Origin of the sequence: Clostridium rhizosphaerae, from assembly GCF_016765585.1 — a bacterium.
Taxonomy (GTDB): domain Bacteria; phylum Bacillota; class Clostridia; order Clostridiales; family Clostridiaceae; genus Clostridium_AT; species Clostridium_AT rhizosphaerae.
On record NZ_JAESWC010000012.1, the window covers coordinates 57,672 to 110,595 of the forward strand.

A 52,924-nucleotide genomic window follows, 5' to 3' on the forward strand; every position below is an offset into this window, starting at 1 on the left:
TATCTTTTCTGCTGCCTTTTTTATTCTATCAAATTCATCTTTATCGTAATTTACAGGAAGGTCAACCCATCCTAAGTAATCACTGCCTGCTCCTGTCTTATTATGAATCATATTGTGTGCTTCAGTAACCATTGTCTGCAAATTTGAAACTTCATTCTCATTTAAAAATGATTTAACCTTGCTCAAATCTAAGCTTAATGTTTTAGACATGTTAATACCTCCAAAAAATAATGAAATAATTTTAACCACTACATGCAATTTTAGCCTAATAAACTAAATAAATCAATATTTACTATAAAGTTGTCCATATTGCACAATAAATTTAACTTATTATTTACATATATAATTTTAACTTTCAACATCCGCTTTATACAAAATAAAGTTCGAGACATAAAATCTCGAACTTTAGTGTTGTATATATAAAGTCAAAGCTTAAAATCACTTGCCATACCCTTAAGCTCCTGTGCTATTTTAGCAACCTCTTCAATGGTTGCAGTCTGTTCTTCAATTGATGCGAGTATTTCTTCCCTCGAAGCGAAAGTTTCCTTGGTTACAGCTAAAATGCAGTAAATAGATTCAACTACATTATTTTTACTGTGAAAATGTGTGACAGGCTAATAAAAAGTGTTCTCCTGCTGCTTTAAAGGCGAAAAGTACTTTTTACATAGATTTTTTATGATATCTTTTATGTCCTATCTTAGTTTATGATATATTATTTTTCTTCTATATTTAGACGCAAATACAATATGATACTTGCATACTCACTTAGTATGTGCCAAACTTTCTGCCATGGAACATCACCTTTCTTTATTATTTTAATGTCTTGAAGAATCATCATTATATCAAAAATCTGATGTTCTCTGCTTAATCGCTTAATCACATCAGCATAACGGGCGGTTTTTAGTTTCGGTTGCTTTACCAGCCTCAACAAGTTAAAACGCAACTATCTATCTCGATAAGAAGATATCTTCTTATCGAGATAGCTTTCAAAGCATATAAGTTATTTAAACATAAAAAAGAGCTCGTGTGAGCTCTTTTTTATGTTTAGAATTATTTATCGTCAGCATCTACTTCTTTATCTTCGATAAGTATTTCTCCGCAGTTTTCACATATGTTATCATCAAATGTACTTGATGTATACCATATGGTTCCACATTTATTGCAAATAAGTTTCCTCATGTCTATCCTCTTTCATAACCAAGCATTAATACTCATACTTTTTCGCTAATATTATATGAGAATAGTCTCCGCTAATTTGAGTATTCGACATTTGACTTCATATTCCTTCCTTTGCTAATAAATCTAAATTAGATAAATAAATGATAGTTCTATATGAAAAAAGAGCCCTTATAAGAGCTCAACTTTTATCAAACTTCTCTTGTATGAATTTGTTATACTGATTTAACGCTGCATTTAATATCTTACTTGCTGTTACTACCTCAGTATCTACTAAGTTTCCACTTTTTTCACTTATTAATTTCTCTAGTTGCCCTCTCAATATTTCTACATCCTTTAATAAATCTTCTAATTCAGACATTACATCACCTCCACATTTAGTATTAACTATGGAGGCATTTTTAATCGTTATGTTTATTATAAAAACCAGTTGGCTGACACACTAACTACCTTATAGAGGTTAGGAAAAATAGGTAAAGTTTTTAATGTTAGAGCTATTGACACTTATGTATAATTTCAAATATTACTAATTTTTTGATTTTCTCTCTCTTTATATTCATATTCTAATATATCATTAAAAGACTTTGCTTCTTTCTTCTTTGCAGGTTCAGACTTACTTCTTTTTTGCTGTCTTTGTTTTAAGTATGTTTGAGTTTCAATGATTTTTGTAACTATCATTTATACTACTTCCTTATATCTAAATTACTAATATTATCGTTAGCTCTCTGTAAAACTTTACCTTTTTAGTATAAAAAGCACCAGTATTTCTACCAGTGCCGACATAAATATTTTTATTAATTTTAAAAAATAAATACTGTATTATTCATTTCTGAATATTACAGTATATGAATGAACTATTAAATTTTTATGATTAAATCTTCTAGTAAGAAGTTATAAAATAAATTAAATTAGCGGAAACTGTAGTTCAGTTATATATTCCTCTGGGTTATTAGTTGCCCACTCCCCCTTATGGTAAATTTCACGAACTGGTCCACTTATCTTATAATTGTTTTTCTCAATCCATTGGCTTATAAATTTGTAAGTCTTGCCTATTTCGCTAAATGAACCGTTATGAACAATACACGCCATTTTATCTACTGAAGGTAATTCATGAACCTTAACAGTACCATTACCAGAAATGATTTTTGTAATAGGTTCAGCTACTTCTATATCCCAGTATTTCGTCATTTCCCAGTTCCATGTTGAGTTGTAAAATAGCGTCATACATGGAATCATACGCTTAATTTCCGACTTATCAATAAAGGAATTGACTGATGTCCACATCTTTCCGGCTTCCTCAAAATCATCTTTGTTAATATTCTTTCTCGTTGATGCGATAAGTATCGGTTCAACTCTTTTTATAGTTATCTCATTCATTATTGGCACCCCTCCGTTTTTAATTAGAAAAATATTAGTTCTAAGACGGTTGAGCCTTTCAGATTCATTTTTCAGTGCTTGCTCAAGTGCTTCAGCTTTATTCTCAAGCATCGAAATCATGGTATCAATTGAAGGAAGACTACATAAAATTCGGGATATTTCATTAAGGGAAAATCCTGCATCTTTTAAAGCCATAATTTTATTTACAGTAACAAGCTGATTAGCACTATAATAGCGATATCCTGAAAATTTATCAACTTGTTCAGGTTTTAGAATGTCTATTTCATTATAATGATGTAAAGTATTAATAGATAATCCGCTTAGATTTGAAAATTCACCTATTTTAAACATAGAAACCTCCTTTTTAAGGCTTTACAGGTGTGCACCCCTGTCGTCTATCTTGATTATAAAGTAATGGGTAACCATAGAGTCAATACGCGAATTAAGAAAAATATTTTATTGGTATATTATATTCCTTTGATAAGTTATCTCTTACTATTGTAAATTATCGAATAAATTCATCTATACTATTTATGTATCATTCTTACTCCATTAACTATAAATGTCATAACGAAAGGTCCTAACATCGTAACTATAACTATCGCCCATATTATTCTTATTTTTGTTTTAGTTAATTTCATTTACTCACCCTCTTTATATTAAAATACCATAAAAAAGGAATACTTTTTCTATATTGCTGTAAATGAAATGTAAAATATGTGAAAACATTAATTAGCATCATCTGGATTTACAAAGGCTAATCTTGCAAGTTCTCTTACTGCTATATCCTGGACTATTCCCGCTCTCTTTGAACATTCTGACACTGCCTGATCTATATATGTGCGAACACTAACATTGCTAACAATCTATTTCCTTATTCGTTTGCATTTTTTATAACTATATCCTGCTCCGATTTCTGATTGTGTGGCATTTAAGTCTACTAGATATTCTTCAACAAATCTTTGTTGTTTTGGAGTAAGTTTAACCTTCTGCACCAGCGCCTTGATTTTGTATATAAAAAAGAGTCTTTACAAAGACTCAAATTTAAGTTATTTATATTTATCTAAAAACCAGTTGATAATATTTTCTATTCCTGTTTTATCATTTATATCTTTTAATACAAAGCTTATTACTTCGTTATCAGCCTTGCTTACATCTATTGCAATAAATCCATTATCTTCTCCAACGATGATAGTACCATCTGAGAGTGAACTTCCCCTTCTTTTAAACATCATACCTTTAGTATCAAAGTTGCTTTCAATAGATTTTATTTTTTCAAACTCAATATTATCTTTGAGTTTATCTTTTATTGCATCTAATATATTCTGAAAATCTTCATGTTTTATATTCATAAATCGTCCTCCTTTTATATTATTTTCTTCATTGAGGTGTGCAATCTATACTAAAACATGACTACTTTTATACATGAAAAGAGCTCTGCAACGAGCTCTTTAAGTTTTGATAATAATTAAACTCTATTATAAATATCATTTTTTTCATTGATGATCTATTCTTTCATTTGTTTAATCTGTTTTTTTAGGCTGATTATATTTTGAAATATTCTGTTTGTAGTCTTCACTTTATTTTCATCTTTAATTTCTATGACTGATTTTATTTCCTTTGCCTTTATAATCATAGTATTCCGTAAAAACTTAATAATGCTAGATTTAATTTCTCCAGAACAAAAGCACCCTATCTCTAGAGTGCTTAATAGTATTAATAAATGAAAATATTTTCTATTCCCACTCGATAGTTGAAGGTGGTTTTGAAGTTACGTCATAAACGATACGATTGACTCCCTTAACTTCGTTTACTATTCTCCTTGAAACCTTATCTAGTACTTCATATGGTATATGAGCCCAGTCAGAGGTCATTCCATCGGAGCTTGTTACTGCTCTTAAGGCTATGGTGTGGCAGTAAGTTCTCTCGTCTCCCATAACTCCCACTGATTGAATGTTTGGAAGACATGCAAAGTACTGCCATATTTTATTTTCAAGTCCGTTTAAAGCAATTTCTTCTCTAAAAATCGCATCTGCTTCTCTTACTATTGAAAGCTTATCCTCTGTAACTTCTCCTAAAACTCTAATAGCAAGTCCTGGCCCTGGGAAAGGCTGTCTCCAAACTAAATTATGAGGAATTCCAAGTTCTTCTCCAACTTTTCTTACCTCATCTTTAAATAGCTCTCTTAATGGTTCAATAAGCTTAAATCCTAAATCTTCAGGAAGGCCTCCAACATTATGATGGCTTTTTATTACTGCTGAAGTTCCTGTACCGCTTTCTACTACATCTGGATATATGGTTCCTTGCACTAGAAAATCTATTTGTCCAAGTTTATTGGCCTCTTCTTCAAAAACTCTTATAAATTCTTCACCGATTATTTTTCTCTTTCTCTCAGGCTCGCTTACTCCTTTAAGCTTTCCTAAAAATCTTTCTTCTGCATTAACTCTTATAAGATTCATATAAAACTGCTCTTTAAAAATCTTTTCAACCTGATCCCCTTCGTCTTTTCTCAGAAGACCATGATCAACAAATACACAGGTTAAATTCTTTCCTATGGCTTTATGAACCATAACAGCAGCTACAGAAGAATCTACTCCGCCGGACAAAGCACAAATAACCTTTTTGTCTCCTACTATTTCTTTAATTGCTTTTACTTTCTCCTCTGCAAAGGAAGACATGGACCAATCACCTTCTACTTCGCAGACATTATATAAAAAGTTTGTAAGCATCTTTTGACCGAAAGGTGTATGTTCTACCTCTGGATGAAACTGAACTCCATACAACCTTTTACTATCATTTGCCATAGCAGCTGCTTCACAGCCATTTGTGCTTGCTATGATACTAAAGTTCTCAGGAACTTTAGCAACAAAATCAGTATGACTCATCCAGCACTGCTCTTTCATATTTATATCTTTAAAAAGCTTACTTTCGCTGTTTAGAACAACCTCAGTTTTTCCATATTCTCTTATTTTAGCGCTTTCAACTTCTCCACCTAAAGTATAAGACATTAACTGTTGCCCATAACAAATTCCAAGAACAGGTATATTTAAATCAAATATATCCTTATCGACCCTTGGTGCTCCTTCCCCATATACACTGTTAGGGCCGCCTGTAAAAATTATACCTTTTGGATTTTTTTCTTTTATTTTTTCTAAAGTATAAGTATATGGAACAATCTCGCAGTATACTCCTGCTTCTCTAACACGCCTCGCTATAAGCTGATTATATTGTCCACCAAAATCTATAATTAAAATAAGTTCTCTCATGTAGTCCTCCTTTAATAATTTTGCGGACTGAAATGTCCGCAGGCTTTCTTAAAAGTAATTAATAGCCTTTATATCATTTACCTATTAAAATATAAACCTATAAAAATATTTAAATATTTACTGAAACCATGCTGGCTTGCAGTAGCTTTGCTATCCGCTTAATTTACACTGTAATTAGGTGCTTCCTTTGTTATAACTATATCATGAGGATGGCTTTCTCTAAGTCCTGATGCTGTTTGAACAACAAATACCGCTCTATCATTAAGCTCCTCTAAGTTAGCAGCTCCAACATAACCCATACCTGAGCGCAAGCCTCCAAGAAGCTGATAAATTGTTTCTGCTATATATCCTTTATAAGGCACTCTTCCTTCGATTCCTTCTGGAACAAGCTTTTTGTTTCCTTCTTGGAAGTATCTATCCTTGCTGCCCTGTGCCATTGCACTCAAAGAACCCATGCCTCTATAGCTCTTATAGCTTCTGCCCTGATAAACTTCCATTTCTCCCGGAGCTTCCTCACAGCCTGCAAACAATGATCCCATCATTACAATCTTTGCTCCAGCTGCTAAAGCCTTAACAACGTCTCCAGAGTACTTAATTCCTCCATCAGCAATTACAGGTATACCATGTTTTTTAGCTTCCTCTACGCAGTCCATAACTGCTGTCAGCTGAGGTACTCCTACTCCAGCAACAACTCTTGTTGTACATATTGAGCCTGGTCCTATTCCAACCTTAACACAGTCCACGCCAGCTTCAATTAAGTCTCTAGTTGCTTCTGCAGTTGCAACATTTCCTGCAATAACTTGAAGCCCTGGATAGCTTTTCTTAATTTTTCTGACAGCTTCTGTAACCCCAAAAGAGTGTCCATGTGCTGTATCAATTACAATAACATCTACTCCTGCTTTATAAAGCGCTTCCACTCTATCCATCATATCGGCACTTACACCCACAGCTGCTCCACACAAAAGTCTTCCTCTAAAGTCCTTTGCAGCATTAGGAAATTTAATTGCTTTATCAATGTCCTTAATGGTTATAAGTCCCCTTAAATTATTCATTCTATCTACTAAAGGAAGTTTCTCTATCTTATGCCTTTTTAATATTTCCTTAGCTTCTTCGATAGTAGTATCTTCTGATGCAGTAATAAGATTTTCATAAGTCATTACCTCTGAAATAGCCTTAGTATGGTCATTTTCAAAAATAATATCCCTATTAGTCAAAATCCCAACCAGCTTTCCTTCTACTGTTACAGGAACCCCTGAAATTCTATATTTGCTCATAAGAGCCAATGCTTCTTCAATTGTATTTTCTGGCGAAAGTGAAAAAGGATCGCTTATTACTCCGTTTTCCTGTCTTTTAACCTTGTCCACTTCTGTTGCTTGTCTTTCGATGCTCATATTCTTGTGTATGATTCCAATTCCGCCCTCTCTAGCCATAGCAATAGCCATCTTAGATTCCGTAACAGTGTCCATTCCAGCGCTTATTAAAGGAATATTAAGCTTAATGGTCTTTGTCAAGTTAGTTTCAAGTATTACATCTTTAGGTAACACCTCAGATTTTTGAGGTACTAATAGGACATCATCGAAGGTATAAGCTTGTTTTAAAATTACTGCCATTTTTTCAACTTCCTTTCTTTATAATTATTTGTGATTTTTCCAGAAGCTGCATTTACATATAAAGTAATAAAATTCTCACATTGTGCAGAGCAAAATATCCAATCTTCAGGGATTTTTGCGAAAGCAGAATGTAATAGAATTTTTACTTTATATATATAAAATAAAAAGCATACCAATATCTCTTACAAAAAACCATAAGTGAAATTAGTATGCAGCAAATGCATAGCTATAAATCACTCATAGTCGGAAATTTACGGCTTCCGGTAGATACTCCCTGCCATATTCAGGGGATATACGAGTTAAAATGCAATATTTAATTTATTTATATTATTGTAATGAAAGATTTATGTTTTGTCAATGGAAATACTATTTAAATAGGTTATCCTTTCCATAAGCTCCATGATTAAAATCAAATTTGTCTGAATTAGATCCAGTTCCATTTACATAGTAGAAATTTACGTTTATATTTGCCTGAAGTAAAGAACTTCCCTGTGAAATATTTAAAGTTTCAATCTCGGCGAGTCTGCTTCCACTTTCTATAGAACTTGTAAAATTTATTATACTGTTATAATCTCCTGTAACTAGTAGCGTCACTGGCAAATTCATAACACCGGTTTGACTATTTGTATTATTATTTTGCCCATTACTCTGCTGGGTAGCAGCAGAACTAGCTGGTTGCCCAAAGCTTATATTATCAACTTTTACATTGCTCCCATCAGCCATAGCTTTTAAATTATAAGCTACCTCGGGTTCTCTTGCACTCTGTGGCAAAGCCTTAGTAGATTCTTCAAACTTTTTCCCCATCTCCTGCAGCTGAGTATCAAGCTTCTTATTACTATCGCTAGTTAGCCTCAATTGTTGCAATTGATTGTTATAATCGCTAACAACAGATTTTGAGTGCATTATTTCGCTGATAGCCGGAGATAGGAATAACTTATAATAAGCATAAAATATAGCTATGGAGAGCATAGCTATAACTAATATCTTCTCTCTTTTACTTAAACTCTTCACCGATTTACCCCCTAGATTAGATACCCTTAAGTTTTAATAACTTATATTTATAGTGAAACTATACTTAGAACTGGAGTTGCCAGCTGAATTATTTATATTAACTATATTGGAGTTTTTTAAACTTTGGGTTCCTTTTAAATTTGCCGCGAATTCAGCTATTGAATTAAAATTGGCTGTGACTCCATTTATTGTAATAACGTTTTTTGTAAAGTTCAAATTCGTTAAAACAACATCTTTAGGCATAAAGCTCTGAAGTTCCTTTATCCTATCACTTACTAAAACTCTTTGCTTTGAAAGACTGACGATTTTTTTATCGTAATCATTTATTTGACTGATTTCACTATTAACCTTTTTATTATCCTGTATAACTTTTGAACTTAAACTTATTTGCTGGCTTAAGTTCATCTCCTTATTTTTAAGTCTGTTGCTTTCAAGCTTAGGTATATAAACACATATAAATAATAAACAAATCAATATTACAGCCAGAGAAACATAGTTTTTTATTCTTAATTTTTTTTCTCTTTCAGCTTTAATAGTATAAGGAATTAAATTAAGTTCTCTCATACCTACTCCTTTCTAAGCAAAAGCCCACAGGTGTTTATATAAGACGTCAATTCACAGTCACTCGGCAGCTTTACCTTTAGGTTTATTTTTTGAGGAGAATCTGGTATTTCTACATTAGTTTGAAAATATTCCTCAATATATTTGTCTAGCCCTTTAAACTTGGGGCCAAGATCAGTTATATATATCTTATCTAACTTTTTTGTAACTTTTCCAGTAGTATAAAATTGAATAATCTTGCTAAACGAAGATAATACATTATCAAATAAAGTTTTGATTCTATTTTCAATTTCATTATCTTCATTAATATTAGAAAAGCTAAAATCGTTCAATATGAAGTCAAAAGCTTCATTGTTATCTAAATCAATTCTTTTAGTTACCTCTCTTAGTACATTATCTATACCGAAAGGTACCTCTCTTTCCATGAAAAGTTTTCCTTTATCCAGTATTATAATACTGCTGTTCTTATTTCCGATGTCAATAATTCCTATGCTATCTATAGATTTATCTGCAGTAGAAATATTCTTAAATACGCGAGCGGCACAGTTTGCAGAAATATCTATGGATTTTAAATTTAGATTAAGTCTTTCACAAAGTTCAAGATGAATATCAACTTTTTCCTTAGGAACCGCTGCTGTCAATACCTTATACATCTTCTTATCTTCGTCTATTATCTTTCCTAATACTTCAAAATCAATATAATGATTTTTCCCTTCATCAGGGAGGTATTGATTTACCTCCCACTCAATAGCATCCTTAATATTTTTCTCATCCATAATCGGTACATCAATATGTCTTACAACAATATCCTGTCCATGGATGGCAAAGGATACATTCTTTGTTTTAATTTTTCTTTCCATTAAGAAGTTATCAAGCACTTCATATACAGCATCTAGATTAATTATTTTATCATCTAATACGCTATTTTCCGGAACCTTTATATTATGAAACTGACTTATCTTCTTTTTATTTCCAATAAGAATTTTTATATAATTGTTACCTATATAAATAGCGATAGTTTCGCTATTTATAATATTGTCCATAAACAATTTAACACCTCATTAATCTTTAGTTATGATCTATAATGCTATTTCCAGTTTATACTCGACTGAATATTATTAGTTATAATTGCTCTAATTACTGGGTCATTACCAACGCTTGGCAGGCTAGAATTGCCTCTAGCATAGCTTACTGTATTTGAACCAATAATATTTAATGTATTTGCTATAAAACAAATATCAATATCCTTCATTTTATTTTTATTCTGATAGGAACCTAAAATGCAATTATTCAAATTTATGGTTCCCTGCCCATATCCTCCGGTACTGTAGATTACCAACTGATCTAAATACTTACTGGAAAATTGCGAAGTAATATTCTTCAAAGTAATATTACCATTAACCAAAATAACCCTCGGATAAGTATTATTATTCATCAAACCTTGCATAAAGGCATTATTTAGACTAGGATCAATTACTAAATCAGAATTAGATTTATAATAATATCTCCCTGAGTATAAAATCCACATTCCAAAAGTTCCTGAATTATTAAGCTGAGGAACTACATTACTGGTGGATGTACCGATAGTGAAAAAATTATCTGATGTTACTTTTACTCCGTGAGTATTATTCCCCTTTGAAAAAGTATAGTTATTGCTAAAACCTGTTCCATTCTGTATAGGATTCAAGAGTAAAAAGTTCTCATCACCAGACAAAATATTTCCATTTCCCGGCTTCACACTAAAGTTTAATGAATCATTAGCCGTATTAGTAGTAACGCTTCCTACCATAAACTTTCTCATAGTAGTAAATAAGCCCGAGTTAATAGTTGCGGACTGATCTATTATATTAACAGTTACCTTAGCACTGCCAACACCTCCGCGGCCGTCGCTGATTTCGTAAGTAAATACATCTGTGCCAATACTTGTAGCCTTATATACTATATCATTTCCAAAAGAAACTATATTTCCATTTTTCGGCGAGGTTAAAATTCTTGATACTATAATATTATCATTATCATCATCGCTATCATTAGCTAAAACATTAATGCTTGTTGTTGAGTTAAGATTAACTGTTTTACTGTCCTCCTCACCAATTGGGGGAGTGTTTACGGAAGTAACTTTAACATTAACTACGCCAACACTTTCCCCTCCATAACCATCACTAATTGTATAGGTAAAGGTATCATCTCCTGCTGATGTTGCCTTATAAATTAAATCGCTTCCATCAGGATTAATTGATACATTTCCTTTAGAAGCCGCTGTTACATTTGTTATGCTAAGAATATCGCCATCTTCATCAATATCATTAGCTAAAACATTTATATGAATTTCATTATTTATAGATACTGTAATACTATCTGGCTTACCATCTGGATTAGCTACAGGTTTATTATTTTTAGCCACAACTTTAGTTAGTTTCTTCTGATATTTGTTATCACTGGTATGTGCATAAGAATATATGGTAATATTATCACTGTCGCTAGTATCAAAGCTTACAGAACAGCTTATATTATTATCAAAGGTTAAGCTTATTTCAGGAATGCTGCTAGCAGTATTTCCAACCAAATAACCGCTTAAGTGCTTCATATTAGACTTCATACCAAGCTGAGACATACCTTTTTCTATACCTGATTGCGCTGCAAGATTTACTTTATCCATGTAATCAAAAGCAAAAGCTGTTTTAAAGGTACTTGAGGATGAAGTTGCTATTGAAACAGAAAGTATTAACAGCAATGATATAACTGCAACCATAAGAACCAGGGCCGACCCCTTCTTTTTCATAAAATTACCCCCCATTATTAATAGAGCTATAAGTTGTATAGCTTTCAGAAAAACTTCCATATTTAACTGAAAATTTTATAGAATATGTATGTTGAGTAGCTATCGGCATATTAACAGTCGTATTATTGTAGTCAATAAAAGTAGTTATTAATTCATCCGTGCCAGAAGTATAAACTCTGTGAAGTTCGCTGCTATTTTCGATAACATATAAATAAGGCTCAGCAGAATTATCAGCCGGATTAACATACAAAAGTGATTTTGTTAAATTAGGGATATTAGAAAAGGTCTTATCATCAATAGTAATATTACTTGCATTACTTGAAACTATACTTACGCTTTGCGCATCGTTTATACTTTTACTTACTGCATTAACAGCTTTTCTCGCAGAATTTTGTATTTGAATTTGAGAATACCCAGTATTATAAATTCTTTGACTGCTGCTGTATATTGAGTATATTATAACAAACACAATTCCCATTATTGCAATTACAGCTAAAAGCTCTATTAAAGTAAAGCCTTTTTTTCTCAAATCATCACCTCATATAAATCTCTCTTGTACTTCCGCTATCTTGTCCAAATTGCAAGTCCCAAATCCTAACCTTTAAGTAAAGATTGTCTCCACTGTTTTTTAACATAACATATCCGCCGTATTTTTTTTTAGTTGTATTATTTGCTATACACTTGTTGTATAAATTTGCATCAGTACTGCCAGCATTATAATCTTCTGAAGATACTAAGCTATTTATAGCAGGACCGGAATTATACCACCCTATAAAATTATTTGGGTTTGCTGTATCAGAAAAGGTGTTGCTTACGGATGCAACTCCATTTTTTAGAAAATATAAAGAAAAATTATTATAATCTTGATTGAAATAAACAAAACAAGACGACCCATTTACAAGATCTGTACCCATGCTCTTCAGCTTATTTATATCGCTGCCCGTAAGCACCTCAACCATTCCCTGTGCATAATACATGGTTTGAAGCTTAACATCTGACTTTTTCCAAGTTCGTGTTGCTGTCATAAGACCTACTGATATACTTACTATAGCTATTGAAAATATAGCAATTGCCGCTATGATTTCTATTAAAGTGAAACCTTTTTTACTCATTAAATCACCTTTATTAAAACAACCCTATATACCATGCAATAATCTTTTCTCCAAATAGAATTGTAAAGATTCCTGCTGCTGAAATAAATGGTCCAAAGGGTATGTAATCTTTTCTTGATTTCTTTTTTAATAAAACTAATAAAACTCCAATAAATCCTCCAAATACAAAGGCGAAAAATAACATCAATATAGTTAACTTAAATCCAAGGAACAACCCTGTGAGCAGGCATATTTCAGCATCACCCCAGCCCATTCCTTTAGTTAGCAGTATAATTAAGGATATTAATCCTCCCCCTAAGAGGCCTCCATAAGCATAATATAGCATATCGCTTTTAAAATAGTATCCAATAAAATAACCTGTAATTATTAATATAATTCCGATAATTATGCCTGGCAGTGTGGTTTTTAGATATACATCTGTAGTATCTAAATCAATCATACCTATAACAATTAAAAAGCATACTAAAACAGCATACTTAAAAAAACTAAAACTTAGTCCATACTCTATATTAAGTGCTAAAAAAATAACACCTGTTGTCAACTCTATAAGTGGATATCTAACTGAAATTTTTTCTCCACAATATCTGCATTTTCCTTTTAAAAAAATATAGCTTATAACTGGTACTAAATCGTACCACTTTATTCTGTTTTTACAATTAGTACAATGTGATGGTGGAAAGGATATTGATTCATTTCGTGGGATTCTGTAGATACATACGTTTAGGAAACTACCGATTAAAAGGCCGTATATTAAAACTAAAAAAGTTTGCATTGTTCCTCCAAAAAGAATAATGATTCTTGAGGAGATATCTCCTCAAGAATAGAAATTTATTATATGAAATTATTGTCCCAATAAAGTCTTTAAAGCTCCATAAGTAGTGCTAGTTCCTATTTCTGCTCCATCAGTTGTTACAGTTGCAGAACCTGAATGATCGCCTGACGCTTTATTAGTTACAGATGTAACTGTAGCTTCTAAATCAGTTACAGCCTGTGAAGCATTAGTTGTGTCTAGTGTATGTGTTGCAGTAGCATCATAAGTTCCAGCTTTAATTTGAGCTAAAGTCGTAGTATCAGTTATTTGAGCACCTACAGCTTGTGCATTATAAACCGCTATAGCATTAATAATAGAACTTGCATCTGTCTTTTTAGCAGCAGTCTTTGCACTTGATGTGTAAGAAGTAACCTTTGGTACAACAACAGCAGCCAAAATTCCTAATATAGCAATAACAGCAATCAATTCAACTAATGTAAAACCTTTTTTCTTCTTTGCGTTCTTATTCATTTCTTTCTCCCCCTTTTCATTTATAGTAATATTATTAAAATTGTTTGTCATAAAATTCCCCTCCTTTAAGATATAAGATTATATTTTAATTTTTATAAAATAAAAATTACTAAGTTAGCTTCCCATAGCACTGTACATGCTGAATATAGGAAGTATGATTGAAAGAACTATAAATCCAACAACTACTGCCAGGACTATAATGATTAACGGTTCTATTAAAGTTGCAAGCTGAGCTGTAGCCGTATCAACCTCATTGTCATAGAATTCTGCTGTTTTTTCCAAAATTGAATCCAAGGTACCTGATTCTTCACCTATTTTAATCATTTGAGTAAGCATCATTGGAAAAATATTTCTAACCTCTAGGGTTTCCCCTAGGCTTGTACCTTTTTTTATTTCATCTCTTGATGATCTAAGAGCATCTGCAATAATTCTATTTCCTACAACATTTGCACAGATTTCTATGCTTTGTATAAGGGATACTCCGCTTGCAATAAGCGTTCCAAAAGTTCTCGCAAATCTTGCTGTTACAATCCTCTTATTTAGCTTGCCAAATATAAAGATATTTAGCTTCAACCTATCAACAAATTGTATAACTTCATCATTTCTTAGAGCTATTCTAATTAATAGAACTAAGAAGGCCAGAGCTGCTAATATTACTAGCCCCTGATTTCTTATTGCATTGCTTATACCCATAACTATTCTAGTAGGTAAGGGTAACTCGCCAACGCCTAGACTACTAAGCATACCTGTAAAAGTAGGAAGTACTTTTACAACCAAAACTATAACAACTATTATGGCAAATACACTTACCACCATAGGATAAGTCATAGCTTGGCTTACCTTCTTGCTGAACTTATATTCTTTATCATAGTAGTCTGCCATTCTCTCCATTATTCTGTCTAAGGTACCGCTAACTTCTCCTACTTCCACCATATTAACAAGCATATCTGGCATTTCTTTGTGCCTTCTGAGTGCCTCCGAAAAGTCTTTTCCCTTTTGTAAATCATTAAAAACTTCATCGAGAATTTTTTTAAGTTTTAAGTTCTCTGACTGCTCTTTTACAATTTTAATTGCTCTAAGTATACTTATACCTGAAGAAGTTGTAAAAGCAAACTGCCTGCAAAAAATTGCGATGTCTTTAACTGATACTTTTTTGTAATTGCTAAGTTCTATATTAAAAGCTTCTTTATATGGTCTAATATACATCGGATAATAGTTTTTACTTCTTAAATTAGTTATAACAGTATTTTCATCAACTGCTTCTAATTTCCCTTTAACCACTGTCCCCTGCATAGTCTTAGCTTCATATTCATATAACGGCATTATTAACACCTCATACTATTCTTTTAAATAAGCTATTTTAACAAGCTCATCTGCAGTAGTAATACCATCTAATACTAGTTTCTTACATGACTCCCTAAGTGTTTTCATTCCTCTTGCCATGCATAAATCTCTAAACTCATCCAAATTAACACCGTTCATAACGGCCTCTCTAATTTCTCTATCCATGTTTATTATTTCAAAGGCTGCTATTCTGCCTTTGTAGCCTGTGTCGTTGCAATGCTTACATCCTCTTCCCCTACCCAATGTAAGACTTTCTTCAACTGGAATTTCCAGCATATTTTTCTCATAGCTTGTAGCCTCATATTCTTCCATACATTTTGGACATATCTTTCTAACCAATCTTTGAGATATTATACCATTTAGAGATGTAGCCACCAAATATGGCTCGATGCCCATATCAATAAGCCTGTACACTGTTGAAGAAGCATCATTTGTATGAATCGTACTTAGAACCAAGTGACCTGTTATAGCTGCCCTTATCGCAATTTCAGCAGTTTCATTATCTCTGATTTCACCTATCATAATAACGTCTGGGTCTTGTCTTAAAATGGATCTAAGGCCAGCTGCAAAGGTAAGACCAGCTTTTGTATTAACATTTACCTGATTTATTCCTTCCATTGAATATTCAACAGGATCCTCTACGGTAATAATATTTCTATTAGGTTTATTAAGGTCGTTCAGAATTGTATAAAGAGTTGTGGATTTTCCGCTTCCAGTTGGACCAGTTACTAAAATAATTCCATGTGGACTTTTTATTATTTCTTCTAACTTCTCTGCCTCTTCACCGATGAGCCCCAAATCTTCTTTGGGTACTAAAAAGCTGTCTCTCTTTAATATTCTTATAACGATTTTTTCTCCATGAACAGTTGGCAGGCTTGAAATTCTTAAGTCTACAGCTTTACCGTCAGCTTGAGTTATTATTCTTCCATCCTGAGGTATTCTTTTCTCAGCTATATTCAAATTTGCTAAAATCTTAATACGAGTTACCAAAGCTCCCATAGTATCTTTTGGAGTCCTTAAAACTTCTTGAAGTTCTCCATCTATCCTGTATCTAATTTTAACGAAGTTCTCAAAAGGCTCTAAATGAATATCACTTGTTCTAGCCTTGACTGCATTATCAATTATAGTATCTATAAGTTTAACTACTGGAGCGTTTCTTATATCATCAAATTCATTTTCATCCCTGTTTTGTTCCTCTGATCTAACTGACTGTTCCTTTGAAAGTTCATCTGCTGCCTTCTTAACTACCTGAGTAGAATAATACCTGTCAATTGCTTTTCTTATTTCAAGCTCAGTTGATAGCATTGGCTCCACTTCATAACCTGATGCAATCTTAACATCATCTAAAGCAAATATATTAAGCGGATCAGCCATAACAACATTAATCTTATCTTCATCAAAAGAAATCGGTATCAAATTATATCTCAATGCTAAACTCTGAGGTATTGTCTTAACAGCTTGTTCATCTACTGCTATCATATCTAAATACACTCTAGGTATACCGAGCTGCACTTCCAGCAAAGAAAGCATTTCATTCTCTGTTATAAGTCCGTCTTCGATCAGCAGTTCACCTAGTCTTTTTCCTGTGACCTTTTGATTTTTTAATTCACCCTCAAGCTGCTTTTGGGTTATAGTGCCAAGTTCTACAAGCATATCACCCAATCTTTTTTTTTGCTGTACTGCCATAAAGCCTACCTCTATTTTACAATTCTTTCTATTTTAAATATTATTCAACAATTATTTTTGTGCCCATTTGTATATATACAATTATAACGTTTTTTTTGTCTTTTTCCACATATATTTTTATGTATAAAATGACATATTTTTCAACAAAAGTATATTCTTATTTATTGTAAAAATATTTTAATATCAGATTAAAAGCATTATAAAAGGCTCCTCGTTTCCGAGGAGCCCCTATTTTTTTTAGTACATTCCGTCCATTCCCATTCCGCCAGCTGGCATTGCTGGTGCTGGGTTCTTTTCTGGCATGTCTGCAACTACGCTTTCAGTTGTTAAGAAAGTAGCTGCTACAGAAGCTGCATTTTGAAGTGCACTTCTAGTAACCTTAGTTGGATCAACGATACCAGCTTTAATCATATTTACATATGTTTCGTGTAAAACATCAAAGCCTACACCTGGTTCGCTGTTTCTTACTTTTTCTATAATAACTGAACCTTCAAGTCCAGCATTTATTGCAATTTGTCTTACTGGCTCTTCAAGAGCTCTTTTTATAATATTGATACCTACTGCAACATCAGCATCTTCTGAAGTTACTTTTGCAACTTCTCCGATTACGTTGATATAAGCAGTTCCACCACCAGGAACGATACCTTCTTCAACAGCAGCTTTTGTAGCAGCTAGTGCATCTTCAATTCTAAGCTTTCTTTCTTTAAGTTCTGTTTCAGTAGCAGCACCAACTTTTACAACTGCAACTCCACCAGCAAGCTTAGCTAATCTTTCCTGTAACTTTTCTCTGTCAAAGTCTGAACTTGTTTCTTCTACTTGAGCTCTTATTTGAGAAACTCTAGCATGAATTTCGTTCTTGTCGCCTTTTCCATTAACAATTACAGTATTTTCTTTAGAAACCTTTATGCTTTCTGCTCTTCCAAGCATATCGATAGTTACGTCTTTAAGTTCTCTTCCTAACTCTTCAGAAATAACTTCTCCACCTGTTAATATAGCTATATCTTGAAGCATTTCTTTTCTTCTGTCTCCAAAACCAGGAGCTTTTACAGCTACGCATGTGAATGTTCCTCTAAGTCTATTAACAATAAGTGTTCCTAAAGCTTCACCTTCAACATCTTCAGCGATGATAAGAAGCTTTCTTCCCTGCTGAACTATTTGTTCAAGAATTGGAAGTATTTCTTGTATGTTAGATATTTTCTTATCTGTAATAAGTATTAATGCATCATCTAAAACTGCTTCCATTTTTTCAGTATCAGTTACCATGTATGCACTTACATATCCTCTGTCAAACTGCATACCTTCAACTACATCAAGTTCAGTTACCATTGATTTAGATTCTTCAACAGTTATAACGCCTTCGTTTCCTACTTTTTCCATAGCATCAGCTATTAGCTTACCAATTTCTTCATCAGCAGCAGAAATTGCAGCAACTCTAGCAATATCTTCTTTACCTTCTATAGGTCTTGAAATATTTTTAATTTCTTCTACAGCTTTGTTAACAGCCATGTTTATACCAGTTCTTATTAGCATTGGATTTGCACCAGCTGTAACATTCTTTAAGCCTTCTCTTATTATTGCTTGAGCAAGAAGTGTAGCTGTAGTTGTTCCATCTCCTGCTACATCGTTAGTTTTTGTAGCAACTTCTTTAACAAGTTGAGCTCCCATGTTTTCAAATGGGTCTTCTAATTCTATTTCTCTAGCTATAGTAACACCATCGTTAGTTATTAGTGGTGCACCAAATTTCTTATCAAGAACTACGTTTCTTCCTTTAGGTCCTAGTGTAATCTTTACGGTGTTAGCAAGTTCGTCAACACCTTTTTGCATTGCTCTTCTAGCTTCTTCACCATATATAATCTTCTTAGCCATGTCTAACCCTCCAAACTTAAATTTATTATTCTACAACTGCTAATATGTCGTCTTGCTTTAAGATAGTGTACTCTTCGCCATCTACCTTAACTTCTGTTCCTGCATATTTGGAGTATAATACCTTATCTCCAACCTTAACTTCCATCTTAACTTCTTTTCCCTCAACCATTCCACCAGGTCCTACTGCTACAACCTCAGCTTCTTGTGGTCTTTCCTTTGCAGCACCGGTTAATACTATGCCGCTTTTAGTTTTTTCTTCTGCCTCTAATTTTTTAATAACTACTCTGTCACCAAGTGGTCTAACTTTCATTTAAACCCCTCCTTAATGTATTTAAATTTATTTTATTATTAACATACTTTTATTAGCACTCGTTATTGTTGAGTGCTAATACAATTATTATAATAAATAATACCACTTATAATTTCAAATTCCAAGATTTACTTTTTAGCTCATTTAAAGCTAAATATTTAATTTTATATCAATTTACATTACTATTTTGCTATTTTACTCACGTTTTCATTATTATGCTAAATCTTTAGAAAACTGAACTAAAATATTTTACTAATATTATCCAAACATCTGATATTATATCCAAAACCTTATAAATTTATATACTCACTATAAAAAATAAACACGGAAATAACGGAGAAACGCAGAAGAGTTTATATATTTTTCTTCTGCGTTCTTTCTGTACTCCATTAATTCCGTGTTTAATCTATATTGAAAGTATTAATAATCTAATTACTTTCTATATGTCTACAAAACTTTTCTCAAAAAATCCTGTGTTCTTGCCTCTTTAGGATTTGAAAATATCTCTTCCGGAGTCCCTTCTTCAAGAATCTTTCCTTCATCCATAAAAATAACTCTATCTCCAACTTCTTTAGCAAAGCCCATTTCATGAGTAACAACCACCATTGTCATACCTTCTGCTGCAAGTTCTTTCATAACGTCTAAAACTTCTCCTACCATTTCAGGATCTAAAGCTGAGGTAGGTTCATCAAAAAGCATCACGTCCGGAGACATGGCAAGTGCTCTTGCTATAGCAATTCTTTGCTTCTGCCCTCCAGAGAGTTGTCCTGGATAACTTGCTGCTTTATCCTCTAATCCTATTCTTTTTAAAAGAGTATAAGCAATTTTTTCTGCTGCTTCCTTCGACATATTTTTAAGCTTTCTGGGAGATAAGGATATATTGTCTAATACTGTCATATTGGGGAACAAATTAAACTGTTGAAACACCATGCCCATCTTTTCTCTAAGCTTATTAATGTCATTGTTTTTATCCATAATATTAGTACCTTCAAAGATAATAACCCCATCGGAAGGCTCTTCAAGTCTATTTAAACATCTTAAGAAAGTACTTTTACCCGAGCCGCTTGGACCTATAACTACAACAACCTCACCTTTATTTATCTCTATATTAATACCTTTTAGTACATGAAGCTTTCCAAACTTTTTATTTAAGTTATTTACACTAATCACGGTTTTTCAATCTCCTTTCAAACCTACCCATAAGCTTTGAAAGCGTAAAGGTCATCACAAAATACATAAGAGCCGCTATAATTAAAGGTTCAAAGGCTCTAAAGGTATTTCCTCTAACTGTATCAGCATTGTACATAAGCTCCTTAATCCCTATAACCGAAACAACTGAAGATTCCTTTATAACTGTTATAAATTCGTTGCCTAGTGCAGGAAGAATATTTTTTATAGCCTGAGGAATTATTATATACCTCATAGCCATTCCATAAGGCATTCCAAGCGAGCGTGAAGCTTCCATCTGACCTTTGTCTACAGCCTGTATTCCTGCTCTTATTACCTCTGCTACGTAAGCACCACTGTTAATTGAGAGTGCCAATACAGCTGAAACCATTTCCGGCAAATTAACGCCTATTAAATCAGGCAGTGCATAATAAATTATAAAAATTTGAACCATTAAAGGCGTACCCCTTATGAATTCTACATAAGCCGTCGCAATTAAATTTAAAACCTTGCTTTTGGATATTCTCATAAGTGCAAGTAAAAGTCCAAGTAAAACTCCAAATAACACAGTAAAGAATGCCAAAATTATTGTAAACTTAGCTCCATTTATAAAAAACATATAGTATTTTGATAAAAACGAAAAATTCAAGAACTATCCCTCCATCCTGTTACCACTTTAAAATATATATAATGCAAAAGTTCTAATACATTAATGATGTCCTAAAAATCTTTAAGATTGGATGTTTTATGACAGCATTAATGTAAGAACTTTATTGCGCTACATATAGGTTAGAAAGCTTAAGCAATCTAACCTATAATTTTGTATATTATTAATTTTCTACTGAATTTGTTGCGTCTGTTACAAGCTTTTCTATAGCTTTGTCTTTAGTAAGTCTGTCTAAAGTTTTATTTACTTGATCAATAAGTTCCTTATTTCCCTTGTTAACAGCGACTGCTGAACCTGCGTCTTCAGTCTTAAGAACTATATCTGATATTTTAAATTCACTGTTTGCGTTAACATAGGATTTTGCTACAGGTTCCTCGATAATTGCTGAATCTATCTTTTTAGTTTTTAAAGCTAAAGCTATATCTGAAACTTTTCCCAATGCTTTTGCCTCTGAATCAGGCATCTGTTCTTTTGCTATAGTTTCTTGTATAGCACCCTTTTGAACTCCTACAGCTTTTCCTTTTAAATCAGAAACAGCTTTAATTTTATCGTTATCTTCAGTTCTTACAACTACCTTTTGAACTGCAGTGTAATATACATTTGAAAAATCAACGCTTTGTTTTCTCTCTTCTGTTGGTGTCATACCTGCAAGAACAAAGTCAACATTTCCTGATTGAAGAGCACCTAAAAGTCCTTTAAAATCCATTTCCTTAACTTCAAGCTTTACTCCAAGATCCTTTGCTATTTCTTTTGCTATTTCAACATCAAAACCAACTATTGTATCTTTACCGTCTACTGATTTATGAAATTCATATGGTGGATAGTCACCACTTGTTCCTAAAACTATTTTCCCGGCTTTCTTAATTTTATCAACCTTAGTTTCTGCCTTTGAAGCTGCTGCCCCTGTTGACTCTGCACTTTTTCCACATGCTGCAAGTCCTAAAGTAAAAAATACTGTAAGTAAAATTGCTGTGATTTTTGATAACTTTGATTTCATCTACAATTCCTCCCTGAATAAATATTAATAAATTTATAAAATTAATTTTGTTAATCACTACATGTATTATTATACATATATTATTATATTTATGCAAGTATATTTTTATAATTATCCATTAAATTTTTATATTTATTCGATAAAGACGTTGTTTGTTACACTACTCTCTCAGCCATACCTTCATATTATTACAACAGAAACTAAAGTAAACGATACCATGGTCGGTTTTGTCAAAATATGCATACTTAACAGCATATTTATACATGATTTTATAAAAATTTGCATAAACCCTTTATATTTTATTTTGAATATTCTGCGTAAAAATTAAATTTTGGGCAAAAATATAAATGTTTATATAGTTAAATTGTTGAATTCTTAAATTGTTAAACGGCTTAATGAAAGGATGAAAAAAATGAGAAATTTTTTAATAGCAGCAGGTGCTGATATAGTACTTATTTTAGTTTCATATTTTATCTTTAGAGCAATAATTAGTGGACCAACAAGACATAGGCTTTATGAAAAATTCTTAAGTTCCTTTGCTAAATTTGTTATATTAATATTTTTAGCTTCTTTGATTATTACAGGAATTACTGCGTTAGCACTTTACAGAACTAGATATATCCAATATATAAATATAGTTGCCCCTGCTCTTGTATCTATTCTTGTAGGTTTTATAGTTTCAACCGTCCCTACAAGAGGTTATGGAGATAAAGAGAAGGGGAAATAACCCATATCCCCCCATAATAAAAAAGGTTCCAGCATTATTATAGCTGGAACCTTTTTTAGTTTGACTTAACTCTATTCAGTGTTTAAAATAATAAATATACAAAGAACGGGGGAGTATACATGAAAAAACTTATTACTATAATATTGTCTTTATCTTTAAGCATATTTTTATTATCCCTTGCTGTTAAAGGCACTCTTGCTTTTAGACAGCTGTACTTTTATGATCTGGATCACCTAAATATAGCTACAGACTACGGAATGAAAAAAGAAGAGATTATGAAAAATTATAATATACTGATTGATTATATTCAGGATAAAAAAATTACAAAACTAAGCATGCCTTCCTTTAAGATGTCTAGAGAAGGTGAAATTCACTTTAAGGAAGTTAAAGATATCTTTATGAAGTTTAATACTTTAATGTATATATGCGGAGTTTTAAGCCTCATAGGAATCATATACATGACTAAAATAAAGAACTTTTTATTCCTAAAGTTTAGCTCTATTATGCTTATTGTCATACCGGTGTTTTTATCAATTCCTTTTGCAATAAATTTTGACAAAAGCTTTACAGCTTTCCATAAGTTATTTTTCACCAATGACTATTGGGAGTTTGACCCGGTTCGAGATCCAATAATAAATGTACTGCCTCAGGAATTTTTCTTTCACTGCGCAGTTATGATTTTAGCTTTAATAGCATTGTTTAGTTTTATCTTGTATTTTACATATAGGAAAACCAAGAAAATAAGCAGAGCATAAAAAAATAAACCCTCTTGTGAAATTTAAATTTCACAAGAGGGTTTTATATTCCTATTTTTCATTTCTTTTATAATAAATCCAGCCACACCTATGCACTCCACAATATCTCCAATGCTTGCAATACCTAATTTGCGATTTCCTAAAGGTATAATATCCGAAAGGAAAACAAAATGTGTATTCTTATCTATAAATCTATATAGCCCGGTTGTACCTAAATCGCCCTTAAAGCCATACGATCTTACAATAGTTTCTCTTACAGGCATCATGCCACCATTTGCAAATATTACAATTGCATTCAGCATAAAGCCTATTCCTAATATTAAAATCCATCTATCTTTTCTATTGAAATATGTAAAAATCACAAGCATTAAGTACATAATGATATCTGATAATAAAGTTATTGTTCCAATTTTTATACTGCCTTTTCTTAAAAGTGTTAAAACTATATATTCTAAAAAAAAAGCCGCAAAAACAAGATATAAGCCCTTAACCTTTTCCGCATCAATATTTCTTAATTTTCCTTTTAGGCAATAGCCTATTATTACAGCAATTATTAATGCTAATAAGAACATATCTACACCGCTTTCTTTCGCTTTTCCAAAATACTTAAATATGCTTCTACTACCTTAGGATGAAACTGCGTACCTGAATAGGTAGTTATCTCTCTGATAACTTCCGACTCAGTTAATGCCTTTCTATATGGTCTATCTGTAACCATGGCATCTATTGTATCAGCAAGCTGTACAATAAACACATCAAGACTTAATTCATCTGGCATCTTTCCATCCGGATATCCCTTGCCGTCATATCTCTCATGATGGTTTCTGATAATCGGGAGAATATCCTCTAAATTTTTTATATCTTTTAAAATGTTATATCCTATTTCTGGGTGACTTTTAATTGTTTCATATTCTTCTTTGGTTAATCTTCCCGGCTTATTTAATATGCCGTCATCAATCCCTATTTTACCAACATCATGAAGAAGTGATGCTATACGAATTCTTTCAGTTTTTAAATCATCATATTTTAGTTGTTTCGCTATCATTGTCGAAATTTCTGAAACTCTTCTTGAATGCCCTTCAGTATACTTGTCTCTTGCCTCCATAGCATGCATTAAAGTATCTACCGTTTGAATATATTGATTTTTAGATTCAAGATAAAGATAGAAGGTATATCTTACAAGCACTATAGGGAATATGATTAGAAGTACTCCTCCATACTTATATTCACTGAACATATAGGCTAATCCTATACCGAAGGGAGTCATTACCAAGCTGTTAAGTAAGCTTAGTTTTACATTACCCATAAAAAAGTATAAAGGATTTTTATTATTTAATATTGAAAACAGTATAGAAATTAGAAAGGTATTTATGAGCAAACAAATAATACTAAAAATAATTATTAAGAAAAATTTGTTCCATAAATTTTCTGTATCAAAAGTTCCACCAAGCTTATAATAGGCTAGACCAGAATAAATAACAGGTATAATTTGAACGCAGTAATTATAAAGAGTTTGATAAATCGGGATATTTAATACATGCTGGTACTTACCTTCTATATTGCGAATTCTTAAAGTAAATCCTAATACTATTATAATGCTTGTAGCTAATGGACCAAACAAGATAACAGATGCAATTAATACTGCAAGTCCAGTACTTATTGCCATCTCTTTATAACTAATTCTAAAACTTTCTGCTACAGCTAAGAGAATACCAAAAAAAACTATTTTTATATAACTAAATTGAAAATGCATAAACATCTTACTGTCATATAAAAATATTAATGTTAATAATGTAAAAACATATAATATAGCCAAAAAAGCCTTAAGTTTTAACGGCAGATCTTTCATAGTATCCCCCTTTATTATATATAAAGACCGGTTATGCTAATATTTTAGCCCCAACTCCACATTGAGCCACCTGCAGCTAAAAGTGCAAGTATGGCTAATAGTAAAGGTATTAACTTTCTTGTTTTCATTTGGACATTCCCCCTTATCGAATATTAACAGCTTTCCGCTAAGAACTGTCATATTTCACTCCGCTAAGGGTAATTAAAAAAAATTAACCGGTCTTTATAAACAGTGTTAAACGCCTCTTTGGATTCTTCTATTTACAGCATCCAAAGCTGCTTTTGCTATAGCTTCGTTTATGTCATTTTTCACTATAGCAGAACCTATCATTAGTTCCTCTCTATCATCAATAACCATACTAACGATAACAGTTATATATGTAATGTTTCTACTTGCACTGGAAATTACATCTTCTACACTGAACAAGTAAGCTTGTCCAAGAATTTTTTCTATTGTTTTAATTGCTGCCTCAGCAACAATTCTCTTTGCGTTTGCGACGGTTTTTACTAAGGTTACAGGTTCCTCATATTCTTCTCCGTCATGAGTTAATCTTACACTGCACTCTAAAGCGCTGCCTTCTGTTTTAAAATCTATACCGCTGTATCTTACTCTTCTAATTGGATCATTATCTTCTGTTTGAATTTGAGCAATACTTATAATTTTTCTATCTATTCTATAGTCAAATGCAGCTAAAAGTGCTGATTCTATATCCCTAACTATCTGCTTTGGAGCTCTTAAACTGTTAGCAAGAATGTGAACTTCTACAAGCTCATCGTTTTCATTTACAACCTTGACATTTAATACTCCCTCAATTTTTGCTATCATGTCTCTAATACTAGCAAAATCCATGTTTATCCCCCATCTCTCCACTTAACTGTTTTGATTGTATCATAATATTCAAATAAAAACAATATTGCCTTTATTATGCTATTGTTCCTTTTTTATCATCAGTTTTACTATTTTTTCTCCTTTAAAAACACCAACTATAAATAATAAGGACATAATAACTGCAATAGCTATCAATGCCCCTTTATGCCCGGAATACATCCTTGAGCCAAAGTAAGCTGATATGAATATGCCTGGTATTCTTCCTATAGTTGAATATACAATAAAATCCTTAAAGGAGATATCCGAAATACCACATATATATCCCAGCACATCCTTAGGTATTCCTGGAATAAGATATAAAAGCAATACAACATATTTTATACTTCCAAGCCTTAGTAATTTATCAAAAAATGTAAAATGCTTTTCAGATATGATTTTCCTTATAAATGGTTTACCGTAAGCCCTTGAAACTATATAAACAATTGCACTTCCAATAGTAATTCCAAGCAGCGTCAAAAGCCCGCCTATAAAAGCTCCATAGATATACCCTCCAGCAATCTGAATAACCTCACCGGGTATAAAAAAGGCAATCACCTGAATAACTTGAAGCCCTAAAAAGGCAAATACGCTATACTGTCCGTAAGATAATACTATCTTTTTAATCCTCTTAGGATTTTTAAGTTCATGAAAATACTGACCATAGTACTCATATGCTGATAAAATTATAATAGCAGCAATAAGAGCCAAAATAAAATATCCTCTATTTCTATAAAGAAATTTAAACCCTTTATTAATATATCCCCTAATTTTCTTCAACATAAATTCAACCCCTAAAAAAATTGCGAAACAAAATGGCAGCAGGCTGTGGCGTAAAGACCTTAGAGCCTAGTGTAGAAAATATTATTTTACTTTATGATTCCTTTGCGTATGTTCTAAGGCTTGTAATGCAAAAAAGCTAAGAGCCTCTATGAACTCGCTTTGACTTCTTATTTCTTTAATAGCCAAAGGCTTTGAAATATCTTTAGTAAACTTAAGTTACTTTTAGCTTGCTCGGAAGAGAGGCTCTAAGCTTTTCAGTATTACTTCGCCAAGAACATAGGCAAAGTTATCAATCAAATTAAGATATTATTTTCTACACCTGCTCTCGCTCTTTACACCCAGCCTATGTAGCATTTGTACGCAATTATAAGTATCTATCTATACAACATACTCAATGATTCGTTTTATAATTAAAACTTTTAGTTTTGTTAAAAGCTATTAATGGTATTTTTATCATTCACCTATTTAAATATAAACCTATAAAAATATTTAAATATTTACTGTAAACATGCTGGTTTGCAGTAGATTTGCTTTCTACAATATCAAAGAATATTCCAATATCAACACTATTATTAAACAGCACCAAACTTTTTAATGTTTAAACTATATAAATGCAATAAAGTTCTTACATTAACGATGTCACAAAACATCCAATCTTTAAGGATTTTGGGGATATCGTTAATGTATTAGAACTTTTTCATTGTATATGATTAACTAGAGAGCAACAAAAGTATTATAGGCTTGCTTTAAAGTCTGTAGGGCAGTGTGGAAAATAATATATAAAATTAATTGAGTACTTTGCCCATGTTCTTGGTGAAATGAAGTCATAAAACCTAGAGCCTCTCTTCTGAGCTAACAAAAATTAAAATACGCTATCAACATTTATTATAGAAGCTCCGCTTTAAAGATAGCAAAAGTTAACGCGAATTCTTAGAGGCTCTTGGTTTTATGGGTTCACGAACCCTAGAACATCCGCAAAGTAATCACTAAGATTATATATTATTTTCCACGCAAAGCCCTGCGGACTTTAAAGCAAAAACTGTGATAACTTTAGTTCGCGCTCTACCTTTATTCTACACTAATATTATTCTCTCTTGCATAATAGAAAAGATACTGCTGTGCAAAACCAGAAAGATCACCAAATTTATTTCTGCCAAAGTCTCTTATTTTTTTAAGAGATACGTCTGGTGCAAGATAAAAATGCTGCATTGCTCTTTTTACCCATACATCTACCGGAAATGCAGAATACTTATTCATAGAGAAAAGCATTATGCAGTCTGCTACCTTTGGACCAATTCCATTAAATACTTGAAGAGCACTATGACATCCATCATCATTTTGTGCTTTTATCCAGTCCAAATCATATTCCTGCTTATATTCTTCTGTTATGCTTTTATATATCTTCTCCACTGTGTCAGCAATATACTTAGCTCTAAATCCGACTCCGCAGCTTTCAAGTTCCTCCATAGAAGCTTTAGCAAGCTGCTTTACAGAAGGAAAAGTATAATAAACCTCCCCCTTATATTCTATTGTTTCTCCCCATGTTTTGCTTATATTATTTATAGCTCTTTTTATCATTGGGATTCTATTATTTGCAGATATTATAAAAGATATTACAAGTTCAAAAGGCTGCTGCTGAAGTATTCTTATGCCGCGGCCAAACTCAACAGACTGTTTTAAGAGCAAGTCTTCCCTTAATACCTCTTTAATACTTGAATAATCTCTCTCTAAATCAAAATAATCTTTCCATATTTCATTAAACTCATTTTTATTACTATTATATATTATAATATTTTCACCTTTTTTTTCTACTTCAATAACTTTTCCAAAAGCTACTCCTATATAATTTCCATTATCCTGTCTATTCCATCTAAAACACTGCCCGCAGTCAAATATGTGTGCAAGTTCGAAATTTTTTACACTTTCTATAATAACCGCATTATCTATTTCTTTAACATTTGTAAAATCCACTTTTACTACCTCACTTTCTACTCAAAGTTTTCATCATTTACTACAAATATATACTATTAAATAATCATTTTCAACAAAAATAAACAGACAGCATCATATATACAATGCTGTCTGCGAAAATTTATTATTCTTCTGTTTTTGATAAGAACTCGTGTATTGCTTTTGCAGCCTTCTTTCCAGCACCCATTGCAAGGATTACTGTAGCTGCTCCTGTTACAGCGTCTCCACCAGCATAAACTCTTTCTCTGGTAGTCAGACCTGTTTCTTCTTCTGTCACTATACACTTTCTCTTGTTTATATCCAAACCTTTTGTTGTTGACGAAATAAGAGGATTTGGCGAGGTTCCAAGAGACATTATTACTGTGTCTAGTTCCATTATAAACTCAGAATTTGGAACTTCTACAGGCTTTCTTCTGCCTGAAGCATCCGGTTCTCCAAGCTCCATCCTAACACATTTCATTCCCTTAACCCAGCCTTTTTCATCTGCTAAAATTTCTACAGGGTTAGTTAAAACATCAAATATAACTCCTTCTTCTTTAGCATGATGAACTTCTTCAATTCTTGCTGGAAGTTCTGATTCTGAACGTCTGTATACTATATGAGATTCGGCTCCTAGTCTTAAAGCTGTTCTTGCAGCATCCATTGCAACATTTCCACCGCCGACTACAGCAACTTTATTTCCAACTTTAATAGGAGTATCATAACCTTCCTTAAAAGCCTTCATAAGGTTTGTTCTTGTTAAAAATTCATTAGCTGAAAGTACTCCATTTGAGTTTTCTCCTGGAATACCCATGAATTTTGGAAGTCCTGCTCCTGATCCTATAAATACAGCATCAAAACCTTCTTCGTTAAATAAATCATCTATTGTTACAGTTCTGCCTACTATAACATTAGTTTCTATTTTAACTCCAAGCTTTTTAACGTTTTCTATCTCATGTTTAACAACAGTATCCTTTGGAAGTCTGAATTCCGGAATTCCATAAACTAAAACTCCGCCTGGTTCATGAAGTGCTTCAAAAATAGTAACCTCATAACCGAGCTTTGCTAAATCTCCTGCAGCTGTAAGCCCAGCAGGACCGCTTCCTATAACAGCAACCTTCTTGTCATTCTTAGGAAGGGTTTCAGATAAATCTATATTATTTTCTCTAGACCAGTCAGCAATAAATCTTTCAAGCTTTCCTATAGCAACAGGCTCGCCCTTTATTCCTAATATGCATTTGCCTTCACATTGTGTTTCCTGAGGGCATACTCTTCCGCAAACTGCAGGAAGCGAACTGTTTTGTGCTATAACTTTTGCAGCTGCTTCAAATTCACCATTTTTAACATGCTGAATAAACTCAGGTATTCCTACAGTTACTGGGCACTGAGTAACACACATAGGCTTTTTGCAGTTTAAGCATCTTGAGGCTTCCTGCACTGCCTCTTCTACTGTATATCCTAAGCAAACTTCTTCAAAGTTTGCAGCTCTTTTCTTTGGATCTTGCTCTGCTATTGGAGTTCTTTTCATTCTATCCATTTGTGCTTTTTCCCCCTTAAGTTTACTTTTCACACCCGCAGCATCCGCCGCCGCTGTGAGAATGTTCTTGTCTAAACTGAGCTTGTGCTTCTTCACTTTTATACATAGTCTGCCTTCTCATAGCTTCATCAAAGTTTACTAGATGTCCGTCAAATTCAGGTCCATCAACACAGGCAAACTTAGTTTCATTTCCTACAGTAACTCTGCAGGCACCACACATTCCAGTTCCATCAACCATTATAGGATTTAAGCTTACTATAGTGTGTATTCCTAATTCTTTTGTAAGCTTAGCCACAAATTTCATCATTATCATTGGTCCTATAGCAACTACCAAATCATAATGCTTACCCTCATTTTCTACTAAGTTTTTTAAAACTTCTGTAACCAATCCTTTATTTCCATAAGATCCATCATCAGTTGTAACATATAGATTTCCTGCTACATTTTTCATTTCATCTTCTAATATAAGCATTTCTTTAGTTTTGCTTCCCACAATAACGTCAGCACTTATTCCTCTTTCATGAAGCCACTTAACTTGAGGGTATACTGGAGCAGTTCCTACTCCCCCTGCTATAAACATAATCTTTTTATTCTTTAAGCTTTCTATATCTTCATGAACCATTTCTGAAGGCTGTCCAAGCGGTCCTACAAAATCTGCAAAATACTGGCCTGCTTCAAATTGAGCCATTTCTTTTGTAGAAGTACCCATAGCTTGAAAAACTATAGTTACTGTTCCTTTATCAGCATTATAATCGCAAACTGTAAGAGGTATTCTTTCACCCTTTTCATGCATTTTAACTATTATGAACTGTCCAGGTTTAGCTGATTTTGCTACTCTTGGTGCTTCTACGTCCATTAGATATATGTTTGGTGCTAGTAATCTTTTATCAACAATTTTATACATTCATACCCCTCCTGGATATTAAATTGAACTTCCCTAACCAAATTTATTATAACATATTAATAAATTATTTCATTATGAATTGCAAATTTTGCAACAAAATTTATAAAATTATATTAATTTGCTCATAATTAATAAAGAATGCGAAGAAATTATAAATTCTCACAAGAATCTTTAACTCCTTTACATTCTTTATTGTTAAATACTGAATATTAAATATTTTAGAAGTTTACTTTCTCGCCAGTAAATGTGCAAGTATATAATTTCTTCATTTCTTCTACAGTTATTGCTCTTGGGTTTGAACCTGTACATGCGTCTTGAATAGCATTTTCTGATATTCTATCAACATTAGCATAGAAATCTTCTTCGCTTATTCCATATTCTTTTAGAGTTTGAGGTACTCCCATAGCTTTGTTCATTTCTTTTATCATGTTTGTTAAAGAATCTACTAATTCATCCTCAGTACTTCCAGCAAGTCCAAGGTTCTTAGCAATTTGAGCATATCTATCTTTGCATGCTTTCTTGTTGAAATCTATAACATATGGAAGGTATATTGCATTAGCACAACCATGAGGAACATGGAAAACAGCTCCTGTTTTATGAGCCATACTATGAGTGATTCCAAGTAAAGCATTGCTGAAAGCCATACCTGCTAGGCATTGAGCTATATGCATTTCTTCTCTTGCTTTCTTATCTCCTTCAAAAGATTTTAATAAATTTTCTTTAACCATAGTAATTGCCTGCATAGCAAGTGGATCTGAAAAAGCAGATCTTAAGCTTGCTACATAAGCTTCTATAGCATGAGTTAAAGCGTCCATTCCTGTGTGTGCTGTTAAAGTTGCTGGCATTGTTTCAGCTAAGCTGGAGTCAACTATAGCTATATCTGGTGTTAAATTAAAGTCTGCTAAAGGATATTTAATTTGTGCTTTATAGTCAGTTATAACTGAGAAAGCTGTAACTTCAGTTGCTGTTCCGCTTGTAGATGGTATAGCAACAAATCTTGCCTTTTGTCTTAATTCTGGGATTCCAAAAGGTATTACTGCTTTTTCAAAGGTAAACTCTGGGTACTCATAGAATATCCACATTGCTTTTGCTGCATCTATAGGTGATCCTCCGCCAATTGAAACTATTAGGTCTGGTCCAAACTCTCTCATAGTTTCTGCGCCCTTCATAACTGTTTCAACTGATGGGTCTGGTTCAACCCCTTCTATAAGTTTAACTTCCATACCTGCCTCTTCTAGGTATGAAACAGTTTTTTGTAAAAATCCAAACTTTCTCATTGAGCTTCCGCCTGTAACAACTACAGCTCTCTTGCCTTTTAATGTCTTTAAAACTTCTAGTGAACCTTCTCCAAAATAAATGTCTCTAGGTAATGTAAATCTGTTCATTAATAATTCCTCCCATTGATCTTAATAAATTGATAAATTTTTAACTATTATACTTATTATATTAGCAATACCTATGCCAACTTTGTTACAAACTTAACATGCAGTGTTTTAGTGCATTTAATGCTAAAACTTATACTTATAATAAAAAACTGTCCTAAAAATAAGCATCACAAATAAAATATTGTGCTCATTTTTAGGACAATTGTAATATTATTTAACAATCTTTAATTTTATACTTTTTCATCTTTTGATACAATGTATTTCTGCTTATGCCTAAAGTTTTAGAAGTTTTAGAAATATTTCCCCTAAATTTATCTAAGCAGGTAATAATAGCCTTCTTTTCAAGCTCTTCTAGCGAACATAAATAAATATTATCGCTTATGGTACTAGTATTTTCAACAGCTGCTGCTATTTCTTCATTTTCGTTTTTATCTTGTATCATAATTTCTTTGGAGAATTTCCCCTCCATATTAACTATATTTTCAACAAAGTTTTCTAATTCTCTAATATTTCCCGGCCAATCATAATTCAAAAACTTGCTATAAATTTCAGAATCTACCTCAGGAATTTCTTTATTTAGTTTAGCTGCTTTTATCTCTAAAAAATGTTCCATTAAAAAGACTATGTCTTCTCTTCTTTCTCTAAGTGGTGGAAGCTCTATAGGAATAACACTTAATCTATAATATAAATCTCTTCTAAAGGTTCCTTTTTCTATTTCTTTTTTTAAATCTTTGTTTGTTGCTGCGATTATTCTAACATTTACAGGAATACATTTTTCTCCCCCAACGCGGGTAACGGTGCCTTCCTGAAGTACTCTTAAAAGATTTACCTGCATATCAAGAGGCATTTCACCAATCTCATCTAAAAATAAAGTTCCTCCATTTGCAAGTTCAAACTTACCAGGATGACCGCCTTTTTTCGCACCAGTAAAAGCACCATCATCATAACCGAAAAGTTCACTTTCAATTAAATTTTTAGGAATGGCACCGCAGTTTATTGCAACAAATCCGCAATTTCTTCTGCTGCTGTTATTGTGTATTGCCTGAGCAAGTACTTCTTTACCTGTGCCGCTTTCTCCCTGGATAAGAACAGTTGACGGACTATCGGATATATGCCTTGAATATTCAATTATCTTTCTAATTTGACTGCTTTGACCTACTATGTTGTCAAAGGTATATCTTGCTGTCATGCCAGTATATTTATTTACAAGGTTTATAACATTTTGAATTTCTTTTAAAGTTATTACAAATCCTACATTTTCTCTGCCCTCAAGATCAATAGAATATATATTCATATTATATCTTTCTCTTTTGCTTTTACGGCTTATTATTATTTCTTCGTCTTGAATATTTTTCTTCTGCTCGATAAGCTTTACTAGTTCTTTGAAATTAATGAAAGCTTCCTTTATTGGTCTTCCTAATATATTATCTTCAGCCACTCCAAGCATATCGCAGGCATTCTTATTTATAAGTTTAATATGTCCTTTATCATCAACAGCAAATATACCTGTTGATATAGATTCCATTATAGTATTTAGGTAACTGTATGCTTCAGTTAACTTATTTTGTATACTTTCACTTTGCATTTGATTTTCAATTGACTTAACTGCCGCTGCCACAAGCCCTAGAGTATGTGGATGTACTAAATTACTGCTTCCTGTTAAGTTTAAAGTACCTATAACATTTCCTTCTTCATTATGAATAGGCGCCGCAGAGCAAGTCCATCTATGGTAAGCCGTTATAAAATGCTCTTTTGCCGAAATCTGAATGGGTGAATCTTCTTTTATAGCGGTACCCATGGCATTAGTACCTATACTTTTTTCATCCATATATGCCCCTACTACCATGTTAAGCTTCTGTGAAGCTTCAATAACTTCTTTATCACCAACTAAATTTAATATGCAGCCTTCTCTGTCTGTAAGTATAATAAAAAATCCTGAACCTTCTAAAAAATTATACAAAATACTCATAAAAGGTTCCGCTACTCTTATTAATTCCTTGTTTTTATCAATATTCTCTGATACCTGATATCCTTTTAATATCTTTTTAGGCGAAACTCTTTCTTTTTCTATTCCATATTCTATGCATCGTTCATGAGATTTTTTAATGATTTCATCATGTTTTTCTTTCAACTGCATTTTCTTCATCCCCATATTGAAATAATTTTGTATATATACAATGCAAAAGTTCTAATATATTTATGATGTACCAAAAATCCTTGAAGACTGGATATTTTTGTACATCATGAATATAAGAGCTTTATTGCATTATATATACCTTGAATTATATATGCTATTTCTTAATAATGAAAGTAAAAAATAAACTGCCGCATATTTAAAATACATGGCAGTTTATAACATTACTTACTATAATTAAAGAACCCTCTTCCTGATTTTCTTCCTAAGTATCCTGCTCTTACATACTTTCTAAGCAAGGTGTGAGGTCTATATTTAGGATCTCCAGTTTCTTTATATATCACTTCCATAATTGCAAGCACGATATCATTTCCAATGAAATCCGAAAGAGTAAGTGGTCCCATAGGGTGATTTGCTCCAAGCATCATTGCCTTATCTATATCCTCGGCTGAAGCTGTTCCTTCAGCAAGAACTCCTATTGCTTCATTAATCATAGGAACTAAGATTCTGTTAACTACAAAGCCAGGTGCTTCTTTAACTTCAACTGGATCTTTGCCTATATTCTTTGAAAGTTCCTTAATTGTATTAAAGGTTTCTTCAGAAGTAGCTATGCCTCTAATAACTTCTACAAGCTTCATTACTGGGGCTGGATTGAAAAAGTGCATTCCAATAACCTTGTCTGGCCTATTTGTAGCTGATGCTATTTCTGTTATTGAAAGCGATGAAGTATTAGTTGCAAAGATAGTTTCTTCCTTGCAGAGCCTATCAAGTTCACCAAAAATACTCTTTTTGATATCCATGTTTTCAATTGCAGCTTCTATAACTAAGTCGCAGTCTTCTGCCAAAGCAATATCAGTTGTGCCTGAAAGCTTGCAGAGTATTTCTTCCATAGCCTCATTAGTCATTTTCCCCTTTTCAACAAGCCTTGAAAGATTTTTCTTTACTCCTGCAAGTCCTTTATCAACAAACTCATCCTTAATATCTCTTATAATTACTTCATAGCCCTTTGCAGCAAAAGCTTGAGCTATCCCAGCTCCCATTGTGCCTGCACCTAAAACAAATATTTTTTCCATATATCCCACCCCTTTTTAATTTTTAACTTCTTTAACCTTATTTATAAGCTCAGGTATAACCTTTGTAAAATCTCCAACAATAGCAAGGTCTGCTGCTTTCATAATTGGAGCTTCAGGATCTTTGTTTATGGCTACTATATAATCACTGTCCTGCATTCCAGCAAGGTGTTGAATAGCTCCGGAAATACCGCATGCTATATAAACCTTAGGTCTAACAGTTTTTCCTGTTTGCCCTACTTGATAAACTTTGTCCATCCATCCATTGTCAACTGCAGCACGGGATGCTCCCACAACTCCGCCCATAGCTTCAGCTAATTCTTTTAGCAGCGCAAAATTCTCCTTATTTCCAATACCTCTTCCGCCTGAAACTATTATTTCTGCTTCTCCAATATCAACCATGTCCTTAGCAGTTTTTACTATTTCTATAACTTCAGTTCTTATATCTTCCTTAGTTAAATCAATCTTTTCAAATTCTATACTGCCTGTTCTGCTTTCATCCTTTTTAAGTCTTTCAAAAACTCCTGGTCTAACTGTAGCCATCTGTGGTCTATGCTCAGCACATTCAATTGTAGCCATAAGATTTCCACCGAAAGCTGGCCTTGTCATCATTAAGTTTTTGCTTTCGCTGTCTATATCAAGGCCTGTACAGTCAGCAGTCAAGCCAGTACTTAATCTTGCTGCAACTCTAGGTCCTAAGTCTCTCCCTATAAAGCTTGCACCAATTAAAAATACCTCAGGCTTATATTTCTCTACAAGCTCGCAAATAACCTTTGTATAGCCATCTGTCGTATAGTTTTTTAAAAGCTCATGGTCGCAAACTATTACTTCGTCTGCTCCATAATTCATTAATTCTTTAGAAATATCAGTTATACCGCTTCCTAAGAGTACAGCAGTTAATTTAACTCCTAACTTATCTGAGATATCTCTTCCCTTTCCTAAAAGCTCAAGAGAAACTTTTTGAAGTTTAGCTCCTCTTTGCTCTGCAAATACCCATACACCTTTATAATCTAACTTATTCATATTTATTCCCCCCTCTTATACAAAGTGCTTTTCTTTAAGCTTAGCTATTGCATATTCTGCTGCTTCCTTTGGAGACATATTGATAAGTTCTCCTTTGCCTTTGACATCTTTTGTCATAGACTTTCTAACCTTTGTTGGAGAACCTCCAAGTCCTAGAAGGGATTTCTCAATATCTATATCATTTGAATTCCAAATTTTTATTTCCTTCTTAAAAGCTTCATAAATATATTTTACATTCATATATCTTGGTACATTTAATTCTTTTATAGCGGTTAATAACACAGGTGTCTTTACCTTTATAACTTCATAGCCATCCTCTAAAGCTCTTCTTATAGTTAATTCTCTGCCTTCAATTTCAACCTTTTCAACATAAGTAACCTGTGAAAGACTAAGGTGCTCTGCAATCTCCGGTCCAACTTGAGCAGTATCTCCGTCTATAGCCTGTCTTCCTGTAAATACTATATCATAAGGAAGCTTTTGAATAGCAGCAGCCAAAACTCTTGAGGTAGCTAAAGTATCAGCGCCTCCAAAAGCTCTATCTGTAATCAAAACAGCCTCGTCAGCTCCCATGGATAAAGCTTCTCTTAAAGCCTTTTCAGCTTGAGGAGGACCCATTGTTATTACAGTAACATGTGCGTCATACTTATCTTTAAGTAAAAGTGCTTCTTCTAAAGCATTTTTATCATCTGGATTTATAATAGACGGAACCCCTTCTCTTATAAGAGTTCCTGTAACTGGATCTATTTTAACTTCATTTGTGTCTGGAACCTGTTTAATACAAACAATTATATTCATCATAACTTCCCCCCAATTACTTTAAAGCATTCCCCGCAATAACCATTTTTTGAACCTGTGAGGTTCCTTCGTATATTTCAGTTATCTTTGCGTCCCTCATCATTCTTTCAACTGGATAATCCTTTGTATAGCCATATCCTCCAAAAAGCTGAACAACCTTTGTAGTGACATCCATGGCAACTTCTGAAGCGTAAAGTTTAGCTCTAGCGGCTTCAACAGAATAAGGAAGTCCTTTGTCTTTATTCCATGCAGCTTTATATACAAGGTGTTTTGCAGCTTCTATTTTTACATCAAGCTCAGCAATAATCCATTGAAGTCCTTGGAAAGCTCCAATATTCTTTCCAAACTGCTTTCTTTCCTTTAAATACTTTATCGCTTCCTCATAAGCTCCTTCTGCTATTCCTAAGGCCTGAGCAGCTATTCCTATTCTTCCTCCATCAAGAGTTTTCATTGCAACTCCAAAGCCCTTCCCATCCTGACCTACCAGGTTTTCTTTAGGAACCTTGCAATCTTCAAAAATAAGCTCTGTAGTAGAAGAAGCACGAATTCCAAGCTTGTTTTCTTTCTTTCCTATAGAAAATCCCGGATATCCTTTTTCAATAATAAATCCGGATATACCTCTTGTTCCCTTGCTCTTATCAGTCATAGCAAAAACAACAAATGTGTCTGCAACTCCTCCATTTGTTATAAATATTTTAGACCCATTAAGTACATAATAATCACCTTCAAGCCTTGCAGTAGTTGTCTGTCCTGCTGCATCAGTACCTGCATTTGGCTCAGTTAATCCAAATGCTCCAAGTTTTTCACCTTTTGCAAGCGGTATAAGATATTTTTCTTTTTGTGCGGCATTTCCAAACTGATGTAAAAGCCCTGCACAAAGTGAAGTATGAGCAGAAAGAATTACTCCTGTAGTTGCACAAACCTTTGATAATTCCTCCACAGCCATAATATACGAAAGATTGTCTCCTCCAGCACCTCCGTACTGTACTGGAAAAGGTATTCCCATCATATTATACTTGGCCATTTTTTCTACTGTTTCCATAGGAAACCTTTCTGTTTCATCTATTTCCGCAGCTATAGGCTTAACCTCATTCTCTGCAAATTCTCTAACCATTTGTCTTATGAATTCTTGTTCTCTAGTAAAAGTAAAATCCATTTGCTACACCCCCAACTACCTATTTTTAAAGCTTTTTGCTCTTTTTTGTACGAATGCTTCCATTCCTTCCTTCTGATCTTCAGTTGCAAAACATTCTCCAAAAAGTTCTGCTTCATACATAACAGCAGTATCTATATCCATCTGCACGCCTCTGTTGATTGCTGCTTTGCAAAGCTTTACAGCAACTGGCGCATTCGATGCAATTGTCTTTGCCATAGCTTTAGCTTCTTCCATAAGCTTATCACATTCAACCACTTTATTTACAAGACCTAATCTATATGCCTCATTTGAATCTATCATTTTTCCAGTAAATATAAGTTCCTTAGCTGCTCCTATACCAATAAGTCTTGCAAGCCTCTGAGTGCCGCCAAAACCCGGAGTAATTCCAAGTCCAGCCTCTGGCTGTCCAAATTTAGCCTTGCTGCAGGCAATTCTGATATCACAGCTTAAGGCAAGCTCACAGCCGCCACCTAAGGTAAAACCATTTAATGCAGCAATAACAGGCTTTTCTAAAAGCTCTATCTTTCTAAAAATACTGTTGCCAAGTCTTCCAAATTGTCTTGCCTCTATAACATTCATATCTTTCATCTCGCTTATATCAGCCCCAGCAACAAAGGCTTTTTCCCCTGCTCCAGTTAAAATAACTGCATAAATATTGTTATCTTTTTCAATCTCACTAAATACCTCATCAAGCTCAATTAAAGTTTCGGAATTTAAAGCATTTAGTGCTTTAGGCCTATTAATTGTAACAATAGCCAGATTGTCCTCTTCTTCAAAGATTATATTTTCCATGACTATCCCCCCATTCAAAATACTTAGATGTTAAAATATTAACAATTCTTCAAAAAAATAAATTGAAGCTTAGCTTCAATTTAATTATATACCTGTATTTTCTATTTTTCAATAAATGCTCATAGCAATTTTCAAAATATTTTTATTGTTCTCTATCTTTTAATAAGTATGTAAGAGTGAGCAAACTCTCACTTAAATGAACATTTTCTACAACAACGTCCTCTGGAACAATCAAATCTGTCGGTGCAAAGTTCCAAATTCCTTTTACTCCATTTTCAACTAAAGCATTGCATACCTTTTGAGCACTGTTTTTAGGTACGCATATAATTCCTATATTAATTTTATTTTTATTTAAAAAATCAGTAAGATTATCTATATCTTGTATTTCCACATCTCTTATTCTAATCCCTATAACCTTTGGATTAGCATCAAAGATTCCATCCAATGAGAAACCTAATCTTTCAAAACGTGTATAATTAGCAATTGCCTGACCTATATTACCTGCACCAATGATAATAGTCTTATAGTCCTTGCTTAGGCCAAGAATACCGCTGATTTCATTATATAAGTCTTTAACATTGTAGCCATATCCCTGCTGGCCAAAATCACCAAAGCAATTCAAGTCCTGTCTAATTTGAGATGCCGTAAATCCGATTTTTTCACTTAATTCCTTTGATGAAATTCTATCAACATCATTTTTTAAAAGTTCACCTAAATATCTATGGTACTTAGGAAGCCTCTTTATAACTGCCATTGATATATTGCTTTTTTTCTTTTCCATAGTACACCTCACTCACATTAAATGTATTTTATCTATATAAAAACTATAATATTCTAATTAATAGTATTACCCAAATTGTGAACACTGTCAATATTTTAACATATTTATTCACATAAAGAAACTATTTCCATAACAAAATAAAAAGTGATACAATGGTTAATATATATTTTGTATCCAAAGGGGTTGTCTTAATGCATAGTATTTTCTTAAGTATCGCTATTATACTTGTCGCTACAAAACTTGGAGGAATATTGAGTTCAAAAATAAAAATGCCTCATGTTCTAGGTGCTCTCTTAGCCGGAGTAATTATTGGTCCTTCTATATTAGGGATTGTACATGAAAATGAATATATTAAACTATTATCAGATTTAGGTGTTGTTATGCTGATGTTTTTAGCCGGCCTAGAAACAGATTTGAAGGAGTTCAAAAAAGCCGGAAAAACCTCACTGCTTATTGCCATAGGAGGAGTTATTCTTCCTCTTATTTTCGGAATGTTATCAGCTTATATTTTCTTTAATAATTTTTATGAGAATTTATTTATAGGGGTTATACTTACTGCAACCAGCGTAAGTATTTCTGTAGAAACCTTAAATGAGCTTGGAAAACTAAATACAAGAGCAGGTATGAATATATTGGGCGCTGCTGTTATTGATGATGTTATCGGGCTTTTGGTAGTTTCCTTTGTATTAAGTCTTGCAAGCTCTGCTAAAAGTTCTGCTTCAGTGAGTGTAGAAGCTACCTTAATTAATGTTTCTCTTAAGGTATTAATATTTATTGCGGGTTCTTTAATATTAATTTGGCTCCTTCCTAAATTTATAAACAAATTTAATGAAAAAAACGGAAGAAATGATCTGCTTGTAATACTGGCCATAGCTTTTGCTTTAGTATGCGGTTTCTTTGCTGAGGAGCTTGGAATTGCCGCCATAACAGGCTCCTATGTAGCCGGTCTTGTACTATCCTCTGTTTCTCACAAAGATTATATAGAAAAAAAGGTTCATACTATTTCTTCTAATTTCTTGACTCCTATTTTCTTCGCTAGTGTTGGTATTGCTGCAAATGTTAAGTCTATGAATAGTACAATATTTTTATTAACACTGCTTCTATTAGCTACAGCTATACTTGGAAAGATAATAGGCTGCGGGGTTGTAGCAAAGTTATGCGGTTTAACTACCGAAGAGTCAATACAAATAGGTGCAGGAATGATTTCAAGAGGTGAAGTTGCTCTTATAACAACAAATTTAGGTTTAGACGCTGGAATAATAACTCCAGAATTATTTATACCAACCTTAGTAGTAGTTATTGGAACCACCCTAATAACTCCAATATTTCTTAAAATAGCTTTTACAAGAAAGTATTATAGAAAGAGGCTGTCTGAAAACAACTAAACTTAGCGTGTTACTTGAATACGTAGAAACATTTGAGCAAGCAGTAATAAGACTTTAATTAAAAAATTTATAAAGCCGTTAAGAATCCTATATTGTTTGAACGGAGAGAGTTTATAGGATTTAGGTTTTATAAATTTTTTTATTATTAGTCTTATCTGCGAAGCGAAAGTTTCATAGAATTCAAATAACACGCAATAGGTTTAAGCTGTTTTGAGGATAGCCCTTTTTATTTACTAACCTTTTACATTCTACATTAATTTAGGTACTATTAAAATTTTGCTTTCCATAGTAAAATATACTTCAGGAAGGTGAAAAGAATTGATAGTTTTAAGTTGCAAGGATATTCATAAAAGTTATGGAATTGATGTCATTTTAGATAAAGTCACATTTAATATAAATGAAGGTGAAAAGGTTGGACTTATTGGTGCTAATGGAGCTGGTAAAACCACTCTTTTTAGAATTTTAACCGGTCAGCTTGAACAAGACAGCGGAGAACTATTTATAGACAAGAACAAAAAGGTGGGTTATCTCTCCCAGCACTTGTCACTAGAGAGCGGCAGCACTATATATGAAGAACTTTTAACGGTTTTTAAAAATCTTTTAGATATGGAAGCTAAAATCAGTGAACTTGAAATCAAGTTAAATGAGCCTTATGATGCGTCAAAACAAGAGTATCATGAAAAAATAATTAACGAATACACAACTCTATCTGAACTTTATGATCATAGAGGCGGATATACCTATAAAGCTGAAATTAGCAGAGTATTAAAAGGACTTGGATTTGGTGAGGCTGATTTTAATAAGAATATTAATATATTGAGCGGCGGTCAAAAAACCAGAGTTGCTTTATGCAAACTTCTTTTAACAAATCCTGAAATACTTCTTTTAGACGAACCTACAAATCACTTAGATTTAGATGCTATAGAATGGCTTGAAGATTACTTAAAAGCTTATAAAGGTACAATAATTATTATATCCCACGATAGATTTTTCTTGGACTCAATAACCAATAAGACAATCGAATTGATAAACGGCCATGTGAACAGCTATGCTGGAAACTACACAACCTTTGGGGAATTAAAGAAAAAGAATTATGAAGTACAGCTAAAAGCATATAATCTTCAACAATCCGAAATAAAGAGACAGGAAGAAATAATCGAAAGATATCGCTCCTTTAATAGAGAAAAAAGCATAAAGGCTGCCGAAAGCAGAGAAAAAGCACTTGAAAAAATAGAGAGAATTGAAGCTCCTGATATTGAAACTAAAGCTTCAAAAATAAATTTTGATACTCAAATCAAATCAGGTAACGATGTTCTTCATGTTGAGAATTTAAGCAAAAGTTATGGAGACAAGAGATTATTTCATAGCCTTAATATGGATATAAAAAGAAGTGAAAAAACTGCCTTAATCGGTGAAAATGGAAGAGGTAAAACAACTTTATTTAAAATAATAATGGATAAGGTTTTACAGGATACTGGTATAAGCGTGCTTGGCAAAAACGTATTTATTGGTTACTATGACCAAGAACAGTCAAACTTAAATCCTGAAAAAACAGTTATAGATGAAGTTTGGGATGAATTCCCTAAAATGACCACTACACAGGTTAGAAATGCTTTAGCTGCATTTTTATTCACAGGTGATGATGTATTTAAGAACATATCCACATTAAGCGGTGGAGAAAAGTGTAGAATAAACCTCTTAAAGCTAATGCTTTCAAAATCAAATTTTCTTCTGCTTGACGAACCTACAAATCATCTTGATATAGTTTCTCGTGAAGCTTTAGAAGACGCACTTTTAAGTTATGATGGAACAGTACTTGTAATTTCACACGATAGATATTTTTTAAACAAAGTTATTAATAAAATTTATGAGCTTAATGAGGATGGTATAAAAGAGTATCTTGGGAACTACAGTTATTATGTTGAAAAGAAAAAAAATCCTCAAAGATATGAAGAAGAGCTTTTGAACCAGGGCAAAACTAAAACTCAAATTCAAGAGGAACGTAAAAAGAAAAGAGAACTTGAAAAACAGGAAAAAGAAAAGCAGCAAAAATTAAAAACAGTAGAAAATTCCATTAGTGATTATGAAAATAAACTTTTAAAGCTTCAAAATGAGCTTTGTCTTGAGGAAGTATATTCTAGTCCTCAAAAAAGTGAAGAGATAAATAAAGAAATTGCTGCTGCAGAAAGTGTCTTAGAAAAACTTTATAGTAATTGGGAAGAACTTGTATAAAAAGGCAGCTATATAGATTTCAAAGTTAATCTATATAGCTGCCTTTATAATTTATGCCCGCAATCTGGACAAAATTTAAAATCTCCTTTCAGCTTCCCGCCGCAATAAGGGCAAAAACTGAATTTAATCTCATTTTGCTCTGATAATTCTAAATTATATTCTAGTGCAGACTTTAATTCTTCCCTATTTATAGGAGTATGAATGACAGCATCAATATCTTTATGCTTATAATCCTCAAGTTGTATAGGATTATTAGAAGAAAGTATGCATTTTATCTTCCTATTTACATTTTTAATCTTTTGTATCAATTCATCGCCTAATGTATTTTTCATAATTAAATTCGCAATAACAATATCAGGATATGAATATTTAGTTTTTTCCATAGCTTCAAATTCATTTGTTATTTCAACATCATAGCCCATTTCATCAAGTATGTCTCTCATTATCATACTTTCAAACCTACAATCATTTATAAGGAGTACCTTACTCATAAATTTCTCCTTTCACTCGAAACACTGGGTAATCTAAAGCACTCGTTATCACTCGCAGATTACCCGTCAAAGTCCATTTAGGACTTCGACCTCCTTTCACTCGGAACACTGGGTAGTCTATGACTGCTCGCTGCCACTTGAAAGACCTCCCGTATAAGTGCATTTAGCACTTATAGCTCAATTGCCAAAATAAATCACCATTGTTATAATTGTACCAAATATTTGCATAAAGATAAATATTTTTATTCTTTAAAATGCAAAACTATTAGATCCAGCTCTGAACTGTTGCCAACTCTTATCGGTGGTCCCCACGTGCCTATTCCTGAAGTAACAACAATATTAAAGTTATCTTTTTTTAAATATCCATAATCTATTTCGTAAAGCCTTCTTGTAATATATTCGCTTGGAAACATCTGTCCCCTGTGTGTATGTCCTGAAACCTGCAAATCCACACCTGCTTTTTGAGGCTCCTCCAAGTTTTTAGGGTTATGGTCCATCAAAATAATTGGAAGACTTTTATCCACTCCATTTAATATTTGATCCAGAGTTTTTCTTTCCTTCTTATTGTAGCTTAGAGATGCTATATCCTGTCTTCCAGCAATGTAAAAACTGTCATCAATTTTTACACAATCATCAGAAAGTACTTTTACTCCAGATGCTTTTAAATTGTTGACAATCCCTTCAACCTCTCCCCCATAATATTCATGATTCCCTGTTGAAAAATATACTCCGTATTCAGATTTTAGCCTTTTAAAATTCTCTCCCATATTTTGCTTTACAAAGGGCGACAGTTTTTCATCCACAATATCTCCCGGCATTAATACGATATCAGGATTAAGTTCGTTAACCTTATCTATCATCTTTGTAAGTCTTGCATTATCTACTATACTGCCAAGGTGGGCATCGGAGAACATAGCTATACGAAGTTCTCGGACATTACCCGCTTTTTTAGCTACATTTATATCATACTGACTAACCTTTATATTCTTAGCATTATAAGTTCCATAAATTAATATTCCTATGACAATTAGAAATACAAACAACCCTGCATAGGTCTTAATAAATGTATTTTCACGAATTCCTTGAGGAATAAAGCTTGCTTTTCCTCCAATAAATCTCCCTATATCCACTAAAGGAAGAATTATAAGAAAATACAGCATTGCAGCCATCCAATATGCACCGACCAAATTTAAATATCCTTCTACACTATTAGGTAAAAATTTCTCTCCTAAACGTGCCAAAATAAAAGAAACTGCAATTATTGAAAATAAAATCCAATAAATCTTTGCGTTTATAAAAGGGATCAGGCTCCCTACTCCCTGCCAGCCTCTAAGCCCAATGTAATAATTAACCCCTCCAAACATTAATATTGTAACAATAATCATTAGTACAAAACCTACTGTTTTCATATCTATCTCCTTATAATCCTATGTCAAAGCTTTTTATCAATATTATATAGCAAAATTTAAAATTTTTATAACATAAGTTAATAAAATTCCGAACTAAAATGTCTGCAGGCCCCGCTTTAAAATCCGTAGGGCTTTGCGTGGAAAATAATATATAAGCTTAGTGCTTACTTTGCGTATGTTCTCTAATTATATTAGGTTTTGTTAAAAGCGAGTAATGATCTTTCTATCATTCACATATTTAAATATAGCCCTATAAAAATATTCAAATATATATCTATTTAAATATTTACTTGAGCCATGCTGGTTTGCAGTAGATTTGCTTTCTACGATATCAAAGAACATGCTCATATAAACACTATTATTAAACAACCTAAATATTAAAAAGTTTTAGTTATATATAATGCATAAGTTCTTACATTATATATAAAAACAATCATTGAGTAAGTCAATTGCGTATAAGATGCATAGGCTGGACGTAAAGACCGAGAACAGGTGTAGAAAATAATATTTTAATTTGATTGATAACTTTGCCCATGTTCTTGGCGAAGCAATGCTAAAAAGCTTAGAGTCTCTCTTTTGAGCAAGCTAAAAGTATTTTAAGTTTACTAAAGATATTTTGAAGCCTGCAGCCATTAAAGAAACAAGAAGTCAAACGAATTCCTAGAGACTCTTAGCTTTTCAGCATTGCAAGTCTTAGAACATACGCAAAGTTATCATAAAGTAAAATATTATTTTCTACGCAAGGCTCTAAGGTCTTTGCACCACAGCCTGCGGCTATTTTATTTCGCAATCTACTTTTAGGTTGATTTAATATGAAATTATTGGTAAAGTTTATATGTAAAGGTTATTTTTGAAAGGGGGCATTTTAATGCAGGTTACTATGTCAAGTTTTTTGCAGGGGAGAAAACCTATATTAAAAGAACTTATAGGTATTTTAGCAAAAGACTACAAATATGTTTCTATACTGGGAACTGATAGTAAAGGTAAGACCTATAATGTACAAAGAACTGGGGTAAGTCTAAACGACTCTTCTTGGTCAGAAAGGGGCTTTGTTGTTAGAGTTCATAATGGTATTAACTACTCTGAATTTTCCTTTAACAACATTGACAAAGATACTGTAAATCAAGTTGCTGAAGAGATAAAAATGAAAATTAATAATCAAATAAAGGCGCTTGAAACGTCACTTAACCTTAACAACTATGATTTAATCAAGGAAGAAGAACTAATCAAAAGTTTTTATGGAGAAGTTGAAAAACTTCCTGAAAGCAAAACTTCTAAGGAAAAAATTGAATTCATGACTGCTTTGAAAGATAAAGCCTTTAATTTATCCAAACTACTGGTTAATTTTAGAGTTGCTTATAATGAAGTTCATGTATCAAAAATATTTTTATCTGATAAAAAAGATTTAGAACAATCCTATATCTGGAGTGAAGGTTATTTATTTGCAATAGCAAGAAAAGAAGATAACACCAGATATGCTTATAAATCATTCTCAGGACTTAAAGCTGTTGAGCTTTTAGATGAAATGGAAGCTGAAGTTTCTAATGTGGTTTCATTAGCTGAAAAACTTTTAGATGCAAAACCAGTTAAACCTGGAGAATATGAAGTTATCTGCACACCTGAAATTTCTGGACTTATTGCCCATGAAGCCTTTGGTCATGGTGTTGAAATGGACATGTTTGTAAAAAGACGTGCTAAGGCTATTGAGTATATAGATAAATATGTAGCTTCAGAATTAGTTACAATGCATGATGGAGCTGCATCAGCTCATCACGTGTCCTCCTACTTATTCGATGATGAAGGTACTCTCGGAACAGATACTGTAATTATAGATAATGGTGTTTTAAAAAGAGGTTTATCTGATATTCTTTCCGCTATGAAGCTTAATACAATTCCAACAGGTAATGGTAAAAGACAATCTTTTGAAAGAAAAGCTTATGCTAGAATGACAAACACCTTCTTTGCAACAGGCAAAGATAAACTTGAGGATATGATTTCTTCAATAAAACATGGTTATCTTCTAGATGGAACTATGAGTGGAATGGAAGACCCAAAGAGCTGGGGAATTCAGTGCATGATAATGTATGGAAGAGAAATACTTGACGGTAAGCTTACTGATACAATAGTTTCACCAGTAATTATGACCGGATATGTTCCTGATCTCTTAAAATCAATATCAATGGTTTCAGAAACAGTTGAACTCTCTGGCTCCGGAGCCTGCGGTAAAGGTTATAAGGAATTTGCAAAAGTTTCAGATGGCGGTCCATACATTAAAGCGAAAGCGAGGTTAGGATAGTGATGATAGATAAAATAAAGAATCTTTTATGCACTATAAAAGATATTAGCGGCTATAAAATTGTTGAAACAAAAATTGAAGCTGGAGAGCTTTTCTTTGTAAAAAAAGGTCTTGATATGAACAGAGAAAAAGCAGTTCACTATTTTAGTGTAACAATTTATAAAGATTTTGAAGAGGGAGAAACTAAATATAGAGGTTCTTCCACTACTACAATTCATCCTACTATGAATGATGAAGAAATTACATCAAGTATGAGTGATGCGGCTTTTGCAGCAGGTTTTGTTAAAAATGAATATTATCCTTTAGCAAAACCTTCAATGCTTGCTCCTACTGAGATGTCAACCAACTTATTAAGTGATACTATAGAAAATTGGCTTCCTAAAATTACTGAAGCGGTATATAAAGCTGATACTCTTGAAAATGGCTGGATAAATTCAACAGAAATATTTTTAAATAAGATTTATACTAGAATTGTTAATTCTGAGGGTGTTGATGTTTCCTATAACAGTTATAAAGGTGAAGTAGAATTTATAACCGACTGGAAGGAAAACGGAGAGGATATAGAGCTTTACAAAAGATTCGACTTTTCAGAATTTAATAGTGAAGAATTTACTGAAATAGTTAAAGAGCAGCTTAAAATAAGCAGAGATAAGGCTATTGCTAATCCAACTCCTGCTTTAGGAAAATGTACTGTGCTGCTTACTGGAGGACCTGCTGAAGAAATGTTTAATTTTTATTCTGCTCAATCAAGTGCCCAGGATAAATATAATCACACCTCCAGTGCCGAGCTTGACAAAAATATTCAAGGCAATGAAGTTTTCGGAGATTTAATTAATATAACCTTAAATCCTCAGTTAAAAAATTCAACATATTCTGTTCCTTACGATACGGATGGTTTTCCACTTCAGCCAGTCAAAATTTTTGAAAATGGTATTTTAAAAAGATATTGGGGAGATATAAGACATTCTCATTATCTTAATCTCGAACCCACTGGATTAATCAGAAATATTGTTGTCGAAGGTGGAAAATATTCGGCTGAAGAATTTAGAAAACAACCTTACCTTGAACTTGCAGCTTTCTCTGATTTTCAAATGGACGGCTTAACAGGAGATTTCGGAGGAGAAATCAGACTTGGCTGGTACTTTGACGGAGAAAAAACCATACCAGTTACAGGAGGCTCAATTTCAGGAAATATCAAAGAAGTTCAAAAAAATCTATATCTTTCTAAAGAACTTCAAAAAAATAATGGTTTTTATGGACCAAAGACCATAAAACTTCTAAATGTATCCGTATCTGGCATAGAATAAGTGTTTAAACAAATTAAAATTAACATATAATAATTCTGCAAGCTTCTTTAAGAAAAAAAGTCTTACTATTTAGTTCTGCAGGAGGACAATACCATGGGAAGAAAAGAATATGAAAATAGAGAACGCTCAACTGGACCTAATAGCGCTAAGTATGATTCAAGAAGTGCAGAATTTAAGCAGATGAATAAGCAAAATGAGAAAAATGGCAAGGATAAATTTAAAAACACTACAATGTAATTAAGGAAGGCTATTGCCTTCCTTTTGTATTTGCAATATTTTTGCCCAAAATCTTTCTGACAAGCAATCCGACAAAAAGCAAGAGTGGCTGTCTTATGCTTAACCCTATAGATATTTGAGACCATGGAAATGCTAGAAAATTGATATACTTATTATGATCTTTCACGAGCTGATTTGTAAGCTGTGCACTTCTTACCTGCTGCATGCATACTACTACAAATTGCTTCATTACATCAGCACCTAAGACTCCCACCTCGAAAAAAGTCCAAATCAAAACAGAAATTGTCCAACTATCATAGCTGCAACTGTTATTCTCTTAATCCCTTTCTTCTTACTTACCGTTGGATAAACCATCCCTAATGCCATAATTACCATTCCTATATCAGAAAAAGTATAAATACTGTTTGTATCTCCTAATACATTTTTTATATATTTTTGATTTTCATTAAGGCTTCTGCTGATTTTATCTTTCTGCATAATTATCACCCTTTGTAAAATAAACCTAAGTATAATTATAACCACTATATGGGAAACTATATTGATTCTTTATAGTCACTGACAATTGTTAAAAACTTAATTTATTACTTTCTAATAATGATTATTGACTAATTATCAGAATTGTTTTATAATTAAATTAATGAAATATAACTTAACTTTATATAAATATAAAATAATTGAGAGGGTGAAGTTTATGAAATATCAAGATAATAGTAATAAAGAAAAAGATAATCAAAATGTAAAAAGTAGCTTCTCTAAAGAATTTGCAAGCAGATATGATGAAATAGATAAACTTACTGAGCAGACTTATATAATTAATTTGATGTAAAAATAAACCCCAGTTTAAGTATCAAAATGTACCTAAGCCGGGGTTTATTATAAGTTTTTAGAAAATCAAATGATATAATATCGGTATAAGTATTGCAGGAAGTAAATTTGCCACCTTTATTTTAGTGAGGCCAAGCATATTAAAAGCAAGCCCCATTATCAGAAGGCTTCCTACTGCTGAAAGCTCGGTTATTACTGTTCCTACAAGTATTCCTTGAAGTGCAGAAGCTGCAAGAGTTATTGTACCTTGGTATGCAAAAACAGAAATTGCCGAAAGAGCCACACCTATTCCTAGCGTTGATGTAAACATAATGGCCGATATTCCGTCAAGCATGGCCTTAGTAAAAAGTATTTTGTAATCACCTTTAAGGCCGCTGTCTAAAGAACCTAATATAGCCATAGCTCCCACACAATATACAAGGCTTGCCGTAACAAACCCTTCTGAAACTCTTCCGCCCTTGCCCTGAAGCTTTGCTTCAATATTGTCTCCAAGTTTTTTTAGCCCTTTATCTATATCAATAAGTTCGCCTATAAGCGCTCCAATAACTATTGAACAAATTATCAATATCATATTTTCTGATTTTATGGCACCCGAAATTCCAATAACCATAATGCAAAGAGCAAGCCCCTTCATTATATTATCATTTACTCTCTCTGGAATCCCACCCTTTAAAACAAATCCTAATAGACTTCCACCTATTATTGCTAGAGAATTAACGATTGTTCCCAGCAAACTATTACCCCCCTATAATTTTCAGAACAGATTATCTATAATTACTAAACTGTAAGTCAATTCCGAAGTCTTTTCCTTTTAAAAGTGTAATTGCCGCCTGAAGATCATCTTTATTTTTTCCTGTAATTCTAACCTGATCCTCCATTATTTGAGCCTGCACTTTTATTTTACTGTTTTTTATTTCTGCTACTATATCCTTTGCTTTTTCCTTCGATATGCCATTTACAAGCTTTCCTGCTTGTCTTACTGTACCAAGGCTTGCATTTTCAATTTTTCCAAGATCCAAAGCCTTAGGAGATATACCTCTTTTTATAAATTTAGCTTTTAATATTTCAACAACTGAATTAAGTCTAAACTCATCATCGGAGGCAACTTTAATCTCATCCTCTCCTAAAGTTATTTCTGTTTTACTTCCTTTAAAGTCATATCTTTGTTCAATTTCTTTTTTAGCTTGATTAACTGCATTATCTACTTCCTGCATATTAACTACTGAAACTACGTCAAATGAATATGTACTTGGCATAATATCCTCTCCCTTCTTACTAAAGATAAACATTACGCAAACTTAACTTACAGACAATAAAAATAGCAAAGCTTCACAGCTTTTTTATTGTCTGTAAGTTTATAGTTGAAGTTGTTTATCCATATTTCAATATATTAATAGAGTTTACTCATTTTATCAATATTTATCCAAAAAATTCTAAAAAAAACCATGTATAAATTTCAAAAAAGTTATATAAAACATTCAAAGTGTATTGTATTTTAGTGCTCTTGTGCTATAATTATTATTGAGCAAAGGCTTAATTATTTGTTTGGGTCAATTTTTCAAGGAACTTTTATCCCCTTTAATCAGAAAAGGGAAGTAGTCCAAGAACAAATTAGTCCCTAGATTAAAGGAGGATTTTTAAAATGGATAGAAACATCGTATGTAAAGATTGCGGAAAAGAATTTGTATTTACTGAAGGCGAACAAGCTTTCTACAAAGAAAAAGGATTTGAAAATGATCCAGTTAGATGCCCAGAATGTAGAAGAGCAAGAAAAGCTGAAAAGAACAACAGCAGAGAAAGAAGATTCTAGTTTATAAAGAGAGGTTTAACCTCTCTTTTTTATTTGAGAAAATAACTGCAACTGTATTAGTTAAGTTATGCAGTAAAAATTATATAAAAAAACAAAAGCTGTCCTGAAAACTATTTAAGGTGACCCTAAAAAATGGCATACCAAAATAAGCCTGCCTTTAGGTAGGCTTTTTTCATGCCATGATTAAAATTTAGGTCTGTGGCATCAAGCTCA

At 32.8% G+C, this 52,924-nt stretch carries 54 protein-coding genes and 1 riboswitch (1 of these 55 running past the window's edge); of the genes, 9 read left to right on the forward strand and 45 right to left on the reverse strand.

Annotated features, from left to right (window positions below; translation table 11 throughout):
- The 24 genes from JK636_RS15710 to JK636_RS15825 all read right to left on the reverse strand — a co-directional run.
- Nucleotides 1-210, reverse strand: the beginning of a protein-coding gene (locus JK636_RS15710) for a glucose-6-phosphate isomerase (protein WP_202749939.1). Its footprint begins 1,140 nt before the window's first position; only the first 210 of its 1,350 coding nucleotides appear in the window; its start codon is at nucleotides 208-210; its stop codon lies off the left edge, out of view.
- An 840-nt stretch (nucleotides 211-1,050) separates the two neighbouring features.
- Entirely contained in the window at nucleotides 1,051-1,179 is a 129-nt protein-coding gene (locus tag JK636_RS23900; RefSeq protein ID WP_274601617.1) for a hypothetical protein, read from the reverse strand.
- Nucleotides 1,180-1,357: 178 nt separating this feature from the next.
- Nucleotides 1,358-1,537, reverse strand: coding sequence for an aspartyl-phosphate phosphatase Spo0E family protein (locus JK636_RS15720; RefSeq protein WP_202749940.1), 180 nt, complete (start codon nucleotides 1,535-1,537; stop codon nucleotides 1,358-1,360).
- A gap of 155 nt (nucleotides 1,538-1,692) precedes the next feature.
- Nucleotides 1,693-1,854: a hypothetical protein gene (locus JK636_RS15725; protein WP_202749941.1), complete on the reverse strand. Its 162-nt coding sequence runs from the start codon at nucleotides 1,852-1,854 to the stop codon at nucleotides 1,693-1,695.
- A gap of 225 nt (nucleotides 1,855-2,079) precedes the next feature.
- Nucleotides 2,080-2,904: a MerR family transcriptional regulator gene (locus JK636_RS15730; protein ID WP_202749942.1), complete on the reverse strand. Its 825-nt coding sequence runs from the start codon at nucleotides 2,902-2,904 to the stop codon at nucleotides 2,080-2,082.
- A 515-nt stretch (nucleotides 2,905-3,419) separates the two neighbouring features.
- The gene (locus JK636_RS24160) at nucleotides 3,420-3,548 is read right to left on the reverse strand and encodes a terminase small subunit (protein ID WP_202749943.1); all 129 of its coding nucleotides are present in this window, start codon (nucleotides 3,546-3,548) and stop codon (nucleotides 3,420-3,422) included.
- A 54-nt stretch (nucleotides 3,549-3,602) separates the two neighbouring features.
- Entirely contained in the window at nucleotides 3,603-3,905 is a 303-nt protein-coding gene (locus tag JK636_RS15740) for a hypothetical protein (RefSeq protein ID WP_202749944.1), read from the reverse strand.
- 384 nt (nucleotides 3,906-4,289) lie between these two features.
- Nucleotides 4,290-5,819 carry a glutamine-hydrolyzing GMP synthase gene (gene guaA, locus JK636_RS15745; protein WP_202749945.1) on the reverse strand — a complete coding sequence of 510 codons (1,530 nt, stop codon included), beginning with the start codon at nucleotides 5,817-5,819 and terminating at the stop codon, nucleotides 4,290-4,292.
- A 158-nt stretch (nucleotides 5,820-5,977) separates the two neighbouring features.
- Nucleotides 5,978-7,429 (reverse strand): IMP dehydrogenase, encoded by a 1,452-nt coding sequence (guaB, locus tag JK636_RS15750; protein WP_202749946.1) that lies wholly within the window; start codon nucleotides 7,427-7,429, stop codon nucleotides 5,978-5,980.
- A 220-nt stretch (nucleotides 7,430-7,649) separates the two neighbouring features.
- Nucleotides 7,650-7,747: riboswitch (purine riboswitch) on the reverse strand.
- Between the two features lie 48 nt (nucleotides 7,748-7,795).
- Nucleotides 7,796-8,440, reverse strand: coding sequence for a type 4a pilus biogenesis protein PilO (locus JK636_RS15755; RefSeq protein ID WP_202749947.1), 645 nt, complete (start codon nucleotides 8,438-8,440; stop codon nucleotides 7,796-7,798).
- 33 nt (nucleotides 8,441-8,473) lie between these two features.
- A complete protein-coding gene (locus JK636_RS15760; protein ID WP_202749948.1) occupies nucleotides 8,474-9,004 on the reverse strand; it encodes a PilN domain-containing protein in 531 nt (176 codons plus the stop codon).
- Between the two features lie 2 nt (nucleotides 9,005-9,006).
- Nucleotides 9,007-10,044, reverse strand: coding sequence for a type IV pilus assembly protein PilM (pilM, locus tag JK636_RS15765; protein WP_202749949.1), 1,038 nt, complete (start codon nucleotides 10,042-10,044; stop codon nucleotides 9,007-9,009).
- Nucleotides 10,045-10,088: 44 nt separating this feature from the next.
- On the reverse strand, nucleotides 10,089-11,783 hold the full coding sequence (locus JK636_RS15770) for a cadherin-like domain-containing protein (RefSeq protein WP_202749950.1): 1,695 nt from the start codon (nucleotides 11,781-11,783) through the stop codon (nucleotides 10,089-10,091).
- Nucleotides 11,784-11,787: 4 nt separating this feature from the next.
- The gene (locus tag JK636_RS15775; protein WP_202749951.1) at nucleotides 11,788-12,312 is read right to left on the reverse strand and encodes a prepilin-type N-terminal cleavage/methylation domain-containing protein; all 525 of its coding nucleotides are present in this window, start codon (nucleotides 12,310-12,312) and stop codon (nucleotides 11,788-11,790) included.
- Between the two features lie 4 nt (nucleotides 12,313-12,316).
- Nucleotides 12,317-12,895 carry a prepilin-type N-terminal cleavage/methylation domain-containing protein gene (locus tag JK636_RS15780; RefSeq protein ID WP_202749952.1) on the reverse strand — a complete coding sequence of 193 codons (579 nt, stop codon included), beginning with the start codon at nucleotides 12,893-12,895 and terminating at the stop codon, nucleotides 12,317-12,319.
- A gap of 13 nt (nucleotides 12,896-12,908) precedes the next feature.
- On the reverse strand, nucleotides 12,909-13,667 hold the full coding sequence (locus JK636_RS15785) for a prepilin peptidase (RefSeq protein ID WP_202749953.1): 759 nt from the start codon (nucleotides 13,665-13,667) through the stop codon (nucleotides 12,909-12,911).
- 69 nt (nucleotides 13,668-13,736) lie between these two features.
- Nucleotides 13,737-14,228, reverse strand: a complete 492-nt coding sequence (locus JK636_RS15790) for a type II secretion system protein (RefSeq protein WP_274601618.1) — start codon at nucleotides 14,226-14,228, stop codon at nucleotides 13,737-13,739.
- A gap of 63 nt (nucleotides 14,229-14,291) precedes the next feature.
- Nucleotides 14,292-15,500: a type II secretion system F family protein gene (locus JK636_RS15795; RefSeq protein ID WP_202749954.1), complete on the reverse strand. Its 1,209-nt coding sequence runs from the start codon at nucleotides 15,498-15,500 to the stop codon at nucleotides 14,292-14,294.
- Nucleotides 15,501-15,515: 15 nt separating this feature from the next.
- Nucleotides 15,516-17,207 (reverse strand): GspE/PulE family protein, encoded by a 1,692-nt coding sequence (locus JK636_RS15800; RefSeq protein ID WP_202749955.1) that lies wholly within the window; start codon nucleotides 17,205-17,207, stop codon nucleotides 15,516-15,518.
- A gap of 237 nt (nucleotides 17,208-17,444) precedes the next feature.
- Nucleotides 17,445-19,073, reverse strand: a complete 1,629-nt coding sequence (gene groL, locus JK636_RS15805) for a chaperonin GroEL (RefSeq protein ID WP_202749956.1) — start codon at nucleotides 19,071-19,073, stop codon at nucleotides 17,445-17,447.
- Nucleotides 19,074-19,098: 25 nt separating this feature from the next.
- The gene (gene groES / locus JK636_RS15810) at nucleotides 19,099-19,383 is read right to left on the reverse strand and encodes a co-chaperone GroES (protein ID WP_202749957.1); all 285 of its coding nucleotides are present in this window, start codon (nucleotides 19,381-19,383) and stop codon (nucleotides 19,099-19,101) included.
- A 447-nt stretch (nucleotides 19,384-19,830) separates the two neighbouring features.
- Complete coding sequence (locus JK636_RS15815) at nucleotides 19,831-20,553, reverse strand: ATP-binding cassette domain-containing protein (protein WP_202749958.1); 723 nt, start codon at nucleotides 20,551-20,553, stop codon at nucleotides 19,831-19,833.
- Entirely contained in the window at nucleotides 20,546-21,199 is a 654-nt protein-coding gene (locus JK636_RS15820) for an amino acid ABC transporter permease (RefSeq protein ID WP_202749959.1), read from the reverse strand. Before JK636_RS15820 ends, JK636_RS15815 begins: the two co-directional genes overlap by 8 nt.
- Nucleotides 21,200-21,380: 181 nt before the next feature.
- Nucleotides 21,381-22,214 carry a transporter substrate-binding domain-containing protein gene (locus JK636_RS15825; protein WP_202749960.1) on the reverse strand — a complete coding sequence of 278 codons (834 nt, stop codon included), beginning with the start codon at nucleotides 22,212-22,214 and terminating at the stop codon, nucleotides 21,381-21,383.
- A 412-nt stretch (nucleotides 22,215-22,626) separates the two neighbouring features.
- On the opposite strand from JK636_RS15825, the gene JK636_RS15830 reads away from it, so the two are divergent.
- Both JK636_RS15830 and JK636_RS15835 read left to right on the forward strand, forming a co-directional pair.
- Nucleotides 22,627-22,941: a hypothetical protein gene (locus JK636_RS15830; RefSeq protein WP_202749961.1), complete on the forward strand. Its 315-nt coding sequence runs from the start codon at nucleotides 22,627-22,629 to the stop codon at nucleotides 22,939-22,941.
- Nucleotides 22,942-23,060: 119 nt separating this feature from the next.
- Complete coding sequence (locus JK636_RS15835) at nucleotides 23,061-23,696, forward strand: TIGR01906 family membrane protein (protein WP_202749962.1); 636 nt, start codon at nucleotides 23,061-23,063, stop codon at nucleotides 23,694-23,696.
- Nucleotides 23,697-23,719: 23 nt separating this feature from the next.
- Here the strand turns inward: JK636_RS15835 and JK636_RS15840 are convergent, their stop codons facing one another.
- The 15 genes from JK636_RS15840 to JK636_RS15910 form a co-directional block, all read right to left on the reverse strand.
- Entirely contained in the window at nucleotides 23,720-24,268 is a 549-nt protein-coding gene (locus JK636_RS15840) for a DUF5317 family protein (RefSeq protein ID WP_202749963.1), read from the reverse strand.
- Between the two features lie 2 nt (nucleotides 24,269-24,270).
- Nucleotides 24,271-25,545, reverse strand: coding sequence for an HD-GYP domain-containing protein (locus JK636_RS15845; RefSeq protein ID WP_202749964.1), 1,275 nt, complete (start codon nucleotides 25,543-25,545; stop codon nucleotides 24,271-24,273).
- A 234-nt stretch (nucleotides 25,546-25,779) separates the two neighbouring features.
- A complete protein-coding gene (locus tag JK636_RS15850; RefSeq protein WP_202749965.1) occupies nucleotides 25,780-26,394 on the reverse strand; it encodes a hypothetical protein in 615 nt (204 codons plus the stop codon).
- Between the two features lie 78 nt (nucleotides 26,395-26,472).
- Nucleotides 26,473-27,192: a TVP38/TMEM64 family protein gene (locus JK636_RS15855; RefSeq protein ID WP_202749966.1), complete on the reverse strand. Its 720-nt coding sequence runs from the start codon at nucleotides 27,190-27,192 to the stop codon at nucleotides 26,473-26,475.
- Between the two features lie 1,068 nt (nucleotides 27,193-28,260).
- Nucleotides 28,261-29,163 (reverse strand): DNA glycosylase, encoded by a 903-nt coding sequence (locus JK636_RS15860; RefSeq protein ID WP_202749967.1) that lies wholly within the window; start codon nucleotides 29,161-29,163, stop codon nucleotides 28,261-28,263.
- A 124-nt stretch (nucleotides 29,164-29,287) separates the two neighbouring features.
- On the reverse strand, nucleotides 29,288-30,679 hold the full coding sequence (gene gltA / locus JK636_RS15865) for an NADPH-dependent glutamate synthase (RefSeq protein ID WP_202749968.1): 1,392 nt from the start codon (nucleotides 30,677-30,679) through the stop codon (nucleotides 29,288-29,290).
- A 22-nt stretch (nucleotides 30,680-30,701) separates the two neighbouring features.
- Nucleotides 30,702-31,583 carry a sulfide/dihydroorotate dehydrogenase-like FAD/NAD-binding protein gene (locus JK636_RS15870; protein WP_202749969.1) on the reverse strand — a complete coding sequence of 294 codons (882 nt, stop codon included), beginning with the start codon at nucleotides 31,581-31,583 and terminating at the stop codon, nucleotides 30,702-30,704.
- A 218-nt stretch (nucleotides 31,584-31,801) separates the two neighbouring features.
- Complete coding sequence (locus JK636_RS15875) at nucleotides 31,802-32,968, reverse strand: iron-containing alcohol dehydrogenase (RefSeq protein ID WP_202749970.1); 1,167 nt, start codon at nucleotides 32,966-32,968, stop codon at nucleotides 31,802-31,804.
- 214 nt (nucleotides 32,969-33,182) lie between these two features.
- Nucleotides 33,183-35,105, reverse strand: a complete 1,923-nt coding sequence (locus tag JK636_RS15880) for a sigma-54-dependent Fis family transcriptional regulator (RefSeq protein ID WP_202749971.1) — start codon at nucleotides 35,103-35,105, stop codon at nucleotides 33,183-33,185.
- Nucleotides 35,106-35,326: 221 nt separating this feature from the next.
- Nucleotides 35,327-36,175, reverse strand: coding sequence for a 3-hydroxybutyryl-CoA dehydrogenase (locus JK636_RS15885; protein WP_202749972.1), 849 nt, complete (start codon nucleotides 36,173-36,175; stop codon nucleotides 35,327-35,329).
- Nucleotides 36,176-36,190: 15 nt separating this feature from the next.
- Nucleotides 36,191-37,195: an electron transfer flavoprotein subunit alpha/FixB family protein gene (locus JK636_RS15890; protein ID WP_202749973.1), complete on the reverse strand. Its 1,005-nt coding sequence runs from the start codon at nucleotides 37,193-37,195 to the stop codon at nucleotides 36,191-36,193.
- A gap of 15 nt (nucleotides 37,196-37,210) precedes the next feature.
- The gene (locus JK636_RS15895; protein WP_202749990.1) at nucleotides 37,211-37,990 is read right to left on the reverse strand and encodes an electron transfer flavoprotein subunit beta/FixA family protein; all 780 of its coding nucleotides are present in this window, start codon (nucleotides 37,988-37,990) and stop codon (nucleotides 37,211-37,213) included.
- A 16-nt stretch (nucleotides 37,991-38,006) separates the two neighbouring features.
- On the reverse strand, nucleotides 38,007-39,146 hold the full coding sequence (locus tag JK636_RS15900; protein WP_202749974.1) for an acyl-CoA dehydrogenase: 1,140 nt from the start codon (nucleotides 39,144-39,146) through the stop codon (nucleotides 38,007-38,009).
- 15 nt (nucleotides 39,147-39,161) lie between these two features.
- Nucleotides 39,162-39,938: a short-chain-enoyl-CoA hydratase gene (locus tag JK636_RS15905; RefSeq protein ID WP_207751769.1), complete on the reverse strand. Its 777-nt coding sequence runs from the start codon at nucleotides 39,936-39,938 to the stop codon at nucleotides 39,162-39,164.
- A 142-nt stretch (nucleotides 39,939-40,080) separates the two neighbouring features.
- Nucleotides 40,081-40,719 carry a redox-sensing transcriptional repressor Rex gene (locus tag JK636_RS15910; RefSeq protein ID WP_202749975.1) on the reverse strand — a complete coding sequence of 213 codons (639 nt, stop codon included), beginning with the start codon at nucleotides 40,717-40,719 and terminating at the stop codon, nucleotides 40,081-40,083.
- Between the two features lie 191 nt (nucleotides 40,720-40,910).
- Between JK636_RS15910 and JK636_RS15915 the strand changes: the two genes are divergently transcribed.
- Nucleotides 40,911-42,104 carry a cation:proton antiporter gene (locus tag JK636_RS15915; RefSeq protein ID WP_202749976.1) on the forward strand — a complete coding sequence of 398 codons (1,194 nt, stop codon included), beginning with the start codon at nucleotides 40,911-40,913 and terminating at the stop codon, nucleotides 42,102-42,104.
- 318 nt (nucleotides 42,105-42,422) lie between these two features.
- Nucleotides 42,423-44,336 carry a ribosomal protection-like ABC-F family protein gene (gene abc-f, locus JK636_RS15920; protein ID WP_202749977.1) on the forward strand — a complete coding sequence of 638 codons (1,914 nt, stop codon included), beginning with the start codon at nucleotides 42,423-42,425 and terminating at the stop codon, nucleotides 44,334-44,336.
- A 44-nt stretch (nucleotides 44,337-44,380) separates the two neighbouring features.
- Here the strand turns inward: abc-f and JK636_RS15925 are convergent, their stop codons facing one another.
- Entirely contained in the window at nucleotides 44,381-44,827 is a 447-nt protein-coding gene (locus tag JK636_RS15925; protein WP_202749978.1) for a response regulator, read from the reverse strand.
- A 242-nt stretch (nucleotides 44,828-45,069) separates the two neighbouring features.
- On the reverse strand, nucleotides 45,070-46,236 hold the full coding sequence (locus JK636_RS15930) for a metallophosphoesterase (protein ID WP_202749979.1): 1,167 nt from the start codon (nucleotides 46,234-46,236) through the stop codon (nucleotides 45,070-45,072).
- An 868-nt stretch (nucleotides 46,237-47,104) separates the two neighbouring features.
- Here JK636_RS15930 and JK636_RS15935 point away from each other — a divergent pair.
- From JK636_RS15935 to JK636_RS15945, 3 genes are all read left to right on the forward strand, one after another.
- Nucleotides 47,105-48,532 (forward strand): TldD/PmbA family protein, encoded by a 1,428-nt coding sequence (locus JK636_RS15935; protein WP_202749980.1) that lies wholly within the window; start codon nucleotides 47,105-47,107, stop codon nucleotides 48,530-48,532.
- 2 nt (nucleotides 48,533-48,534) lie between these two features.
- Complete coding sequence (locus tag JK636_RS15940) at nucleotides 48,535-49,839, forward strand: metallopeptidase TldD-related protein (protein ID WP_202749992.1); 1,305 nt, start codon at nucleotides 48,535-48,537, stop codon at nucleotides 49,837-49,839.
- Between the two features lie 93 nt (nucleotides 49,840-49,932).
- The gene (locus JK636_RS15945; protein ID WP_202749981.1) at nucleotides 49,933-50,076 is read left to right on the forward strand and encodes a hypothetical protein; all 144 of its coding nucleotides are present in this window, start codon (nucleotides 49,933-49,935) and stop codon (nucleotides 50,074-50,076) included.
- Nucleotides 50,077-50,086: 10 nt separating this feature from the next.
- Here the strand turns inward: JK636_RS15945 and JK636_RS15950 are convergent, their stop codons facing one another.
- Both JK636_RS15950 and JK636_RS15955 read right to left on the reverse strand, forming a co-directional pair.
- A complete protein-coding gene (locus tag JK636_RS15950; protein ID WP_202749982.1) occupies nucleotides 50,087-50,305 on the reverse strand; it encodes a hypothetical protein in 219 nt (72 codons plus the stop codon).
- 41 nt (nucleotides 50,306-50,346) lie between these two features.
- Nucleotides 50,347-50,553, reverse strand: a complete 207-nt coding sequence (locus JK636_RS15955; protein ID WP_202749983.1) for a hypothetical protein — start codon at nucleotides 50,551-50,553, stop codon at nucleotides 50,347-50,349.
- A 214-nt stretch (nucleotides 50,554-50,767) separates the two neighbouring features.
- On the opposite strand from JK636_RS15955, the gene JK636_RS23905 reads away from it, so the two are divergent.
- A complete protein-coding gene (locus tag JK636_RS23905; protein WP_274601619.1) occupies nucleotides 50,768-50,902 on the forward strand; it encodes a hypothetical protein in 135 nt (44 codons plus the stop codon).
- Nucleotides 50,903-50,959: 57 nt separating this feature from the next.
- Here JK636_RS23905 and JK636_RS15960 read toward each other — a convergent pair whose 3' ends face one another.
- Nucleotides 50,960-51,634 (reverse strand): DUF554 domain-containing protein, encoded by a 675-nt coding sequence (locus JK636_RS15960; protein ID WP_202749984.1) that lies wholly within the window; start codon nucleotides 51,632-51,634, stop codon nucleotides 50,960-50,962.
- Between the two features lie 31 nt (nucleotides 51,635-51,665).
- On the reverse strand, nucleotides 51,666-52,157 hold the full coding sequence (locus tag JK636_RS15965) for a YajQ family cyclic di-GMP-binding protein (protein ID WP_202749985.1): 492 nt from the start codon (nucleotides 52,155-52,157) through the stop codon (nucleotides 51,666-51,668).
- Between the two features lie 386 nt (nucleotides 52,158-52,543).
- On the opposite strand from JK636_RS15965, the gene JK636_RS15970 reads away from it, so the two are divergent.
- A complete protein-coding gene (locus JK636_RS15970) occupies nucleotides 52,544-52,711 on the forward strand; it encodes a zinc-ribbon domain-containing protein (RefSeq protein ID WP_202749986.1) in 168 nt (55 codons plus the stop codon).
- Nucleotides 52,712-52,924 lie beyond the last annotated feature (213 nt).

Bases quoted from the DNA above. Each gene is read 5' to 3' on its own strand.
- JK636_RS23900 (WP_274601617.1), bottom strand. From the start codon at position 1,179: ATGAGGAAACTTATTTGCAATAAATGTGGAACCATATGGTATACATCA.
- JK636_RS15720 (WP_202749940.1), bottom strand. From the start codon at position 1,537: ATGTCTGAATTAGAAGATTTATTAAAGGATGTAGAAATATTGAGAGGG.
- JK636_RS15725 (WP_202749941.1), bottom strand. From the start codon at position 1,854: ATGATAGTTACAAAAATCATTGAAACTCAAACATACTTAAAACAAAGA.
- JK636_RS15730 (WP_202749942.1), bottom strand. From the start codon at position 2,904: ATGTTTAAAATAGGTGAATTTTCAAATCTAAGCGGATTATCTATTAAT.
- JK636_RS15740 (WP_202749944.1), bottom strand. From the start codon at position 3,905: ATGAATATAAAACATGAAGATTTTCAGAATATATTAGATGCAATAAAA.
- guaA (WP_202749945.1), bottom strand. From the start codon at position 5,819: ATGAGAGAACTTATTTTAATTATAGATTTTGGTGGACAATATAATCAG.
- guaB (WP_202749946.1), bottom strand. From the start codon at position 7,429: ATGGCAGTAATTTTAAAACAAGCTTATACCTTCGATGATGTCCTATTA.
- JK636_RS15760 (WP_202749948.1), bottom strand. From the start codon at position 9,004: ATGAGAGAACTTAATTTAATTCCTTATACTATTAAAGCTGAAAGAGAA.
- pilM (WP_202749949.1), bottom strand. From the start codon at position 10,044: ATGGACAATATTATAAATAGCGAAACTATCGCTATTTATATAGGTAAC.
- JK636_RS15770 (WP_202749950.1), bottom strand. From the start codon at position 11,783: ATGAAAAAGAAGGGGTCGGCCCTGGTTCTTATGGTTGCAGTTATATCA.
- JK636_RS15780 (WP_202749952.1), bottom strand. From the start codon at position 12,895: ATGAGTAAAAAAGGTTTCACTTTAATAGAAATCATAGCGGCAATTGCT.
- JK636_RS15785 (WP_202749953.1), bottom strand. From the start codon at position 13,667: ATGCAAACTTTTTTAGTTTTAATATACGGCCTTTTAATCGGTAGTTTC.
- JK636_RS15790 (WP_274601618.1), bottom strand. From the start codon at position 14,228: ATGACAAACAATTTTAATAATATTACTATAAATGAAAAGGGGGAGAAA.
- JK636_RS15795 (WP_202749954.1), bottom strand. From the start codon at position 15,500: ATGCCGTTATATGAATATGAAGCTAAGACTATGCAGGGGACAGTGGTT.
- JK636_RS15800 (WP_202749955.1), bottom strand. From the start codon at position 17,207: ATGGCAGTACAGCAAAAAAAAAGATTGGGTGATATGCTTGTAGAACTT.
- groL (WP_202749956.1), bottom strand. From the start codon at position 19,073: ATGGCTAAGAAGATTATATATGGTGAAGAAGCTAGAAGAGCAATGCAA.
- groES (WP_202749957.1), bottom strand. From the start codon at position 19,383: ATGAAAGTTAGACCACTTGGTGACAGAGTAGTTATTAAAAAATTAGAG.
- JK636_RS15825 (WP_202749960.1), bottom strand. From the start codon at position 22,214: ATGAAATCAAAGTTATCAAAAATCACAGCAATTTTACTTACAGTATTT.
- JK636_RS15830 (WP_202749961.1), top strand. From the start codon at position 22,627: ATGAGAAATTTTTTAATAGCAGCAGGTGCTGATATAGTACTTATTTTA.
- JK636_RS15835 (WP_202749962.1), top strand. From the start codon at position 23,061: ATGAAAAAACTTATTACTATAATATTGTCTTTATCTTTAAGCATATTT.
- JK636_RS15840 (WP_202749963.1), bottom strand. From the start codon at position 24,268: ATGTTCTTATTAGCATTAATAATTGCTGTAATAATAGGCTATTGCCTA.
- JK636_RS15845 (WP_202749964.1), bottom strand. From the start codon at position 25,545: ATGAAAGATCTGCCGTTAAAACTTAAGGCTTTTTTGGCTATATTATAT.
- JK636_RS15850 (WP_202749965.1), bottom strand. From the start codon at position 26,394: ATGGATTTTGCTAGTATTAGAGACATGATAGCAAAAATTGAGGGAGTA.
- JK636_RS15855 (WP_202749966.1), bottom strand. From the start codon at position 27,192: ATGTTGAAGAAAATTAGGGGATATATTAATAAAGGGTTTAAATTTCTT.
- gltA (WP_202749968.1), bottom strand. From the start codon at position 30,679: ATGGATAGAATGAAAAGAACTCCAATAGCAGAGCAAGATCCAAAGAAA.
- JK636_RS15870 (WP_202749969.1), bottom strand. From the start codon at position 31,583: ATGTATAAAATTGTTGATAAAAGATTACTAGCACCAAACATATATCTA.
- JK636_RS15875 (WP_202749970.1), bottom strand. From the start codon at position 32,968: ATGAACAGATTTACATTACCTAGAGACATTTATTTTGGAGAAGGTTCA.
- JK636_RS15880 (WP_202749971.1), bottom strand. From the start codon at position 35,105: ATGCAGTTGAAAGAAAAACATGATGAAATCATTAAAAAATCTCATGAA.
- JK636_RS15885 (WP_202749972.1), bottom strand. From the start codon at position 36,175: ATGGAAAAAATATTTGTTTTAGGTGCAGGCACAATGGGAGCTGGGATA.
- JK636_RS15890 (WP_202749973.1), bottom strand. From the start codon at position 37,195: ATGAATAAGTTAGATTATAAAGGTGTATGGGTATTTGCAGAGCAAAGA.
- JK636_RS15895 (WP_202749990.1), bottom strand. From the start codon at position 37,990: ATGAATATAATTGTTTGTATTAAACAGGTTCCAGACACAAATGAAGTT.
- JK636_RS15900 (WP_202749974.1), bottom strand. From the start codon at position 39,146: ATGGATTTTACTTTTACTAGAGAACAAGAATTCATAAGACAAATGGTT.
- JK636_RS15905 (WP_207751769.1), bottom strand. From the start codon at position 39,938: ATGGAAAATATAATCTTTGAAGAAGAGGACAATCTGGCTATTGTTACA.
- JK636_RS15910 (WP_202749975.1), bottom strand. From the start codon at position 40,719: ATGGAAAAGAAAAAAAGCAATATATCAATGGCAGTTATAAAGAGGCTT.
- JK636_RS15915 (WP_202749976.1), top strand. From the start codon at position 40,911: ATGCATAGTATTTTCTTAAGTATCGCTATTATACTTGTCGCTACAAAA.
- JK636_RS15925 (WP_202749978.1), bottom strand. From the start codon at position 44,827: ATGAGTAAGGTACTCCTTATAAATGATTGTAGGTTTGAAAGTATGATA.
- JK636_RS15930 (WP_202749979.1), bottom strand. From the start codon at position 46,236: ATGAAAACAGTAGGTTTTGTACTAATGATTATTGTTACAATATTAATG.
- JK636_RS15935 (WP_202749980.1), top strand. From the start codon at position 47,105: ATGCAGGTTACTATGTCAAGTTTTTTGCAGGGGAGAAAACCTATATTA.
- JK636_RS15940 (WP_202749992.1), top strand. From the start codon at position 48,535: ATGATAGATAAAATAAAGAATCTTTTATGCACTATAAAAGATATTAGC.
- JK636_RS15945 (WP_202749981.1), top strand. From the start codon at position 49,933: ATGGGAAGAAAAGAATATGAAAATAGAGAACGCTCAACTGGACCTAAT.
- JK636_RS15950 (WP_202749982.1), bottom strand. From the start codon at position 50,305: ATGAAGCAATTTGTAGTAGTATGCATGCAGCAGGTAAGAAGTGCACAG.
- JK636_RS15955 (WP_202749983.1), bottom strand. From the start codon at position 50,553: ATGCAGAAAGATAAAATCAGCAGAAGCCTTAATGAAAATCAAAAATAT.
- JK636_RS23905 (WP_274601619.1), top strand. From the start codon at position 50,768: ATGAAATATCAAGATAATAGTAATAAAGAAAAAGATAATCAAAATGTA.
- JK636_RS15965 (WP_202749985.1), bottom strand. From the start codon at position 52,157: ATGCCAAGTACATATTCATTTGACGTAGTTTCAGTAGTTAATATGCAG.
- JK636_RS15970 (WP_202749986.1), top strand. From the start codon at position 52,544: ATGGATAGAAACATCGTATGTAAAGATTGCGGAAAAGAATTTGTATTT.